Below are 56022 nucleotides of genomic sequence, written 5' to 3' on the forward strand. Positions count from 1 at the left end.
CGGCGGACACCTGGTCGGGGGCGTCTCCGACCTCGACGATCTTCACGCCTCCGGTCGCCGGGTCGCGGATCAGGCCCCGTGAGCCGCTGCCGTCGGCTCCGGGGGCGCCGAAGCGGATCGGCTCGCCGTGGACCAGCGGGATGATCGCCTCGTCACGCGTGACCGGCGACTTCACCGCGTCGAACGCACCGTCGTTGAAGATGGGGCAGTTCTGGTAGATCTCGACCAGCGACGTGCCGCGGTGCTCGGCGGCGGCCGTCAGGACGGCGGTGAGGTGCTTGCGGTCCGAGTCGATGGTGCGGGCCACGAACGTCGCCTCGGCGCCGAGCGCGAGGGACACCGGGTTGAACGGGTGGTCGAGCGACCCCATCGGGGTCGACTTGGTGATCTTGCCCTCTTCGGAGGTGGGGGAGTACTGCCCCTTGGTCAGTCCGTAGATCCGGTTGTTGAACAGCAGGATCGTCATGTTGACGTTGCGGCGGAGCGCATGGATCAGGTGGTTCCCCCCGATCGACAGCGCATCGCCGTCACCGGTGACGACCCACACCGAGAGGTCCTCACGCGAGGTCGCGATGCCCGTGGCGATCGACGGGGCGCGTCCGTGGATCGAGTGCATGCCGTAGGTCTCGAGGTAGTACGGGAACCGGGCCGAGCAGCCGATGCCGGACACGAACACGATGTTCTCGCGGCGCAGGCCGAGGTCGGGCAGGAAGCCCTGCACGGCCTTCAGCACGGCGTAGTCGCCGCAGCCCGGGCACCAGCGGACCTCCTGGTCGCTGGTGAAGTCCTTCCCGGTGAGGGGCGCGGCTTCGTCGGTGAGCGTCGGTACGAGCTCGATGCCGCTACGTGCGACGGGCTGGGGCAGATCGGTGGTCATCGCTGGTCTCCTGCGGTGCTCGAGGTGCCCGATGTCCCTGATGCGCCCGCCGTGCCCGAGGTGGTGGCGTCGACCGGGTCACTCAGGTCGACCTCGATCCCCTCGGCGTCGGCGACCAGGTTGCCGATCGCCTCGGCGAGCTCCATGGCCTTCAACGGAAGCCCACGCACGTGGTTGTAGCCCACGGCGTCGACCAGGTAGCGCGCACGGATCAGCATCGCGAGCTGACCCAGGTTCATCTCGGGGATCAGCACCTTGTCGTAGCGCTTCAGGACGTCGCCGAGGTCGCGGGGGAACGGGTTCAGGTGGCGCAGGTGCGCCTGGGCGACGTGGTAACCGGCGTTGCGCACACGGCGTACGGCCGCGCCGATCGGACCGTACGTCGACCCCCAGCCCAGCACGAGCACCTTCGCGCCCTGCCCATCCTCGGCCTCGGGGTCATCGACCCCGAGCGGAGGAAGCGACTCCGCGATGCGCTCCACCTTGGCGGCGCGGGTGCGCACCATGAAGTCGTGGTTGGCCGGGTCGTAGCTGATGTTGCCGTGACCGTCGCTCTTCTCGAGACCGCCGATGCGGTGCTCGAGCCCCGGCGTACCCGGGATGGCCCACGGCCGGGCGAGCGTCTGCTCGTCGCGGAGGTAGGGCCAGAACTCACGCTTGTCGTCGCTCGAGTCCCCGTTGGTGCCGGGGACCACGTGGTTGGGCTCGGTCGCGAACGCCGGGTCGATCTCCGGCAGCTCGGACAGCTCCGGGATGCGCCACGGCTCGGAGCCGTTGGCGAGGTAGCCGTCCGACAGCAGCATCACCGGCGTGCGGTAGGTGATCGCGATGCGCATCGCCTCGAGCGCGGTGTCGAAGCAGTCGCCGGGTGAGCGCGGTGCCACGATCGGAACCGGCGCCTCGCCGTTGCGACCGAACATCGCCTGCAGCAGGTCGGCCTGCTCGGTCTTGGTCGGCAGCCCGGTGGACGGGCCGCCGCGCTGGACGTCGACGACCAGGAGCGGCAGCTCGGTCATCACCGCGAGGCCGATCGACTCGGACTTCAACGCGATGCCCGGTCCGGAGGTCGTGGTGACGCCGAGGCTGCCGGAGAACGACGCGCCGATCGCTGCGCCGATCCCGGCGATCTCGTCCTCTGCCTGGAACGTCGTGACGCCGAACGCCTTGTGCTTGCTGAGCTCGTGCAGGATGTCGGAGGCCGGGGTGATCGGGTAGGACCCGAGGAAGAGCCGGAGTCCCGACTGGACGCTGCCGGCGATGAGCCCGTAGGCGAGCGCGAGGTTGCCGGTGATGTTGCGGTAGGTGCCGGCCGGCATCGGTGCCGGCTTGATCTCGTAGGACACCACGAAGGTCTCGGTCGTCTCGCCGAAGTTCCAGCCCGCGCGGTACGCCGTGACGTTCGCGTCGCGGATGTCGGGGACCTTGGCGAAGCGCTTCTGCAGGAACGCGATGGTCGACTCGGTGGGCCGGCCGTAGAGCCAGGACAACAGCCCCAGCGCGAACATGTTCTTGGCCCGGGCGGCGTCCTTGCGGGACAGGCCGAAGTCCTTCACGGCCTCGACGGTCATGCCGGTCAGGTCGAGCGCGTGGACGGCGTACTCGGACAGGCTCTCGTCCTCGAGCGGGTTCGCGGCGTAACCGGCCTTGCTCAGGTTGCGCGAGGTGAAGTCGTGGGTGTCCACGACGATGGTGGCGCCCTTCGGCAGGTCGCCGAGGTTGGCGCGCAGGGCTGCCGGGTTCATCGCGACGAGGACGTCGGGGGCGTCGCCGGGCGTCAGGATGTCGTGGTCGGCGAAGTGGACCTGGAACGACGAGACGCCGGGCAGTGTGCCCTGCGGAGCGCGGATCTCGGCGGGAAAGTTGGGCAACGTCGAGAGGTCGTTGCCGAACGCCGCGGACTCCTGGGTGAACCGGTCTCCGGTCAGTTGCATGCCGTCGCCCGAGTCGCCAGCGAACCGGATGATCACGCGGTCGAGCCGCTTGACCTGCTTGGACAACCTACCTGCACTTCCTTCTGCCCCCGGGGCACTGCTTGCCCTCGTGAATGACCGGGTGTCCGGTGCTCGGCGCAACTCCTCCACGATAGTCCGGCGCCCGGGCCCAACCGAAACGATCGCGCCGTTTCGGACAGTGAGGCTGCCCACCAACCGCCGTCCGCATCGCGACACGACGGGGAGGCGGTTGCGCCCGTTCCGGCCGCTGCTGCTAAAGTCTAGTGAATAACATGACTTACATGACTCAACGAGTCGAGTCCGAGACGAAAGAGAGAGCAGACATGACCCGACGGATCAGGCTCGCGGCGTTGGTGGCCTCGGCCCTGGCAGCCCCTGCCGCCCTGGCCGCCCTGGCCGGCTGCGCCGCCTCCAACGGAGCCACCGCCGACGCGAACCACCTGAGCATCGTGGGCTTCTCGGTGCTCAAGACGGCCAACGAGCCGGTGATCTCGGCGTTCCGGAAGACCCCGGCCGGCAAGGGCGTCGAGTTCACGACGTCGTACGGCGCGTCCGGGGACCAGTCGCGCGCGGTCGCCGGCGGCCTCCACGCCGACGAGGTCCACCTCTCTCTGACCCCCGACGTGCAGTCGCTGGTCGACGCCGGTCTGGTGGGCAAGAACTGGGATCAGAACGCGACCCACGGCATCCTCACCGACTCGGTCGTGGTGTTCCTGGTCCGCAAGGGCAACCCGCTCGGCATCACGAGCTGGGACGACCTCGTCAAGCCCGGCGTCAAAGTGATCACGCCCAGCCCGGCGTCGTCCGGATCGGCCAAGTGGAACATCCTCGCCGCCTGGGCGCACGCCGCTGACGCCCCGGGCGGCTCTGCCGGCAAGGCGAAGGACTTCGTGACGAAGCTCCTGCACAACACGGTTGCCATGCCTGGCAGCGGCAGCGACGCCCTGGCGTCGTTCCTGGCCGGCAACGGCGACGTCCTCCTCGCCTACGAGAACGACTCGATCGAGGCCCGAGCGGCGGGAGACGCGGTGGACTACGTGGTGCCGCGGGACACCCTGCTGATCGAGAACCCGGCCGCGGTCACAACCGACGCGTCGTCGAAGGCCCGGGACTTCCTGGACTTCCAGCTGAGCCCGGCGGGTCAGGCGCTCTACGCGAAGGCCGGCTTCCGGCCGGTCATCAGTGGCGTGCGGACGAAGGTGCCGGGCACCAACGATCCGAGCAACCCGTTCCCGAAGGTGCCGCACCTGTACACGATCGACCGGGACTTCGTAGGCTGGGACAAGGCCAACAGCGAGTTCTTCGACGACAAGACCGGGGTCATCACCAAGATCCTCTCCGGTCTGAACATCGGCAGCTGACGTGAGCACTGCCGTCCTCGGTCAGGACACCCGGGCGGTCGGGCGCGGCCGTCCGGGTGCCCGATGGACCCTCACCGGCGGGTCGAGCCTCGGCCTCGGGGTCGTGCTGCTCTGGTTCAGCCTGCTGGTCCTGATCCCGCTCGCCGCCATCGTGGCGACGGCCGGTGGCGAGGGGTGGCACGGGTACGTCGACACGCTCACGAACCCGCAGTCCTGGGCAGCCATCAAGCTGACCGTCGGACAGTCGCTCCTCGTCACCGGGGTGAACGTGGTGATGGGCACGCTGATCGCCTGGGTCCTGGTGCGTGACCGGTTCGTGGGCAAGCGCCTGCTCGACCTCGTCATCGACATCCCGTTCGCGATGCCGACGATCGTGGCCGGCCTGGTGCTGCTGAGCCTCTACGGGCCGAGGAGCCCGCTCGGCGTCAACGTCTCGAACACGCAGTCCTCGGTCACCCTGGCCCTGGCGTTCGTGACCCTCCCGTTCGTGGTCAGGACCGTCCAGCCGGTGCTCGCCGAGCTGGACGCGGACGTCGAAGAGGCGGCCGCGTCGCTCGGTGCCTCGCGGACGACGACCCTTCGCCGTGTCGTGCTGCCCGCCGTCATCCCGGCGGTCGCGGCCGGCGCTGCGCTCTCGTTCGCCCGGGCGATCTCGGAGTACGGATCCCTGGTGCTGCTCAGCGGATCGCTGCCGTTCCGCACGGAGGTGGTGTCGGTGCGCGTGCTGAGCTTCATCGAAGGCGGAGATCGCACATCGGCGGCGGCGCTGGCCACGATCATGCTCGGCGTCGCGCTCGCGGTGATCCTCGCGCTCGACGTGCTCCAGCGCCGGGTGGCACGCCGTGGTTGAGCTCCCACGCCCTGCTAGCTGGACGCTCCGGCTGGTCGCCGCGGCGTACGTCTTCTTCCTGGTCGGCTGGCCGGTGATCGCGCTCGCGCAGCGCACCTTCGCCGACGGTCTTGCCGGCATCGACGCCGCGATGTCCGATCCGGACGTCACGCACGCCCTGCTGGTCACGGCGGAGATCTCGCTGTGGGCGGTCGCCATCAACACGGTCTTCGGGGTGGGCATGGCGCTGCTGCTGGTGCGCCACGAGTTCCCCGGCAGGCGACTGCTGTCGGCGCTGGTCGACCTGCCGATGTCGGTCTCCCCGGTGGTCATCGGGCTGGCGTTGCTGCTGGTCTACAACGGTCGCACCGGCTGGTTCGGGCCGACCCTGGAAAGCCACGGCCTGGTCGTGATCTTCAACAGCCCCGGCATGATCATGGCGACCTGCTTCGTCGCCCTGCCCCTCGTCGTACGCGAGGTGGTGCCGGTGCTCGAGGAGATCGGCGACGACCAGGAGCAGGCGGCCCGGAGCCTCGGCGCGAGCGCGCTCCAGACCCTCCGCCGGATCACGCTGCCCGCCGTCAAGTGGGCCGTCGTGTACGGCGTCGTCCTCTCGCTGGCCCGCTCGCTCGGCGAGTTCGGCGCCCTCAAGATCGTCTCGGGAAACCTCACCGGCCAGACCCAGACCGCGCCGCTCGTGGTCGAGCAGAAGTACACCAATTTCGCCCAGAACGAGGCGTACGCCGTGTCCTTCCTGCTCGTCCTGGTCAGCGTCCTCTTCATCCTCGTCGTCTCCCTGCTGCGCCCGAAGGAGTCCACCACCTCATGAGCATCGAGATCAGGAACGTCACCAAGCGTTTCGGCGACTTCGTGGCGCTGGAGGACGTCGACGTCTCCCTGCCCACCGGTCAGCTGACCGCCCTGCTGGGCCCGTCGGGGGGCGGCAAGTCCACGCTGCTGCGGATCATCGCCGGACTGGAGAAGGTCGACTCCGGCACGATCTCCATCGAGGGGGTGGACGCGACCCGGATGTCGCCGCAGAAGCGCAACGTCGGGTTCGTCTTCCAGCACTACGCGGTCTTCAAGCACATGACGGTCGCCGAGAACGTCGCGTTCGGCCTGGAAATTCGGACGCACGGCGGGCTCCGCCCCCCGTGGACCCCTCAACGACGCCGGGATCGGGAGCGGATTCAGGAGCGGGTCGACGAGCTGTTGCGGCTCGTGCACCTGTCGCAGTTCGCGGACCGGTTGCCCTCCCAGCTGTCGGGAGGCCAGCGCCAACGGATGGCACTCGCCCGGGCACTCGCCGTACGACCCAAGGTGCTGCTGCTCGACGAGCCGTTCGGCGCGTTGGACGCGAAGGTCCGCAAGGAGCTGCGCGACTGGCTGCGCCGCCTCCACGACGAGGTGCCGGTGACGACCGTCTTCGTCACCCATGACCAGGAGGAGGCTATGGAGGTAGCCGACGAGATCGTGGTCATCAACGAGGGCCGGATCGAGCAGGTCGGCACGCCGGACACGTTGTACGACGAGCCCGCCAACGAGTTCGTGATGGGCTTCCTCGGTGAGGTGACCCGGCTCGGCGAGGCCCGGCTCCGTCCGCACGACATCGAGCTCACCCGCTCCCCGGAGCTCGCAGGCGGGGTCGCCGCCGACATCCTCCGACTCACCCGCGTGGGCTTCGAGGTGCGCATCGTCGCCGGCACCGAGGACGGCCAGGAAGTCTCCGTCGTCACCACGCGGGCGCACGCCCGCGCCCTCGACCTCGCCGAGGGATCACGCGTCTGGCTCACCCCGTCCTCGGGCGCCGCGGCGGTTCCCGCGATGAAGCCCGTGGTGCGGACCGAGCTGGCGGGTTGAGAGCCGGCCTCACAGCCCCCTGGCGGAGCGAGCCGCAAGGGACGAAGCCCGACGGTGCATGCGAGCGCGGAGGCGGGGCACAAGAGTGGTCATGGCGCTGCGTACGAGCAAGACCTGGTTCGGCGTCGTCCTCGACGCACCGGACGCCCGCGAGCTCGCCCACTTCTACCAGCGACTACTGGGCTGGACGATCTTCAACGAGTCGGACTCGTGGGTGGACCTCGCTCCGTCGGAGGGTGCCGGGTACAACTTCGCCTTCGCGACCGAGAAGAACTACGCCCGGCCGGTGTGGCCGACCGTCGACGGCGAGCCTCAGATGTCGATGCATCTCGACCTCGAGGTCGACGACCTGGACCAGGCCGTCGCGTACGCCGTCGAGGTGGGCGCCGAGCAGGCGGAGTACCAGCCGCAGGAGAACGTCCGAGTGATGCTCGATCCCGCGGGGCACCCGTTCTGCCTGTACACCGACTGAACGACGCCGCTGCCGGTCAGCGGTAGTTGGTGAACTGCACCGCGAACTCGTAGTCCTGCTGCTTCACCAGCGCGATCACGGCCTGGAGGTGGTCGCGCTTCTTGCTGGACACCCGCAGCTCGTCACCCTGGATCTGCGCCTTGACGCCCTTCGGACCCTCGTCGCGGATCAGCTTGGAGATCTTCTTGGCGTCCTCGGAGGTGATCCCCTCCTTGAGCGCGACTGCGATCTTCGAGACCTGTCCCGACTGCCGGGGCTCGGAGGTGTCCAGGATCTTCAGGCTCTGGTTGCGCTTGACCAGCTTCTGCTTGAAGACGTCGAGGACGGCGCTGGCCCGGTCGTCGGCGGAGGCACTGATCTCGATCGCCTGCTCGCCCTGCCACGCGATCGTGGCGCCGGTGCCTTTGAAGTCGAAGCGCGTCGCGATCTCGCGCGCGGTCTGGCCGAGCGCGTTGTCGACCTCCTGCCGGTCGATCTTGCTCACGATGTCGAACGAGCTGTCGGCCATCTGCCTGCCCTCCTGGCGAATTCGGGTCTCCGGTGGTGCCTTGCTATTCTTCCGACCGCCCGCAGCGCCGCCAACCGGTGGGGCGGCAGGCACGGCAGATTGCCCGAGCGGCCAATGGGAGCGGACTGTAAATCCGTCGGTGTATACCTACCCAGGTTCGAATCCTGGATCTGCCACACGTCGGTTGTCCTTGATGGCCGGCGGGCCCAGGGCGGGTTCGTCGGTGTCCTCGCTGTGGTGGGTCGCTCGCAGCCGGCTGCGCCGACCGCGGATCAGCGACTGAGCCTGGAGAACTGTGGCTGAGGGCGGCCGGACCCGAGTGTCGAACATTTGTCGAACATCCTGCATCTTCGTGGCATGCCTGCATCGATCGGTTTTCGCCCGACTCTCTCGGTCGCAACCGTGATCCCCACATCCACCTCGGCAGGCCCGTCCATCCACCGCCCCGAACTCGTGATCGCCGGTCGGACGAGGCGAATGCTGGTCGACCAACTCCGCTCGATCGACGCCGCCTTCGTCGTGGGCGACCCGGTCGACTACCTGACACGAGACCAACTCGCTGAGGTCGAGCTCGCGCTTGCCCATTACCTCGGCGTGCAAGACGCCAAGCCACCCCGCTCCTCATAGAGCCCGCGTCTGATCGCCTCGTCACCACGAGGTGGGTCGAGGAGCGGTCGAGGGCGGAGACGTCCGGGCTTGTCTGGAGCGAACAGGCCATATCGACGTGAGTGCGAGCCCTCCGCGGCGCGCCCACGGGTCGCTCGTCGTCACGTAAGCGCTCAGGTCTGCGCCGACCGCCGGCGGATTGGCGAACGCAGCCCAAGCGATCCGTCAAGGCCATAGGCTGGTGGTGAACAGTGCGGAAGGTGCGCCATGACGTGGGTGTTCGCAATCCCAGTGATGGGTTTCCTCGCGTTCCTTGTGGTCGGGTCCATCAGCGGCCGGGTCAAGCTGCGGTCATGCTGCGGCATCGGCGACCCGCGCTGCGATGCACGTATGCGCGACGCGTTCCTCGACGGAGCGAGCGCCGACAAGCCCTCTCGGCCGATCGAGGGTCGACAGACCGGCTGAGTCCGCATGCGGCGGTATGACGCGCGCTGGATGTTGCGGCGCCGGACAAGCGGATCATCGGTCTGGTGGTCTTGGAGTGCGGATCGCCACGCCCGGGTCGCTGAAGCACGACTCGGCACTCGACGTTGAGCAGTCACCTGGCGGTCACCGGATCCCGGTGTCGCAGGGGATCTCGACTCGGGAGTAGTTGGCAGCGGTGACTCGCGTCTTCATCACCTCGCACGACATGCCGGCGTCTGCTGTGACCACATAGTTCCCCGGTGCCACGGCGACGCGGTAGGTGCCATCGACGTTGGTAGTCGTGCGCGCGACCACCTCCCCGCGGGGCTGGATGACGATGGTGACCGTCGAGCCTGCCGCCGGCTTGTCCGCGCAAGGACGATCCTTTGTTACCACGGGACATTGCGGGCCAAGGTGGACCCGGCCAGCGATCCCTGATTGGTCGCGGGTCGCCTCGGAGTCGCCCTGCTCGCCGCAACTGGCGAGGAACGAAACGGCTACCGCGACGGCCACCACCGCACAAACGCGCACGGGAATGAGACGTCCTGGTCCGGACCGCAGTTCCACCAGCCATGCCCGCGACGGCGACGACACCGATGCGGCACGAGAGACGGTCTATGGGGGTCATGACTCCGCGATATGACCCACGTGACTGTTGGCCTGAGGAGATGCGTCAGGTCCATCGCGGATTTGGCGACTGCGATGGTGTAGCCGAGCCCGAGTCCAGCCGTGCGACCGGTAGTTGGACCGTGGCGCAGAGTCCGCCGGTTGCTTGTGGCGTGAGCGTGAGGATGCCGTCCTGTGCTTGGACGATCCGCTTCACAATGGCGAGTCCGAGGCCGACACCGGCATGCGTGGAATGGATCCGCTGGGTGCCTCGTTGGAACGGCTCAGCGAGGATGGAGACCAGCTGAGCGCTCAGCTTCTCGCCGGTGTTCCGGACCGTGAGGACCGCCCTCGAGGAGCGGACGCCGGTGGTGACGCAGACCGTGCCGTGCTCGGGCAGGTTGTGGACGATCGCGTTGTGAACGAGGTTCGTCGTCAGCTGCAGGAGTAGCGGGTAAGAGCCGCTCGCCGTGGCCGTCTCGCCGGAGGTCTCGAGGATGACGCCGTGCGTCTCCGCCAGCGGCAGGAGCGTCTCGGTTGCCTCCTCGGCCAGCAGGGATAGGTCGACACTCTCCCGGGTGAAGGACTGTTGGTCGACGCGGCTGAGCAGCAGCAACGCCTCCGTGAGATCGATGGCACGGGCGTTGACGAGGCGGAGCCGCTCGACGAGCTCGCCGGCGCCACGGTCCGGGTTCTCGCGGGCCACGTCGAGGAGCGTCTGCGTGATAGCCAGCGGGGTCCGTAGCTCGTGGGAGGCGTTCGCCGCGAACCTCTGCTGCTCCGCCACCTGCGCCTCGACCCGGGCGAGCATGGCATCGAAGCTGTCGGCGAGTTCACGGAACTCGTCTTGCCGGCCCTCCATCGCGATTCGGTGGGACAGCGACCCGCTCGCGGCGATCCGAGTGGCGTCGGTGATCCGGTCGAGCGGGGCGAGCATCCGCCCGGCGAGGATCCACCCCCCGGCGAGACCGAACACCAGCAGGAACGCCATCACGATGGCCGCGGTCGGGGCGAAGTAGTGCACCAGGTCGGCGTGACTGCGCACCATGAAGATCACCCCGGGATGCACACCTCGAGACAGGGAGAAGTAGCCGACGGTGAGCACCACGGCGCCTGCCAGCATGAGGAATCCGGCGTAGCTGAGCGTGAGCTTGAGGCGGACGCTCAGTCCGGGTTCCCTATCCACGGTCGCCTCCTGGGGGCTCGTCGGCGGCCTCGTGGCTGGCGCCCGATCCGGTGTCGATGCGGTAGCCGACGCCGGGCACGGTGCCGATGATCCACGGCTCCCCGAGCCGTTTGCGCAGCGCGGAGACCGTGATGCGTACGGCGTTCGTGAACGGGTCCGCGTTCTCGTCCCACGCCCGCTCGAGCAGCTGTTCGGCGCTGACGACGCCGCCTTCGGCAGCGACGAGAACCTCGAGCACGGCGAACTGCTTCCGAGTGAGGGCGACGTATCGGCCATCGCGGTAGACCTCACGGCGAAAGGGGTCGACCCGTAGACCCGCGATCTCGCGAAGGGGGGGCCGGTGGTGGGCGCGCCTGCGGTCCAACGCCCGGAGCCGGAGCACCAGCTCGCGGAGCTCGAACGGCTTGGTCAGATAGTCGTCGGCGCCGAGCTCGAACCCGGAGGCCTTGTCGTCGAGCCGGTCGGCGGCCGTCAGCATGAGGATCGGCATGCCGCTGCCGGAGGCGACGATGCGTTCGGCGATCTCGTCGCCGGACGGCCCAGGGATGTCGCGGTCGAGCACAGCGAGGTCGTAATCGTTGATGCTCAGCAGTTCCACGGCGGTGTCGCCGTCGCCAGCGATGTCGGCGGCGATCGCTTCAAGGCGCAGGCCGTCGCGGATGCCCTCGGCCATGAGTGGCTCGTCCTCGACGATCAGCACGCGCATGCCCCGATGCTAGAGAAGGGCCGCATGTCGGTGGCGTATCGAAAAGCCCCCGGCACCTCCGGCCGCCCTAGGAAACCGGGAAGTCGAAATAGGTGTCTGGGTAGGGCTCGTCGCGCAGGGTGTAGTGCCACCATTCGCAGTCGTAGGCGCTGAAGCCAGCGTTCTCCATGATCGACCGGAGTTGCTCGCGGTTCCGCGCCTCCTCCCCCCTGATCTCCCGGGCTCCGTGGTGCGAGACCGAGTCCATCAGGTCGTGACCCCCGCCCGTGGCCGCGACGTCGCCGGTGTCGAGCCGGTAGAGGGTCAGGTCGACCGTGCTGCCCCGGCTGTGACCCGACTTGGTGGCGACGTACCCCCGCTCGAACATGTCCGCCCGGTCGATGTTCGGGTAGTGGCGCTGCTTGGTGCGGCCGTCCTCCGGCCGCGTGGACCAGCGGACGAAGGAGTCAACGGCAGTCTGGGGGCGGTAGCCGTCCCAGAGGAGCAGGCCGAAGCCCCGAGCGGCGGCCCCGTCCCGCGCGCTCGCCAGTGCAACGCACAGCGTCTTGGTGCCGGCGATCCGGTTGACGGCGTACCCCTGCACCGGCCGTCCGGTGAAGTTGTCCCAGGTGGCGTATTTGGCGTCCCACCGAATGCCGGGCACCCAGTCGTCGACGAAGACGAAGTCGTCGATCATCGCCGCTTCCCGTGCAGGGTCAGCGACACGAGCCGGTCGATCACGTCCGAGAGTGGCAGCCCGGCTGCGGCCATCATCCGCGGGTAACGGCTGTACGACGTCAGGCCGGGCAGGGTGTTGACCTCGTTCAGCAGCACCTGCCCGTCCTCCTTGAGGAAGAGGTCGACCCGGGCCAGACCCCGGCAGCCGAGCGCACGGTAGATCGTCTTGGCGGTCTCCTGCACGAGCCGGCGCGACTCCTCGGAGATGTCGGCGGGGACGATGAACGTCGAGTTCTCCGAGCCGGTCTCCGGTGAGTCCTCCTGATGGATCCGGAAGAAGCCGTGCGAGAGCGCCACGCGGTCCACCTCGCCGGCGACCAAGCCGAAGCGTTCCCCGAGGATCGCGCAGCCGACCTCGCAGCCGGCGACTGCCTCCTCGACCAGAACCTTCCCGTCGTATCGCCGTGCGGCCTCGATCGCCTCGGGCAGATCCTCCCTGCGCGTCACCTTGCTGACGCCGAAGGACGACCCCGATCGCGCCGGCTTGACGAAGACGGGGTAGCGGAACTTCTCGGCGTCCGCCTTCTCGTTGTGCTGCACGACCCAGTGGATCGGCGTGGTGATCCCGGCGCTGCGGGCCACGGTGTAGGTCAGGGCCTTGTCCATGCAGAGGGCGGAGCTCGGCACGTCGCAGCCGACATAGGGGACGCCGGAGAGCTCCAGCAGTCCCTGCACCGCGCCGTCTTCGCCGAACCTGCCGTGGAGGACGGGGAACACGACGTCCAGGGGCACCGGCTCGTAGCGGCCCTCGTCGAGGACCAGCAGTCCGTGCACGTTCGGATCGGGTGACAGCACGACCGGTCGCCCGCGCTTCTCCCAGCCCGGCTCGGGTTCGTCGCAGAGCTTCCAGGCTCCGTTCTCGGTGATGCCGATGTAGAAGGCTTCGTACGCGTCGGTGTCGAGGTGCCTGGCCACTTCCTGTGCGGACTTGAGGGAGACCGGATGCTCTTCGGACCTGCCGCCGAACAGGATCCCGATCCTCGGTCTGGTCATGCTGTGCTCCTCGTCTCGAAGCGCAGGCAGCCGGCGACGGAGTTCCTGACGGCGTCCCTGAGCGCGTGGTCGGTGTAGAAGGCTGTGTGCGGACTGATCACGACGTTCGGCAGCGGTTCCAGCCGGAGCAGCAGCGTGTGCTCGAGAAGCGCGGCCCGGCGGTCGGCGTAGAAGATGCCGTCCTCGCCCTCCAAGACGTCAAGCGCCGCACCACCGAGCTGTCCGCGCTCCAAGGCCTGGACCAGGGCTTCGGTGTCGAGCAGGGCGCCTCGTCCCGTGTTGACGACGATCGCGCCGGGCTTGAGCCGGTCGATGCGCTCACGATTCAGCAGGTGGTGTGTCGCCGCAGTGAGCGGTGTGTGGAGCGTGACGATGTCGCTGCGCCGCACGAGCTCGTCGAGCGAGACGTAGGGAGCACTCGTCGCCGGACACGTGTCATGCCCGAGGATCCGGCACCCGAAGCCCCGAAGCCGGTCGATCACCGCGGAGCCGATCCGTCCGGTTCCGACCACTCCCACGGTGAGGTCGCGCAGCTCCCGTCCGCGCACGCCGTACAGCCGGAAGTCGTGCACACTCACCCGGCTCACAACGGACTTCGCGTGCCGCAGCGACATCAGAATCAGCATCATCGTGTAGTCCGCGACGCTGTCCGGCGAGTACTCGACGGCCTCGACCGAGATCCCAACGCTGTGCGCGTAGTCCACGTCAATGTGGTTCAGCCCGATGCTCCTCGTCGAGACGTACGCCACGCCCGCCCGGCTGAGCTGCAGCAGAGTCGGGTTCGACACCCGGGTCTTGTGATCGACGCTGATGCACCGGTTGCCCCGCGCGAGGTCGACGGTGCTCGCCGACACCGGAGCCTCGGTGACGGTGATCGGCCCTAAGAAGCACTCGGCCGCCTCGCGGAACAAGGCCGCCTCGGCCACATCGCACCCGTACGCCGTGATCCCAGCCTGCAGGACCGTCTTCGGCGACACGACGAACGGTGGCTGGACGCGGCGGGCCACCGTTCGTCCCGACTCCTGCTTCGTCACCGCTCCAGTCAAAGCGAGCTCGCGTTGCGAGCACGTATCCGGATTCGGATACGCCGACGATAGGCGTCGCCCGAGCCTCGTCGACGAGTCACCAGATAGCGCGACGACGTCTCCGAGACCGGATGCCGATCTCCACGGGCATGAACACGATGGTCCGGAGCGTGGAGTAGTGGTCGATTGGGTGGACCACATCGGCCGCGGGCTTGCCGACCGCGTATCCCAGGCCGACGATCGGGCCAACCCACAGCAGGGTGCCGACGACGGCCAGGGCGGGACTTGGGACGCCCGCGCCGTCAGCCGGCGGAAGGACGCGCCACGCGCGGGTACATGGAGCGGGACGTTGCCCGGGCAGAGTGATTCGCCGGGCCGACCTCACGAACGCCAGGGATCACCCTCTGCGCGAACGTACTTGCGCCAGACGTAGCGCCACGGGATGACGGCCAGGATCACGACGACGAGAGAGTTCCTGGTCAGCATCTGAGTGGTGGCGGCATCGAGACCACCACCCAAGGCTCTGGGGAGGGCCACGAGTCCAAGCCAAAGGAGTTTCCAGGCGGACTCGAACAACAGCACCGGCAACAGCTTGATCGGGTACCGCAAGCCGAGGAACGCCAAGAGCGACATGGCGGTCAGCATGCAGAGGGTGACTCCCTCGTAGATGGGCATGCTGGATGCGTCGGCGATGAGTGGCCACTTCACGATGGCGAGCCCGAGGCCCATGAAGAGGTAACCGGCGCGCAAGGCGCACAAGCGCGCGAGGGAGAGTTCTTGCCTGCGTGGCGGCGAGGTGACGTGGGGTTCGGTGATGGTCATGGTGTCTCCTGTTCGAGAAGGTGATGGGTTCGCACGCAGGCGTCTGGCGGGACGGGTCGGCCTAGTGCGCCGGGGCGCTCGCCCGTGTGCTGGGGAGGCCTGGGTGTGCGTCGATTTCGCGGGCGGCTGTGGTCACGTCTGCGAGGAGTCCCCAGCCGAGCCACATGAGTGCCAGCCCGACCGGAATCGCGATTTTGGGCTGGGCCGCGGCTGGCAGGACCGATGCCAGAGGCGCGGCCAGCGTTCCGAACCCGAGCAGCAGTCCGGCACCGCGTGAGGGGACGCCGCTGCGGAAGACGGCCACTCCGAAGATGAGGCCACCCAGCATGTACATCGGCGCGGTGATGGTCCACAGCAAGGGCAGGGCACCGAGGTCGGTGTTGCTGTGGGTGCCGTCGAACATGGACATCCAGCCGTCGACGAATCCGGGTGAGGTGCCGGCGACGTGGGGAAGGACGAACGCCTCGACGAAGCTGAAACCGAGGATGAGGGCAAACCACAAGCTCAGCAACGCGTAGCCGACCCCGGTGAGCCATCCGGCGCCGCGGCTGAGCTGTCGGGCGTACACCCCGGTGATGCCCGCGAACCCGCTGACGGCCATGAGGCATGCGAGGTAGTGGACGACTTCCCAGCGGGTCGTGATCACTGAAGAACTGACGTTCGGGGGGTGGAGGACTCCGACGAGGACGTAGCTGAGGCCTGCGATGGCTGCGGCCACGGCTGCTATGCGGAGTGCGCTGGTCGAATGGGTCTTCATGACTGCTCCTGTGAACTGTTCAGAGCGCTGGTGGCCGGGACTGAACGTGGTGGTGGTCGAGTGGACCCTTGTTGTGCCGAGAAGCTAGGAGCCGATGTGGTGACCCGACGTCACCAGGTGTGATGACTGCGGTGGTGAAAGGTCGCTGGGGTGGATGCCCCCACGCCCGGGGGACTGGGGGCATCCGTGTCGTGGCCGGCGAGGCCGACCCCGACGTTTCGCCTGAGACTCGGTGGCGCGCGGGGGTCGCGCTGAGCGTCCCGCGGAAGTTCATGGCCGGTCAGGAGGCCGTGCGGATCGGGAGATGAGCGCGCAGTCGGTGCAGGCGTGGCATGAGGCCATAGATGACGATGGGGACCGCGATGGTCGCCAGGACGAAGGTCCTCAGGACGGGTCCCATCTGCGTCAGCCACGGCTTCAGGGCGAGGTTGAGGATGGTCAGGGTTGGGAAGACGGCGACCCAGATCATGAGGGCGAGTTGGTGCTTGCTGGGCGGGCCGACTTGGCGGGATGAGCCGTTACCGCTCGAGGTCTGTGGGGTTCCGGACATGGTGAAGCTCCTAATGGGTGTGGTGTGTTGCTGGTACCGGTGGTGGGTCTCGGGGTCTAGGCGTGCAGTCCGAGCCTGTAGCGGATGACCGCGTGCTCGGCGTCCTCTTCGGTGAGGTCGTTGTTGATGGCGATGGCCGCAGACGACCCTTCCCCGGCGGCGGTGATGACCTGGGCTCTGGGGTTGGTGGCGTTCCCGGCTGCCCAGACGCCGGCCACACTGGTCTCCCCGGTCTGGTCTACGGTGACCCAGCCGTTGTCGTGGACCGCGCAGCCGAGGTCGGTGAGCAGAGCGCCGTTGGGGGCGAGGTCGGGTCGGACGAAGACGGCGGACCTGGGGACAACGTGCCCATTCGCTAGCTCGACGCCGATGAGGTGGTCGCCTTCGACGACTAGACGGGCGACGTCGTCGTCGACGATGCCGATGGCTGCGGCGATGAGTTTCTCGCGCTGCTCGGCGGCGAGGGTGGCGCCGTCGGCGAAGAGGACGACGTCCTCGGACCATTGCCGGATGAGCAGCGCGTGGGTGAGGGACTCGGGCGAGCCGCCGAGGACGCCGAGCGGCTGGTCCCGGACCTCGTAGCCGTGGCAGTGCGGGCAGTGAAGGAGGTCTATGCCCCAGCGTTCGCGGACGCCGGGGATGTCGGGAACTTCGTCGTGGAGCCACGGTGGTGACCAGGACGCGCCGGGTGGTCAGGGAAGTTCCCTCCTCGAGGAGTACATGGAACGCGGGCGAACCGTCAGCGCCGTTGCTGCTGGTGATAGTGGTGACGGTGCCGGTGAGGAGGTGGCCGCCGTAGCCGGCTACTTCCTTGCGACCGGCGGCGAGGAGCTCGCTGGGTGGGAGACCGTCGGAGCCGAGGAAGCCTTGCATGTGGGCGGCCGGGGCGTTGCGGGGGTGGCCGGCGTCGACGACGACGACACGTCTGCGGGCTCGAGTCAGGACGAGCGCGGCAGACAGTCCGGCCGCACCGCCGCCGACGACCACCACGTCCGAGTCGACGAAGTGCGCGTTGTCCTCGGTGGTTCCCGCTATCTCGTGCGGGATGCTGGTGCTGTTCTCGTTCATGGCGACGAGGGTCCACGCCGCGAGAGCGGGCGACAACGAATGTTGCCGTTCCTGGGAAAAGGCACCCAAGATGACTCCATGGGAGCGGGGGTCAAGCCGCCGGGCGGACGACCGGGGGCGGGTTCGGCCATCGCCACGGCCTTGGACGCGGTAGCGCCGCGGCTCCGCAAAGTGCGCGAGCAACGAGGCGTGACGCTTACAGAGGTCGCGGAGCGGACCGGCATCTCCAAGAGCACGCTGTCGCGGCTGGAGAACGGCCAGCGGAAACCGAGCCTGGAGCTGCTTCTCCCGTTGGCTGACCTGTACCGGGTTCCGCTCGACGAACTCGTCGGCGCCCCCGAGTCGGGCGACCCGCGCATTCGCTTGAAGCCACGTCGCGTCCACGGCCGAACGGTTCTTCCACTGACTCGGCATCCCGGAGGCGTGCAGGCGTGGAAGATCGTCATCCCGGCCATCCAGTCGACCCCGGAGCCTCGCGCCCATGACGGGTACGAGTGGCTGTACGTACTGACCGGCCGGATGCGTCTCGTCCTCGGCCATCAGGACCTGGTGTTGGAGGCCGGTGAGGCCGCCGACTTCGACACCCAGCTGCCGCACTGGTTCGGCAGTACCGGCGAAGGGCCGGCCGAGGTGCTGAGCATCTTCGGCCGCCCCGGTGAGCAGATGCATGTACGTGCGTCCACACGCGGCCGGGACGACGAGCGCGTTCTCGGGCACGAGGACGGGTCATGACGTCGACGCCGCTGGTCGAGACGAAGTTCTACGCCCCTCCACCACGCGAAGGTGCCGTGCTGCGACCGCGCCTCTACGAGCATCTGTCCGGCGCGGGCCGCCTGACCTTGGTGTCGGCGCCGGCCGGGTTCGGGAAGACCACCCTCGTTGGCTCGTGGGTTGCTTCCCTGGCTGCCGCCACGGGTGCGCGAGTCGCGTGGGTGGCTCTCGATGCCGGGGACGTAGAGCCGGAGGTGTTCTGGACCTACGTGCTGGCTGCCCTCGAACGGGCGGCGCCCGGCACCGGGTCAGCCGGCCTGGCAGGCTTGGGTGCCGGTCAGCCTGTCGAGGCCGCGTTGACGGCGGTCCTCAACGAGCTGAGCGTCATGCCTGACGACGTCGTTGTGGTGCTCGACGACTACCACCTCGCCGATGGGCCGGCGGTCCGGCCGGGCCTGGTCTTCCTGCTCGAGCGGTTACCGCCGCAGGTCAGGTTGATGATCAGCACACGCGCCGACCCGACCCTCCCGTTGGCGCGGCTGAGAGCACGCGGTCAGCTCGTCGAGGTGCGCGCCAGCGACCTGCGGTTCACCGACGCCGAGGTCTCGGAGTTCCTGACCGCAGCCACCGGACGGTCGTTCAACCCGGACGACGTTCAGGCGCTGACCCATCGCACCGAAGGCTGGGTCGCCTCGCTCCAACTGGCTGCCCTGTCGCTGCGCGGCCGCGACGACCCGTCGACGTTCATCTCCGGCTTCACCGGGGACGACCGGTACGTCGTTGACTACCTCGTGGAGGAGGTGCTCGGCCAGGAGCCCGACGAGGTGCGCGACTTCCTGCTCGAAACCGCAGTCCTCGACCGCCTTAACGGCGCCCTGTGTGACGCCGTCACCGACGCCGTGCCCGAAGGCACGAGTGGGGCCACGATGCTGGAGTCGTTGGAGCGTCGCAACCTGTTCGTCGTCCCGCTGGACGACCAGCGACGCTGGTATCGCTACCACCACTTGTTTGCTGACGTCCTCCGAGCCCGTTTGTTGTCGGAACGCCCCGCAGACATCGCCGAGCTGCATCGCCGCGCCAGCGAGTGGTACGCCGGAGCGGGCCAGCCCGAGGATGCGGTGCGGCACGCCATCACCGCCGGCGACATGAACCGCGCCGCTGACCTGGTCGAGCAGGCGCTTCCGGAGCTGCGGCGACTTCGCCGGGAAAGCGTGCTGCGAGGGTGGGCCACGCAGCTACCAGACGAGGTCATCCGCGACCGCCCGGTGCTCGCAGTCGGCCTGGTCGGGGGGCTGATGGCCAGCAACGACTTCGCCGACGTGGACCGCCGCCTGGGCGAGGTCGAAGAGATGCTGACCCGACCCGCCGCCGAGCTGGTCGTACTCGATCCCAGCGAGCTAGAACGGCTCCCCGGCGCGGTCGAGACTTTCCGCGCCGGGCTCGAGCTCGTGGCGGGCGACCTGGCCGGCGCCATCAGGCACGCACGCAACGCCACGGCCAAGGCCCCGGAGACAGACCACCTGACCCGAGCGGCCGCAGCTGGGCTGTCAGGTTTGGCCAACTGGGCGATGGGTGACATCGCGGCAGCTCACGCCGCCTACACCGAGTGCGCCGACGGGCTGACCCGCGCAGGACACATCGCCGACGTTCTCGGCTGTTCGCTCACCCTGGCCGACATGGAGCTGGCCCTCGGCCGTCTTCGAGACGCCGAGAACACGCTCGAACGCGCACTCGGCCTTGCCGGCGAGTACGAGCCTGTTCAGACCACCCAGTCCACCCAGCCTGCCGCCGCTGGTCCCGCCAGCCTGGCCGGCGTCGAAGCCCGTCCGGTGCTGCGAGGGAGCGCCGACATCATGGTCGGACTCAGCCGCGCAGCCTGGCACCGCAACGACCTCAGTCAGGCTGCTGAGTACCTACGCCGCGCCGATGCGGTCGGCGAGGCAGCAGGGCTGCCGCAGCACCCGTACCGGTGGCGCGTCGCCTTGGCGCGCCTCCGCGCTGCGGAGGGTGACTACGGCACCGCAGTGGAATTGCTGGACGAAGCCGAACGGGTCTACGTCGGTGACTTCTCGCCCCAGGTGCACCCCATCCACGCCACCCGTGCCCGGGTGCTTCTCGCGTGTGGCGATGTCGACGCCGCCGCCGAGTGGGCACGCCGCCACGGCCTCGCCGCCGACGACGACCTGTCCTACCTGCGCGAGTACGAGCACCTGACCCTGGCGCGTGTCCTCCTGGCCGAGCATGCCGCTTCGGGGACGCCAGCCCCGCTCGAGGCAAGCCTCGGACTGCTCGAACGACTGCGGGAGGCCGCCGCGGCCGGCGGTAGGTTCGGGACGGTCATCGAGGTCGAGACGCTGCTGGCCCGAGCCCACGCAGCAGCGGGTGCCGAAAGGGCCGCCATCGCCGCCCTCGAGCGTGCCATCGACCTGGCCCAACCAGACGGATGGGTGAGGTACTTCGTGGACGCGGGGCCGGCCGTCGTCCCAGCCCTAGATGCGGTTGCGGGCAGCCGCCCGGGGTCTCGGTTCGTCGAACGCGTCCTGACTGCACTCGAGACCGACGATGACGGTGCCAGAGGGCTCGACCTGCCCGCAGACCCGACCGATGGGAGGTCGGTGAGGGCCGGCAGGGCTGTGGCCGCGGTCGCCGGAGAAGGGCTGATCGACCCGCTCAGCGACCGCGAGCTCGACGTGCTCCGCCTCCTCGCCTCAGATCTCGACGGTCCCGCCATCGCCCGTCAGCTGGTCGTGTCGTTGAACACAGTGCGGACCCACACCCGGCACATCTACACCAAGCTCGACGTCAACAACCGACGTTCGGCGGTCAGCCGCGGACACCAGCTCGGCCTGCTCAACCGATTCGCCAGCTGAACCGATTCCGCCGCTTCCGAGATGTGCTGACGGCGAGGTCACGCAGAATCACCACCTCCCTCACATCACCTGGTGATGTGGGCTCACCACGTCGGTTCCTAGGTTCCTCGACATCGCCGGACACCCGCTCGGCAGAACCAGGAGCCCGACATGAACGTCACCACCCGCGGCCTCACCCAGGCCGCCGGCCTCGCCGCCGCCACAGCCGGCGCCATCTTCATCGCCGTCCAGATCAACCACCCGCCCACCGACAGCTACCTGACCCAGACCAACCAGTGGGTCATCCGCTCGTTCGCGAAGTCACTCATGTGCGGCCTGGCCATCGCGGGTATCACCGGTATCTACCTGTCCCAGGTCCGGCAGATGAAGGCCCTCGGTCTGGTCGGCTACCTTGTCTTCGCCGCCGGCTACCTGATGATGCTCCCGACTGAGGCCATGGCCGCAGCCCTCCTGCCGGGCCTCACCCACTCACAACCCGGCTTCGTGAACGACGTGGTCGTCACCGCCGCGGGCGGCCATCCGGTCGGGAACATCGGCCACATGCAGGTCCTGTTCAACCTCACCGGCGCTTGCTACATGGTCGGCGGCCTCGTCTTCGGAATCGCGCTGTTCCGAGCCCACGTCCTAGCCCGCTGGGCCGCCATACTGCTGTCGCTCTCCACCGTCGCCACCGCTTCGCTGGCGTTCCTGCCCGACACATTCAACCGACCGATGGCCGTCCCCGAGGGCATTGCCCTCATCGGCCTCGGCGTCTCCCTCTGGCGCCAGCAGCGCGGCTCCGACCGAGCGCCGACGGCCGCTGCACAGTCCACCACGGTCCGGGCCGCTCCGGTCCGATGAACACCCAGGCGGCCCGCGCAGTGACGACGTCCACCGGTCACCGGAGCCGGCCACGCACGTGGCCGGTCCCGGCGGCCTTGGTCGCCCTGTCGGCAATCCCGCTGGCTGCCGGTGCCCTTCGACTGGTCCAGCTCGCGGGCGGCCCTACCGCGATACCAGCCGACCACCGCTTCGCGGGCTTCCCCGGCGCGCTTGTGGCTCACATCGTCGGCGCCGCCGTGTTCGCGTTCCTCGGTGCATTCCAGTTCCTCCCCCGGCTGCGTCGCCGCAGGTGGCACCGCCGCGCCGGCCGTGTCGTCGCTGTCGCCGGGCTCGTCGTCGCCATCTCAGCCCTGTGGCTCACCCTCTTCTACGACCCGCAGCCTGGCAGCGGAGCCGTCCTGTTCGTGCTCCGTCTCGTCTTCGCACCGGCCATGGCGGCCTGCCTGGTCCTCGGCTTCACGGCCATCCGCCGTCGCGACATAGCCGCACATAGGGCCTGGATGATGCGCACCTACGCCATCGGTCTCGCCGCCGGCACCCAGGCCTTTACCGAAGGCATCGGTGAAGGAATCTTCGGGCACGGCGTCCTGGTCGCCGACTTGTCCAAGGGCGCCGGCTGGGTCATCAACCTTGCCGTCGCCGAGTGGCTCATCCGCCGTCCAGCCCGCCGCCGTGCCAACCAGGGCCGCCGGACGCACGCGACCGCCTGACACGCAGTCGCTGTCAGAACCCCGAAGCCGCAGGAGAACCCCATGACTGGCCCCAGCACACACGACACACCAAGCCTCCTCCGTGACGCAGCGGCGACCTACCGACTGCGCGTTGCTGGACACCTCGATGATCACTGGTCGAACTGGCTCGGCGACGTCACCCTGGTCCACCACGACGACGCGACCACAACCGTGACCCTGAAGGTGGCAGATCAGGCGCAGCTGCACGGCGTCCTGGTCGGCATCCGCGACCTCGGCGCCCCTCTGCTGGGGCTCGAGCAGGCCGAGGAGACCACCGGCGTGGAACCCATCCTGAACGAAGCGCTCCGCACCGAACGGCTCATCCTCCGCTCCGCAGCACCACGCGATGCATGCGCCACCTGGGTCTACCGCCGGCTCGGACCCGTCAACGAATGGCTGACCGGTGTCCCAGACACCATTGACGCCTACCGTGAACAATTCATCGAACCGTCTCGCCTGGCCACGACCGTCATCGTCGAACGGTCTCAAGACGGTCAACTGGTCGGCGATTTCATGCTGCGCCGCGAAGACGCCTGGGCCCAAGTCGAAGTCACCCACCGAGCCCGGGGTGCGCAGGCAGAGCTCGGCTGGGTACTCGACCCGTCACACACCGGCGTCGGATACGCCACTGAAGCAGTCCGGGAACTCCTCCGGTTCTGCTTCGAGGACCTGCAGGTTCACCGGGTGGTCGCCAACTGCTTCCTCGCCAACCAAACCTCCTGGCGCCTCATGGAGCGCGTCGGCATGCGACGTGAGACCCACGCGATCAAGGACTCGCTCCATCGCTCCGGCCAGTGGCTCGACACCCTCAACTACGCCCTACTGCGCGAGGAATGGGCCGGATAGCCGCCGTGCTCACCCGGCGAAGCGACGCGGGCTGAGGTCGCGCCGGCTGCCAGCGGTGTGCAATGACCACACCGACGCGTGGCGGCGCCCGAGAGCGGCGCTTCGGTTGGTCGTAGCCTTGCTCGGTGGCGGATCCAGTGCGTTGGTGGGACATGCGGCCGGCACGAGGCCGGCCAGCGAAGACATACACATGTCCGATCTGCCACGGGTTCTTGTTGGCGATGAATCCCAACACGCTGCTGTATCCGGAGGGCGACCGTCGGCGTCGCCGTCATGCACACACCGAATGCGTCGCGAGGCAAGTGAAGGCAGGCAAGTTGTTGACCAAAGCGGAGTGGGAACGGACTAGGCCAGCGCCGAGATCTGCGGGGCGGCGGTGGTGGTGGCGACCCTTCGGTACGCAAGCGCCGGAGCGCCGCGATTGACGCCGGCTCTGGCGAAGTGACGCAGTCACACGGGGGCAGCGGAGATCGGGTGGAAGGATTTCGAAGAACACTAGGGCGCGTCTCCCAAGCGATGGGGACCTTGGGGTGGGAGACCGGTTGCGGGTGCTCCAAGGGCGGCCGTCGTCATGGGCTCGTTGGGGTACGAGCAGGTGGCTGGCGTTGTGGCGGTGGATGTAGCGCTCGATCAATGGTGGGACGTCGAGGAGGTGGATGGTGCCGCCGGATTCGCCTGCTTCGAGGTTGGCAAAGAGGAGCGCACACAGGCCGTCTTGGTCGATTGCGGTGCAGGCGCGCAGCCGCATGCGGATCACCGTGGGTGGTGAGAGCTGTCCGAGGGTGGCTGTGACCTGCGGGGTTGGTCTGTGCTGTCAGCGGCCGATGACGACGATGTCGGGAGCGCCGGGGTGGACACGAGAGCCGAGGTACAGGCGGACCATCTCATGCCTTCCGGCTCCCGTCGTCGGGCTGCGAGGGCTCGGTCTGTCGATGTTGGGTGGGTCCCCGGCCGGGGTGGTTGCGTTGGACGAGCTCGGCCCTGAGGTCGTGGTTTTCCTGGCGGAGCTGTCGGATCTCCTCGCGGTGGGGCTCGCTGGCTTCCCGCAGTTCGCCGAGCTCGGTGGCGAGCTGGTGTGTCTGGTCGCGCAGCTTCAGCACCTGTCCGACGCCGGCAAGGTTGAGGCCCTCGGCGAGGAGGCTGGTGATGTCCGCGATCCGGGCGATGTCGTCTTTGCTGTACCGGCGGGTGCCGCCTCCGGTGCGGAACGGGCTGACCAGTCCGCGCTGTTCATAGACGCGCAGCATCTGCGGCTCGACACCGCTCAGCTCCGAGGCCACGGAGATCGGGTAGACGGCGTGGTGGGCGTCCACGTTGCCGGGTCTCTGCCCTTGCCCGGAATCGCCCACACCCTCCATCACGGCTCTCCCGGCGTGATCGGGCCGGCCCCTGATGCCCGGTCTAGCGGGCGCACCTGGACCGGTCCCGCGACCAGCCAGGCGACCTGTCGCGGACCGCAGCTCCTGGCAGCGTGGACCCCGCCCGCCAAGGTGGTGTCGAGCACCACGATCTGATCGCGGTGGGCGACACCCGTCGCAGCCGATGTCCCGGAGGCGGCACGCGTGTCGTCCGGCGAGTCGTGCTCCGCGGCATCCAGGGCGAGGCGGTAGGCGGCCTGCAGCGCCACGAACCGCTCGGTCGCGTCGGGCTCGAGGCTGATATCGGGGTGGAGCCGCCGCGCGTGACGCCGGAAGGCACGTCCGAGTTGCCCCCGGTCAGCGTCGGCGGACACACCGAGCAGGTCCCGCGCTACCCGTAGGGACGGGTCCGAAGGTCGTGAGTCCGGCATGCCCTCACCTCGATTCGTGCCAGAAATGTGGTGCTCTCCACTTGAAACTCTGTCATGGGACACTGATAATATCAATCAGTTGGTACAGATTACCTCACTTGTCGTCAGTAGATCGTGGTGATGAGAGGAGGGCGAGCGCGATGCTGACGAGGATCGACCCGCTGCGTTGGGACCCTGCCCGCCCACCGGATGTGCGAGTGCTGGGTGCCGGGCACACCCACGGTCGACCCCATGGACGGACCGTTCGAACGGCAGCAGGTCCGCGACAGCGCGAGCCGGCCCGGCCGCACCCAGCGCCCATGACGCCGACGACAGCGGGTGTTGGCTCCCAACACTGCCGACCTCTCAGCGCGTCTGCACCACCGCACGTTCCACCGCACGTCCTACCGGGCGTTCAGCCGCGCGACCGAGGCTCCCCGAGCGCGGGGCGGGCCACGAGCAACCACACGGAGGAACCATGCGCACTGCGAGCATGAATCCCCACCATGCCAGGTGGCGGCCACGGCTCGGCGCAGTCCTCGAAGCCGGTGCGGCTGTCCGCACGCTCCTGGCTCGCCTCGTCACCGGCGGGGACCGAGAACCGGACCCAGCACCCGCGACACCGCCTCGGTGAGCGGCTGCGCGGAACCGGGTGGCGGTCCAGATCACAGTCAGAACGGAGACCACACGACCATGTATCCCTCGACCAAGGCGCGCGAGTTCGCCGTCCTGCTGCGGATCAGTCGCGAGCTCGATGTCTGCGGAGACCTCACCGCCACCGTCGACAATCCGTCGGAACTGATCGCCTGGGCTGAGGTGCTGGACGGGCCCGCGGTTCTCGCCTGGCGCGCCCAGGACTCAGGCTGCCGCTTTGTCCAAGTGGCGGCTGACCACCGCCGGGCACCGGTACGCGGACACGTGTCGGCGGTGTTGTCGTGCGAACAGCACCCGGCGTTCTGGGACGCGCTCCCCCTCGGGGACCTCGAGGCCGGCAGCACCCGAGTCCTGAGCGTCCGTGACCTCGCCGAGGCCTGGATGGCCATGCCAATCGCCCCGCCCGACACTGATACCCCACCGGAGCCACCATCCCCGACAGAGACGACTGCCGAAACAGCCGAGACGACAGCAGAAGCTACGACGCAGACGACGACCGAAACCAGAACGCAGACACCGGCACAGACGCCGGCACAGACGCCGGCAGCAGGCGGGATCCAAACGTCCACCCAGATGCAAAGGAGGCATTGAGATGTTGCTGCGCACCACTGATCCGTTCCGTGACTTCGACCGACTCACCCAGCAGCTCCTCGGCTCGACCTGGGGCACCACCAACCGCCCGGCCGTGATGCCGATGGACGCCTGGCGTGAAGGCGACCGGTTCGTCATCGAGTTCGACCTCCCTGGCGTGAGCCCGGAGAGCATCGACTTGGACGTGGAACGCAACGTGCTCACCGTCAAGGCTGAGCGCGTCCCGCGCAACGGCGACTGGGAGATGCTCGCCACAGAGCGCGTACGCGGAGCGTTCAGCCGCCAACTGGTCCTCGGCGACAACCTCGACCTGGACAACATCGAGGCCAACTACGACGCCGGCGTCCTCCGCCTGGTGGTCCCGGTCGCAGAGCAGGCCAAGCCCCGCAAGATCGAGATCACCGGCACCAACTCGGACACCGCGGCCATCGAGGCCTGACCCTCTCTCCATCCGCCGGTGCGTCACGCACGCCTCACCGAGCACCGGCCCGCGCCCCGCGGGCCGGTGCTCTGCTCCGGGATCCGACAGACAACCGCAACGTCGCGTGGCCATCAGCCGAGGCGCCGCGCCGAATTCCTGGGGACAGTCCGCGAGCGCCTGCGAGTACACCGACCGAGCCGAGACCGAAGGGGTCGCCCGCACGGTCCTGCACGTGCTCGGTCGACGGCTCACCCCTCGAGAAGCCCACAACCTGCGTCCCATCTCCCGGCGACCTGGCCGACGCCGTGGACAACGACAGCCCGCGCGACAGGTAGGGGAGACGAGTTCCAGCGTCGACTCGCCGCCATGATCGGAACCACCGATGAGACCGCGATCAGGTACGCCAGCGCCGTCCCACGCACCCCTGGCGCGACGCGGTAGCCGGTGGACAGCGCAACCACCTCCTCACCGCAGCCACCCAGCGGTTACGCCGAGCTCTTCTGCAACCCGAACTCTCGTAACCCTCCATCCCTCGCGACCGCCAGCACAGTCCATGAAGAGGGATCACCCGACCCACCGCGGCTCCGATCCCACAGCGAGGACGGCCCCAACGGTGTACCGATCGTGGCCCGGTCCAACGGATGAATCCACGTGCCCACTCGGGATGCTGCCATCTGGGCGGAGTGGGGCGCTATCCGATCGTGGGGCGATCGCTGTTGCGGATCGTGTCTCGGCAGTGCGGAGGCCATCGCGGAGAGTTGCGCTCCCAACGTCTTGAGGCAGTCGAGGTAGTAGCAGTCGTCGACGGTTGTGGACGGGTGCCTGTGCCGAATGTGTGCGCACGTTCGCCGACACCCGAGGAATGCCCAGGTCAAGGCTCCCAGGCCGCGCGCAGTGTGAATCCGTCGGTGGATTCCTACCCAGGTTCGAATCCCCGGATCTGCCACCCAGGGTGCCCTCCCGATTCGGCCCGCACAGTCAGGCGCTTCCGAAATGGGAGACGTGCCCGGTGCCGAGCGGCAGACGGCGTGGTCAGCGGGGCGGGAGGTCGTCGTCCGAGGCGCCGAAGCCGTGGCCGACGATCTCGTCGAAGCGCCGCCGGGTCTCGGTACGCGGTGACATGCGCTCGGCCCACGAGGTGCGCAGCCCGCCGTCCGTCCAGCCGCGCACCAGGGGCGAGGTGACCAGGACGAAGGCCACCACCAGGAAGGCCCAGCTGCCCATCAGCTCGCCCATGCCGACCAGGGCGAAGATGCCGAGCGCGGTCGCCAGGCCGATCCGGCGTGCCGCGCCGCGGGCGGCCCGGCGCAGCTCGGTGAGCACGCACCAGGTCAGCGGCACAAGCGTCAGCACCAGCACGCTCAGGGCGATCGCGGTGACCAGCGGGCCGGATCCGCGGTAGGCCGCGAGCAGCCCCGTGCCCGTAGCGAGGCCGGTCACGGCAGGCCAGGCCGAGTCGTACCACGGGTGGGAGGGCGCGCGCGTCACGCGTCGAGGGTACGACGTACCGCCGGGCGGGATGGCGGGTCTTCGGTGGTCGGGACGAACGTCCCATCGATCCGGGCCGATGGCCGGATGCGTGGGATCCGGGCTGCCGTCACCCTGGCGCCGTGGGGGACCCCAGCGGCGTGATCGTGGTCGGTGTGGACGGCAGCGCCGGAGCCGCGGCAGCGCTCGACTTCGCCCTGGCCGAAGGGTGGAAGCGCGGCTGCACGGTCGAGGTGGTCACCGCCTGGCTGGGCGCCGGACACCCCGAGGGGACGCCGGAGTCGGACGACCTGACCGAGGGGCGGGCGCGGGTGCACCACATGCAGGGCGACGTCGTGGCCCGCTGCCTCGAGGACCGGCCCGACGTACCCGACCTGGAACGCGTCGTGGTGCACGACTACGCCGGTCGCGTGCTCGTGGCCCGGGCGGAGCGGGCGTCGATGGTCGTCGTCGGCAGCGGCACCCCGAGCACGGTCAGCCACCAGGTGCTGGGGTCGGTCGCGGAGTACTGCGTGCGTCACTCGCCGGTGCCCGTCGTGATCGTCCCCGCCCCGGCGCGACTCGAGCGACGCGCAGCGGTGGCCGCCCACGTGGGCTAGCGGGCACCGCGCCCAGCTTCCGCGACCGGCGTACGCCGCGGCGCGACAGGTCTAAGGTCGGAGCGTGGCGGATCACGGGGACGTCGCGGAGTACCAGCTACGAGCGCTGCTCGATGCCAACCGCACGATTGTCACGGACCTCGACCTGGCCCTCGTCCTGCGCCGGATCGTGGAGTCGGCCATCGAGCTCGTGGGGGCGAGGTACGGCGCGCTGGGCGTGGTGGGCGAGGACGGAGCCCTCGAGGAGTTCGTCCACGTCGGGATGGACGAGCGAGCGGTGGACGCGATCGGCAGCCTCCCGCAGGGCAAGGGCCTGCTCGGCCTGGTCATCGAGCGCCAGCAACCGATCCGTCTCGAGGACCTGACCACACACACCGGCTCCGTGGGGTTCCCCGAGGGTCACCCGCCGATGGGCTCGTTCCTGGGCGTACCCGTCCGGGTGCGTGACGACGCCTACGGCAACCTCTACCTGACCCGGAGCGATGTCGAGCCGTTCACGGTTCAGGACGAGGAGGTCCTGCAGGCCCTGGCCGCGACCGCCGGTGTCGCGATCGAGAACGCCCGGCTGTTCGAGGAGGGCCGGCTCCGCCAGGAGTGGCTCGTCGCCTCCACCGACGTGACCCGTCGCGTGCTCGCCGGCGACGAGGGGGCGCTCCGCCTGATCGCCCGCAGCGTTCACGCGCTGGCCGGCGCCGACCTGACCACTGTTGTCACTCCCGCCGACTCCGAGCTGGTGGTGGCGGTGGCCGAGGGCCGTGATGCCGCCGGGATCGAGGATGCGCGGTACGCCGCAGCCGGGACCCTGAGCGAGCACGTCATCCAGACCGGACGGCCGGTCCGCCTGGCCGACGCCGAGGACACGCGGCCGGTGGACGGCCGCACGATCTACCTCGCCGGGCAGGTGCGGGTCGGCCCGGTGATGGTGCTCCCGCTGCTCGGCCGGGAGGTCGTGCGCGGCGCGCTGGTCGTGATGCGGGGGCGCGCCCGCCGCCCGTTCACCCGGGTCGACGCCGAGATGGCCACGACGTTCGCCAACCATGCCTCCGTCGCGCTCGAGCTCGCCGAGGCGAGGCGAGACCAGCAGCGCGTCCTGCTGCTCGAGGACCGGGCGCGGATCGCCCGCGACCTCCACGACCACGTGATCCAGCAGGTGTTCGCGGCCGGGCTGGTGGTGCAGGCCACCGCGTCGCGCCTGCAGGACGCCGCCTCGGTGAGGGCGCTCCAGGACGTGGTCGGCAACCTCGACGAGGCGATCAAGCAGATCCGGATCTCGATCTTCCAGCTGCAGCCGCCGGTCCCCGGCGGCCTGCGTGCCGCCGTGATGGACGTGGTCGCCGACGTGCAGCCGGGCCTCGGCGTGGAGCCGCGCGTCGACCTCGACGGGCCGCTCGACTCGGTGGCGACGTCGGACCTGGTCAGCGACGTGACAGCGGTCGTCCGCGAGGGGCTGGTCAACGTCGCGCGGCACGCCGTCGCCTCGACCGTCGTGCTGAGCATCCACGCCACCACCGCCCGGCTCACCGTGACGATCAGCGACGACGGCGGTGGCATCGGCGACGCGGTACGCCGCAGCGGTCTCGACAACATGCGCGAGCGCGCCGAGAGCCGCAACGGCTCGATGGTGATCGCCGAGGTGCCCGACCTCGGCGGCACCACCCTGGTCTGGACCGTCCCGATCACCTGACGTCACCGGCGGATCCGGGTCGTCCGCTCCACGGGAGGTCAGGGGTTCCTGTCAGGCGGACGACCCGGGGGGCGTGAGGATCGGGTCCGCGATGATGGGTCGGTGCCCGAGCAGATCCACGACATCGGCAGGCGCCGGGCATGGGTGATCTGGCTGGCAGGGCTGGCCGTCTACGTGCTCGCCATCTTCAACCGCAGCTCACTCGGCGTCGCCGGTCTGCTCGCGACCTCCCGCTTCGGCATCTCGGCGACCCAGCTGTCGTTCTTCACCGTGCTCCAGCTCGTCGTGTACGCCGGCTTGCAGGTCCCGATCGGGGTGCTGCTCGACCGCTTCGGCTCCCGGCTCCTCCTGCTGTGCGGGCTCGCCCTGATGACGACCGGGCAGGTGGCGTTCGCCTTCGCCACGTCGTTCCCGGTGGCCGTGCTGGCCCGCGCGCTGGTCGGCGCGGGCGACGCCGCGATCTTCGTCAGCGTGATCCGGCTGGTGACGCTGTGGTTCCTGGTCCGGCAGGCACCGATGATCACCCAGCTCACCGGGCAGCTCGGCCAGCTCGGTGCGATCGCCGCCGCCGCCCCGCTGTCGATGGCGCTGCACCACCTCGGCTGGACCAAGTCGTTCGCGATCGCGTCCTCGCTCGGGATCGTGGGCATGGTCGGGGTCGCGCTGATGATCAAGGACTCGCCGTACGCCCGTGAGGAGGTGGCCCGGGTCAAGATGCGCGCGCTCGCGCGCACGCTGCGCCTGGTCTGGGGCAACCCCGGCACTCGGCTCGGCCTGTGGTCGCACTTCACGTCCCAGTTCAGCGGCACGGTCTTCACGTTGCTGTGGGGTTTCCCGTTCCTGGTGAGCGGAGAGGGTCTGTCGAGCGGCACCGCGAGCAACCTCCTGATGGTGATGACGGCCTGGATCATCGTCAGCGGGCTGGTGCTCGGGACCCTGGTCTCGCGCTACCCCTTCTACCGGTCGTGGATGGTGCTCGGCATCGTGGCCGCGATGGCGCTCGGCTGGGCGGCCGTCCTGCTGCGGTCGGCGCCCGCACCCACGTGGATGCTGGTCGTCCTGGTGTGCCTGATGGCGACCGGCGGCCCGGCCTCGATGGTGGGCTTCGACCTGGCCCGGACGTTCATCCCGATCGAGGCGTCCGGGCGTGCGAACGGCTTCGTCAACATCGGTGGCTTCTCCGCGAGCCTGGTCAGCATGGGCCTGATCGGCGTGCTGCTCGACTGGTACAGCGGGGGAGGCGGCACCGACACCTACGACCTCGCCGACTTCCGGGTCGCGATGTCGGTGCAGTTCGTGTTCTGGGCACTGGGGGCGGCCCAGATCGTGCGCTACCGGCGGAAGGCGATTCGCCACCTGAACCGCCTGCACCCCGGGGTCGTCGACGCGATGAAGCGCGGTGAACCGGTCGTCCACCTCGGCTTCCACGAGCGCGAAGGGGTCTGATCCGAGGGTCCGGCCTTGGGTCAGGAGGCGAGCGCCTCGGCCTCCATGGCCGCGACGTACTCCCGCTTGATCCGGCGCCAGGCCTCGTCGGTCATGGTCCGCCGCCAGTACGGCGAGCACGAGAGGTCTCGGCGGGTCAGCCCCCGCTCCTGCAGCAGGTGGCGTCGTACGGCGCGGATCTCGTCGGCTTCCCCGTGCACGAAGCCGAACGGCCGACCGTCGCCGAACTCGACCGCCTCGACGGCGGCGAGCAACAGCGACTCGTCGCGCTCGTCGCCGTGCCGGTGCAGCCACCGGAGGTCGAGGTCGGCCGGGCTCTCGAGGTCGACCTGGTACTCCGGCCCGTCGCAGACCACCCGGACCACCGCCCGCCCGGCGGGCGAGAGGGACTCGAGCGACGCGGCGATCGCCGGCAGAGCCGACTCGTCACCCACCAACAGGTGCCATGCCGAGGCGGCGCTGGGGCGGTAGCCGCCGTTCGGACCTTCGAAGACCAGCGGGTCACCGGGCCGGGCGTTCAGCGCCCATCCTGATGCGACGCCCTCGTCGGCGTGGACGACGAAGTCGAGGGTGAGCTCGGACGACCCGGCGTCCCAGGTGCGGACGGTGAAGCGACGCCGGGCCGGCCACTCGCCCTGCGGTGCCGTCTCGCGGACCGCCTTCGGGTCGAACACCTCGTCGTAGGACGCCCCGGCCGGCCGGAAGGCGGCGTTGACGTAGGCGTCGGTCGCATCGGGCATCACCAGATCCTCCAGGTCGCCACCGTGCAGCACGACCCGGACCATGCCCGGCGTCAGCCGCTCGGTCCTCGCCACTCGTCCGTGCATCTCTCTCCTCTGTCAGTCCGGCCGCCGGTCAGGGGCGGGCCGGCTCGATCCGCCCGACGACGTCCCCCAGGGTGATGCGGCCACCGTCAGGAGCGGGCGACGAGTAGCGCAGCACGACCTCGTCGCCGTCCTCGAGGAAGGTGTGCCCGCCGGCGAAGGGCTCCTTGCCACCCCAGCTCAGCTCGAGGAACGAGCCGCGGGTGTCGGGCTCCGGTCCGCTGATCGTGCCGGAGGCGAACAGGTCGCCGGTGCGCGTGCTCGCGCCGTTGACGGTCAGATGGGCCAGCATCTGGGCCGGCGACCAGTACATCGTGCGGTACGACGGGCGGCTCACCACCTCGCCGTTGAGCACCACCTCGACCTCGACGTCGAGCGCCCACCGGTCGGAGCCGGCGAGGTAGGGGAGCGGGGCCGGGTCCTGCGCCGGCACGTGCGTGCGGGCGGAGGCCAGGGCGGCCAGCGGGGTGACCCAGGCACTCACCGACGTGGCGAACGACTTGCCGAGGAACGGCCCGAGCGGCACGTACTCCCAGGCCTGGATGTCACGGGCGCTCCAGTCGTTGACGCCGACCACCCCGAACACGTGCTGCTCGAACTCGTCGACGCCGATCCGAGCGCCGAGCTCCGAGCCCACCCCGACCACGAACCCGAGCTCGGCCTCGATGTCGAGCCGTCGGCTGGGTCCGTACGCCGGAGCCTCCTCCGTGGGAGCCTTCCGCTGACCACAGGGCCGCACGACCGGCGTACCGCTGACGACGACGGTGCCGCCCCGGCCGTGGTAGCCGACCGGGAGGTGCCTCCAGTTCGGAAGCAGCGGCTCCTGGTCCGGCCGGAAGATCCGGCCGACGTTCGAGGCGTGGTCGAGGGAGGCGTAGAAGTCGACGTAGTCCCCGACCGTGAACGGCAGGTGCAGGGCGACGTCGTCGAGGGGGTACGCCGGCAGCGCGTCCGAGTCGACGAGCTCGGCGATCCGCCCGTGGGTCTCGGCCCAGGCGGCCGGCCCGAGCCCCATGAAGTCGTTGAGCCTGGGCCGGTCGAGCTCCGGCCGGACGGTGGCGACGTCGACGACGGTGTCGGCGTACCGCACCCCGACCCGAGGCGCCGAGCCCTGGGTCGAGAAGACGCCGTACGGCAGGTGGTCGAGCCCGAACCCGTCACTCATGCGGAGACTCCAGCAGCCCCAGCCCGACCAGGTCGTCCAGCGGCTCGGTGACGCTGCAGGACCCGTACGACGTGAACCACCGTCGCGCACCGGCCAGGTCGCTCTGGCGTGCCATCGCGACCAGGTCGTTGGCGTACTGGTCGTCGAGCACCCGCGCGACCTCGTCGCGGGTGCCGCCGTCGAACGCGACGCGCGTGGCGAGCAGGACGTTGAGGAAGCCGAGGTGCTCGAACCCCGTCTCGTGGTCGCGATGGCGGACGGCGTGGTGGAGGCCGGCGGTGCACTTGTACGGCGTCTCCCGGTCGAGGGCGGAGTCGATCCAGGCGGCCACCGTCGCGGCGGCGGGGAACAGGTGTGCCTCCGCACCTCCGGTGCGGAACTTCAGACGTGCTTCGGCCTCGGCGACGGCGTCGGCGGCGTCCAGCCAGTCGGGGGTCGGGTCGGTCTGGGGCAGCTCGACGTACACCTGGGCGTCGGCGAGGTCGCCCGCGGCCCGGGCGGCGTCGACGGCGGCGTTGATCCGGCGCACGTTGCCGGCCAGGTCGTCGAGGTCACGGACCGCGGCCTCGACCGCGACCAGCCGGTGGTCCTTCTTCGTCGCGACTGCGGCCACGCCGGCGACCGCACCGGCGCCGCCGGTCAGGACGACGGAGACCGGGACGTCCGGAGGGACGTTGGGGAGGTCGGTGTCGCGGACCACCAGCGGCCCGACCAGTTCGGCGTACCACGCGTCGCTGCGGCCCTGGTACGTCGCGACCGCGTCCGGTAGCTCGGCATTCCCGGGTGGGAAGATCGCGGCATCGTCGACCAGGCCGGCCCAGGCCGGGGGGACTCCTGTCACGGGGCCAGCCAACCACAGGCCTCGAGGTCGGTTCATCACGCTGGGTGGTCCGACCGGCACTGGGCTCGCTGAACTCCGCCGGCCATGCTCCAGTTCACCTACCCAGCGTGATGAACCGACCACAGCGTCAGACGAGTGCCGCCCGTCCACGCTTGCCGAGCTGGTCGGCGATGATCGCGCGCTGGACCTCGCTCGCGCCCTCCCAGATGCGTTCGACCCGCAGCTCGCGGAAGAAGCGCTCGGCGACGTTCTCGCGCATGTAGCCGCGGCCACCGAAGACCTGCACCGCGCGGTCGGCGACCCGGTTGGCCATCTCGCTGGCGAAGAGCTTCACCATCGAGCACTGAGCATGGGCGACCTTGAGGTCGACGCCCCCGTCGAGCGCCCGGGCCACCTGGTAGACCATCGACCGGGCGGCGAACAGCTCGGTCAGGCTGTCGGCCAGCATCGCCTGCACCAGCTGCTTGTCGGCGAGAAGCTCCGTGCCGATGCGGCGTTGCCGCGCGAAGGCGTTCATCTCGTCGACCAGCCGCTCGGCGGCACCGAGGCAGCGGGCCCCGATCATGAGCCGCTCGAAGCGGAACCACTCGTAGACGAAGGACATGCCGTCCTCCTCCGACCCGATCAGCTGGGTGGCCGGGACACGGACGTCCTCGAACGCCACGATCGGGTGGTGGTGGGCGATGGTGTGGGTGTACGCCGGGGTCCGCACCACCGAGATGCCCGGAGCGTCCTTGTCGACGACGAACAGCGCCTGCTCGCCGGCGTGGACGCCGGCGGTCAGCACCCCCTGGAAGAACACGTAGTCGGCCCGGTTGAACGACGTCACGTGCCACTTCACACCGTTGAGCACGTACTCGTCGCCGTCCCGGGTGGCCGTCGCCTTCAGGTCGGAGACGTCGGAGCCGGCGTACTCCTCGGTGATCGCGTAGCACTCCTCGCGCCGCCCCTCGATCGTCGGGAGCAGGAAGGTGTCGCGCTGGTGGTCGTTGGCGACGGCGGGCCACCATCCCGGGGGCGTGGCCAGGCACCAGGCGAGCGCGTTGGTGACCCGGCCGCCCTGCTCCTGCACCAGCACCTGCTGCAGCGTGGAGCAACCGCGGCCCCCGTGCTCGACGGGGATGTTGGTCGCGGTCAGGCCGAGCTCGACCGCACGCGCCTCGAGGCGGTGCCGGACCTCCTCGCGCATCTCACCGGCGTGCTCCTCGGCGTACTGCTCGTGGACGATCAGCTCGTCGGCGAAGCCGCGGGCGCGGTCCTGGAGCTCGAGGTCCTCCGGCGTGAGTCCGTACACGTGTCATCTCCCCATCGGCGCGCTCGAGCTCGTTGACTGACCGTTCAGTCTATGTCAGCGTGACCTTCGTGACCACTGTGCCCCGACGTGCCGATGCGGTCGTCGTCGGAGGCGGGACGATCGGCGCCTGGACGGCGTGGCACCTGGCGCGGTCCCGGATCGGCGACGTCGTGCTCGTGGAGCGGGACACCCTCGGCCAGGGCGCGAGCTCGCGGGCGGCCGGCATGGTCCGCGCGCAGGGTGGCACCGAGGCCGCAGTGCGGCTCGGGCTGTTCAGCCGCGACTTCTACGCCGGCCAGCAGGAGCTGCTGGGGATCGACTCCGGCTTCGTGGCGCAGGGCTACTTCATGCCCTGCTTCAGCGACGCCGAGGTCGTCCAGGCACACCAGCGGATCGCGATGCAGCACGCGCTGGGCCTCGACGTGCGCTGGGTCGGCCCGGACGAGACCGACGAGCTGAACCCGGCGATGGCGCCCGGGCAGACGCGAGGCTCGTCGTACGCCCCCGGCGACGAGTACATCGACCCGCCGCGGAACGTCCTCGCCTATACGGCGGCCGTCCTCGGTGCCGGCGTGCGGTTATGCGAGCGGACGGCGTTCACGGGGCTCCGCGTGGAGCATGGACAGGTGACCGGCGTCCGTACGTCCGCCGGAGATGTCGCCACCTCTCGGGTGGTGCTGACCGGCGGGCCGACCTTGGCCGCCGTCGGAGCGGCTGCCGGGGTGCGCATCCCGGCCGACGGAGCACGTCACCAGGTGGTGGTGACCGAGGCGCATCCCGACTTCGCGCCGGAGCGGCTGCCGATGGTCTTCGACGTCGCCTCTGGCATCTACTGGCGGCCGTGCGAGGGTGGCGTCCTGTGGGGGATGAGCAACCCCGAGGAGCAGCCGGGGGAGGCCACGGAGTTCGACGCGGCGTACTTCGAGATCATGCGCGCCCGGATGACCACACTCGTGCCCACCACCGGCAAGGTCGGGCTGCGCAAGACCTGGGCCGCGACCATCGACTTCACCCCTGATCACCTGCCGATCCTCGGCCCGGCCATCGGCGCCGACGGCCCGATCGGGGGAGCCTTCGTGGCCGCTGCGGGCGGGCACGGGATGATGTGGGGTCCCGGCGTCGCCAAGGCGGCAGCCGACCTCGCCGTCTCCGGGCGCACCGACGTCGTCGACGTCACCGACCTCGGCCTCGACCGCTTCGACGCGCACGGCCGCAGTCGCCTCGCCCCTGACCCCATCGCCCTGCCCTTCCCCGAGAGCATGCGCTGACCCGGTAGGCGATGCCGCGGCACCGACCGGGTTCCGGCCATCTGAATCTGTCACCATGGTGGTTACCGAAGGAGCCCGCGATCGCCGCCAACAGCCATCTGACCGTCGCCGTGCACGCGTTGTGCTGGCTCGAGCTCTCGTCGCGTCGGGGGACACCGACGCTGACCTCGGAGCGCATCGCGGCGAGCCTCGACAGCAATCCCGCTCTGGTACGCCGCAGCCTCGCTCCGCTGCGCGACGCCGGGCTGCTGGTGACCGGTCGCGGCCCGGGCTCGGGATGGGCTCTCGGGCGTCCGGCGTCCCGGATCACGCTCCGAGACGTGCACGAAGCGATCGGCGTCATGCCGGCCTTCGACCTGCATGCCCACGAACCCAACCAGGAGTGCCCGGTCGGCTTCGGAATCCGCCCCGTCCTGTCGGCGGTGTACGACGACGTGGACCGAGCCGTCGCCGACCGGCTCGACCGGACGACGATCGCCGATCTTCTCGACACGATCCTGCGAGACCGCCCGCTGCCCGTGGGCTGAGAGCTCCGTGGTGGTTGACAAGGCGCCCGCCGGTCCGGAAATGTGTAACCAAAGGCGTAACATTCTTGGGAGGACGCGTGGGTGGCAGAACCGTGGCGGCGCCGTCGTTCGCCGACTCGGCCGTCGTCGAGCTGAGGCAGTACACGCTGCGTCCCGGTCGACGCGACGAGCTGGTGGCGCTGTTCGAGGCCGAGCTCGTCGCACCGCAGGAGGCCTGTGGGATGACCATCGGCGGGCTCTTCAGGGACCTCGACGATCCCGACCGGTTCGTCTGGCAACGCGGCTTCGCGGACATGGCCGGCCGGCACCGTGCGCTCGAGAGCTTCTACGGCGGCCAGGTCTGGCGCGAGCACGGGCCCGCCGCCAACGCGACCATGCTCGACAGCGACGACGTGCTGCTCCTGCGTGCCACCGACCCGCCCCACCCGCCACCTGCCTCGGAGCCCGGTCCTGGGAGCGGCGTCGTCTCCGTCGGCGTCATCCGGGCGGGAGACGACCCGGCTCGCGAGTCACTGCTCGCCACCAGGGGTCACGAGGTGCTCGAGGAAGGGCTGGGAGCCGCCGTCGCCCTGTGGAGGACGGAGCCCACGCCGAACACCTATCCCGCGCTGCCGGTGCGGGCCGAGCGCGTGGTCGTCTGGCAGGCGACCTTCCCGGGTGAGTCCGCTCGTCACGCGGCCCTCGAGCGCCTGGACGCGTCCTCGACCTGGCGGCGGCTGGTCGGCGGCCCCGGATCGGCGTACGGCGAGCGACGGCTCCGGCTTCGGCCCACCGGTCGCTCGCGTCACCCGCACGCCGGGAGCGTTCGCCGATGACCACGCCGCGTTCCCTGCCGGGTCTGGCCGTCCGCACGACCGGGTTCGACTTCCTGGTGGGCGAGTGGGTCGTCGAGAACGACCGGCTGCGAGCCCCGCTCACCGGCGACCGGGAGTGGTACACCTCCCACGCGACCGCGACGTCGACGACGCTGCACAACGGCGCGGTCAGCGTCGACGAGATGCACTTCCCCGACGAGGGCTTCGCGGGCTCGTCCTTCCGGTTCCACGACGCCGCCACGGACGTGTGGGCCATCCACTGGGTGACCAGCCGCGACGGAAGGCTTCAGGCCCCGGTGCACGGCCGCTGGCGAGGTGTCGAGTTCACCGCAGCCGGCGCCGACACCTACGACGGCCACCCGATCCTGGTGAACTTCCGGTGGCACTCGATCACGCGCGACGCGGCGGTCTGGGAGCAGTTCTTCTCCGACGACGGCGGCGAGAGCTGGGAACGCAACTGGGTGATGCGCTGGACGCGCGTCTGAGCGCGCCGAGGTCCGAGCCGGTCACGGTCGACGGGGAAGGAGCAGGGCGTCGACGACGTACGCCGCATCGGGGCCGACGACGACCGGGTTGAGGTCGACGGCGTCGAGGTGGTCGCCGAGCTCGACCGCGAGCTGACCCAGGGCCACCAGGGCGTCGGCCAGAGCCGTTCTGTCCACCGCGGCCGAGCCGCGATAGCCGTCGAGCAGCGTCGACACCGCCAGCCGGTCGACCGCCGCCAGCGCCGTCTCGCGGTCGAGGGGCGGCAGCGCGACGGCCCGGTCCGCGACCAGCTCGACCAGCACTCCGCCGGCCGCGACCATCACCAGCGGCCCGAGCAGCGGGTCGCGGATCATGCCCAGCGAGACCTCGACCCCGCTCGCCTGCCGCTGCACGACGACGCGCGGGCCCAGGCGCCCGGCCAGCTCGGCGTACGCCGCCCTCACGGCCCCGGCATCCGCCAGCCCCAGCCGTACGCCGTCCGCCTCGGTCTTGTGGTGCACGTCCGCCGCGTCGCTCTTGAGCACGACCGGGTAGCCGAGCTGCTCGCCGGCAGCCACGGCGGCAGCCTCCGTGTCGACGGCCCTGCCGGGGACGACCCGGAGCCCGTAGTCGGAGAGAAGTGCCGACCGGGCGGCCGCTCCGAGCGTCTCTTCAGATCGGAGCCTCGTGGCCCACCGGGATGACCGCTCCTCGTCCGGTGACACCGGAGGCCGAGGACGCGGCGGCTCGGCCATCAGGTGTCCCAGCGCCCGCAACCCCGACGCCGTGCCCTCGAGCACCGGGATGCCCGAGGCCCGGAGCCGCGCCGCGAGCACCGGGTCGACCGCCGACGTCACGTGGGTCAGCGCGACGACCGGCTTCCGAGTGCGGGTCAGCAGGTTCTCCAGCGCGACCGCGAAGCTGTCGTCGCCGTCGTACTCCTCGACCATGTCGACGGCCAGGGCCACCGTCCCGGTGGCCGGGTCGTCCGCCAGCGCGCTCAGGCACTCGGTGAACAGCTCCGCGGTGTCGGTGCCGCGACCCCAGACGTCCAGCGGGTTCGTCGGGACGAGACCCGGGTCGAGCGCCCCCGCCAGCCTCGACTTCGTCGTCTCGGTCAGCGTCGCGAACCGTACGCCGAGGCGCTCGGCCACGTCGGCCACCAGGACCCGTTCTGCCCCCGAGTCGTGCGCCGTCGCGATCCCGCGCCCCGTGCCCGGCACGTGACGCCGTCCGATCGCGAACATCTCCAGGCTGTCGGTGAGGTCGTCCAGGTCACCGCACCGGTGCACGCCGTACGCCGTGAACAGCGCCTCCCAGCCCGCGTCGGACCCGGCGATGGCCCCGGAGTGGGCGTCGACCAGTGCTCGCCCCCTCACGGACGTGCCGACCGTCAGCGCGCAGACCGGGACGTCCCGCTCGGCGGCGTCCGCGAGTGCCGCCTCCAGCCTCGGCGCGTCGCGCATGGTCTCGAGCACCAGCCCGATCACCTGGGTCTGGGGCAGGGAGAGCAGGTACTCCAGGTAGTCCGCGGTGGTGGTCACCAGCTCCTGCCCCGACGAGACGGCCAGCGTGTAGCCGAGCGGTCGCCGCGTGCGCAGCAGCGCCGAGAAGACCGAGCCGGAGTGCGTGATCAGCCCGATCGGGCCGGCCGGCAGCGGATCACGCTCGAGGTAGCCGATCGCCCGCACGCCCGTGGTGGTGTCGACGAAGCCCATGCAGCCGCCGCCCACGATCGCCATCTCGCCGGCCGCGGCGATCACGTCGTCCTTGATCCCGTGCACCGGCCCGAACACCACCGCCCCGGCATCGCCGCGTTCCGACGCGAGCGCGAGCGTCGGCGCCAGCGCCTTGTCCGGTACGCCGAGCAGCACCAGGTCGACCGGCTCCGGCACGTCCGACAGCGACGGCACGCAGGGTCGGCCGAACGCCGAGGTCCGGGTGGGATGCACCAGATGCACCCGCTCGACCCCGGGGCTGCGCAGCGCCTCGGTCGTGAGCCGCCGGCCGAACGAGTCGGCCCGGTCACTGGCTCCCACCACGGCGACCGATCGGGCCGACAACATCGAGCGGAGCCGGGTCCGGCCGGACGGCGGGGAGCTGCTCATGCGTCACCGTTCGTCGTGTCCTGACTGACTGTTCAGTCTACGGGCGTGCTAGCGTGCGGCGCAAGGATCTCGCGGTCCGCCCGGACATCGGGGAGGTGGGATGGCTGCACGCGAGCACGGGGACCCCGTCGCAGAGCACGGGGACGCCGTCGCCGACGTACGACGCGACCAGATGCTGGCCGCGGCGTCCACCCTGATCGCCGAGCGCGGCTTCCACGACACCCGGATCGCCGACGTCGCCCAACGGGTCGGAGCCAGTCCCGCGTTGGTCATCTACTACTTCGGCACCAAGGACAGCTTGCTCACCGAGGCCCTGCGCTGGTCCGAGCGCTCCTTCTACACCGCCACGGAGGAGATGCTCCGCTCCACCGACAAGCTGCGCGACCGCCTCGAGATCCTGGTCGAGTGGACCCTGCTTCCCGACAAGCAGCAGTCGCTCACCAGTGACTGGGGGCTGTGGTTCGACCTCTGGGCGCAGGCGTTCCGCCACCCGGAGGTCAAGAAGGACCGGACGGAGCTCGACGCCCAGTGGCGCGCCCTGATCGCCCGCATCGTGCAGGACGCCGTGGACGCCGGCGAGATCGACGCTCTCGACGTCGAGTCCTTCACGATCATGTGGGGATCCCTGCTGGACGGCCTGGTGATCCAGGTTGCCCTCGACGACCCGGTGGTCGACTACGGGCGTGCGCGCACGATCGCGCTCGAGGTCGCGTGCAAGGAGCTCGGCCTGCAGGCGCCGCGAGCCCGCGCCAGGCGCGGCAAGCGCTCCTGACCCGTTCGGACCCCGTGGTCCGGTCGTGTCTGGTGGTCGCGGGCCTCTCGTCCCTATCGTCGAGACCGAACACAGACCACCTCACCCGGAGATGGCCTGCCCGACAGGAGGCCATGACGTGTTCATCCAAGTGATCCAAGCGAAATCCTCTCGAGCGGACGAGCTCCGCGCTCTCGCGGAGACGTGGCGGGACCAGGACGGCGCGGGGGCCGTCGGTTACCTCGGCGGCACGTACGGCGTCACCGACGACGGCGACTTCCTGGCCATCGTCCGCTTCTCCTCGCGTGACGACGCGATGGCGAACTCGGCACGCCCGGAGACCGGCGCCTTCGCCGAGAAGATGGCAGCCCTGATGGAGGGGCCGCCCACGTTCCACGACTGCGGCGATGTCACGACCTGGCTCGACGGCGGCTCGGACGACGCCGGATTCGTCCAGGTGATCAGCGGGCGGGTCGACGACCCGGCCCCGATCAAGGCGATGGCGACCGACACCGGCGACCTGCGCGCGATGCGCCCGGAGATCATCGGTGGCACCCTCGCCATCTCCGACGACGGCACCTTCTTCCAGACCGTCTACTTCACCGACGAGGAGAGCGCCCGGAAGGGCGAGCAGATCGAGCCTCCGGAGGAGATCCGGGCCGACCTCGAGTCGATGATGGCCGGCGCCACCTTCTACGACCTGCACGACCCCTGGTTCACCTCTCCCTGATCGGACCGGACAGCGGCCCATGAGCTTCGACGTCTCGGCTGACGCCTATCTGCGGTTCATGGGCCGCTACTCCGTCCCGCTCGCCGAGCAGTTCGTCGAGCTCGTCGGCGTACGCCGTGGCGACCGGGTGCTCGACGTGGGGTGCGGCCCCGGGGTCCTGACCGCGCCCCTGGTCGAGCGATGCGGCGCCGACAGCGTGGCCGCGGTCGACCCGTCCTCGTCGTTCATCTCCGCGGTCGGCGAGCGGTTCCCGGCGGTCGACGTGCGCGAGGCGCCGGCCGAGTCCCTGCCGTACGACGACGACGCGTTCGATGCCGCCCTCGCGCAGCTGGTCGTGCACTTCATGAACGACCCCGTCGCCGGGCTCCGCGAGATGGGCCGGGTGGCCAGGCCCGGTGGGGTCGTGGCGGCCAGCGTCTGGGACTTCGCAGGCGGGACGGCGCCGTTGTCGGTGTTCTGGCAGGCGGCTCGTGAGCTCGACCCGAGCGCGCCAGGGGAGGCGGACCGCGCCGGAGCGCGCGAGGGCGACCTGGTGGACCTCGCGAACGCCGCGGGCCTGCGCGCCGCCCGGTCCACCTCGCTCACGGTGCGCCTCCCGTTCACGTCGTACGACGCGTGGTGGGCGCCGTACCTCGACGGCGTCGGACCGGTCGGCTCCTACGTCGCGTCGCTGGAGCCCGAGCATCGGCGCCGCGTCGAGGAGCGCTGCCGCGAGCTGCTGCCCGCGCCGCCGTTCGAGCACGCCGCGCGCGCCTGGGTCGTGCTCGCCGAGGCAGCCTGAGTCGACGAGAGGCCGCTCAGGCGGCCCCGTGCAGCGAGTCGGCGAGGTGGGTGAAGTTGCGGACGAAGAGATCCACGTCGTCGTCGGTGTGCTGGACGGACGTCAACCACTGCTCGACCTTGCCCCACGGTGGGAGGAACGCCCCGCGGTTGTGCTGGACCAGCCAGTGGGCGTGCCCGTAGCGACCGTCCAGCGACCGGAAGTCACGGAAGTTCCGGATGCGGTCGGGCATGAAGGAGACGCACCCCTTCGCTCCGGCTGTCACCACGACCCAGGGCGCGCCGTGCCGGTCGATCACGGCCTGGAGGCCGTCACGCATGCGGACCCGCAGCCGGTCGAGGTGGGCGTACGCGTCGTCGGTCAGCACCTCGGTGAGCATCGCCCGGGCAGCGGCCATCGCCAGCGGGTTGCCGTTGAAGGTGCCGACCTGCTGGTAGTCGCCGCTCGCGACGAGCTCCATCACCTCGCCACCGCCGATCGCGGACGTCGACAGGCCGCCGCCCATCGCCTTGGCCACGCAGACCAGGTCGGAGGTCACCCCGAGCATCCCCGAGGCACCGCCCGGTCCCACGGTGAAGCCGGTCTTCACCTCGTCGAAGGTGAGCAGCGCGCCGTGCGCGTGCAGGAGGTCCTTGAGAGCCTGGAGGTATCCGTCGTCGGGGTAGATGATCCCGGCGTTCATCATGATCGGCTCGAGGATCATGCCGGCGATCTCGCCGGGGTACCGCGCGAGCGCGGCCTCGACGGCCGGCAGGTTGTTGGCGGGCACGATGACCGTGCCGTCGACGGTCGCGCGCAGGAGACCGGTGTTCTCCGGGATGCCGATCGGGGAGTCGACCGGGCCGAGGTCGCCGACGCTCTCGGGCTGGACGGAGACCATCACCGAGTCGTGGTGGCCGTGATAGCCACCCTCGAGCTTGAGGATCCGCTCGCGACCGGTGAAGGCGCGCATGAGGTGGACGGCGTCCATCGTCGACTCGGTGCCGGAGTTGCCGAAGCGCCACAGCGGCTGGTCGTAACGCTCGGCGAGGTTCTCCGCCACGACGATGGAGTCCTCGGTCGGCTGGGCGAAATGCGTGCCCAGGGCGACCCGCCGGCGTACCGCCTCGACGATCGCGGGGTGGTTGTGGCCGGCCAGCGAGACGCCGTACCCGCCGTGGAAGTCGGAATACTCGTTGCCGTCGACGTCGTACAGCTTGGAGCCGTTGCCGTGGCTCAACCACACGGCGTGCGGCTCTGCGACCTGCCAGCTCGAGGTGGCGCCTCCGGCGAGCACCGTCGCGCGCTCGGTCATGGCCTTGCTGCGGCGCTGACGGCCCCGGAAGGCAGTGGTCTCGTCCGCGATCAGGGAGTCGAGACGGGTGGACAGCTCGGGTGCGATCTCGGTCGCGGTCATCGGGGCTCCTGCCCGGTCGCGCATGATTGACTGACTGTTCAGTCTAAACGACCGGACTCGGGAGCGGCAAGCGTGGCCGGCAGAGGTCGGTAGGTCGACGGGGCCGGATCGCATGCCTGGTCGAGACCTGCCGACCCTCGACATTCCCGGGGGAGACGGCCACAATGAGGCCATTGGCTGAACAGTCAGTTAGGGATAGGTCCTCGAGACACTCAGGCCGGCGGTGTTCGTCGACCGTGAAGAGGCTGAGATGAGCTTCGACCCGAACGACCCGGCACTACGTCGTCGGCGGCCGCGGCCGCAGCTGGCCCGACGAGATGTCCTGCGAGGAGGCCTCTGGCTCGCCGTGGGGGTGGGAGCCGCACCCCTTCTGGCCGCGTGCGGCAACGACCAGACCTCGGAGACGGCGAACAGCAGCGCTCCCTACCAGCTCGCGCGGCCCGACAAGCCGGTCACCCTGGCGATCAAGGACAGCAACCCTCCGATCGCGAACGGCCTCTCGCCGGAGGAGGGCGGGACCTTCAACATCCTCAACTACGCCGACTACATGGCGCCGGGGATCATGAAGGACTTCGGCAAGGAGCACAACGTCTCGGTGCAGGTGACGCCGTACAACAACTACGACGAGATGCTGGCGAAGATCCGGCAGCCCGGCGAGTCGTTCGACCTGGTGTTCCCGGGCCCGAGCGTGCTCAGCAAGATGGTCTTCGCAGACCTCCTCCAACCGCTGAACCACTCCTACGTGCCGCACCTGAAGAACGTGTGGCCGGAGTACCAGAACCCCTGGTACGACCAAGGCGCCCGGTACACGGCCCCCTACACCATCTACGGCACGGGCGTGATGTATCGCGCCGACCGGGTGAAGTCCGTCCCCGAGATGGGCTACGACCTGATCTGGGACAAGCAGTACGCCGGCAAGGTCTACGTGCTGGACGATCGGCAGGAAGCCATCGCCATGTCGCTGCTGCGCAACCACATCTCCGACGACATCAACACCTCCAACCCCGATGACGTGAAGCGGGCCACCGACAGCCTGATCGAGCTGATCGGCCTGGTGAACGTGAAGACCGACATCAATGCGTACTCCGAGGTCCCCGAGGGTACGGCCACGGTCCATCAGTGCTGGTCGGGCGACGTGATCGCCGGGCAGTACTACCTGCCGAAGAAGGAGACGCCCGAGGTCCTGGGCTACTGGAGGCCGGACGACACGGACTACGTCGTCGGCAGCGACAACATCGCCATCCCCAAGTCCGCGAAGAAACCGGTCCTGGCGCACATGCTGATCAACGACCTGCTCGACAACAAGATCGGGCTCCGGAACTTCGGCTGGAACGGCTACCAGCCGCCGCTGACGAAGCTGTCCGCGAAGTACCTGACCGACCAGGGCTACATACCCCAGAACCTCGCGAACTCCGTCGTGGTGCGCAGCGACTTCGACAAGGGCCACACCTTCTACGAGGTCAGCCCGAGCACCGAGGCGCTCTGGCAGACCAACTGGGCGAGGTTCAAGGCTGGTGCCTGACCCGGGGCCCAGCCAGGGGTCAGGTCACGACCGCGCGACGCGGCGGCTGTGGCCGGCCCTGGCCCTGCCGGGCACGTTGTGGCTGGTCGCGTTGTTCGTCGTGCCGTTCTACGCGGTGATGGCGATCGCGTTCAGCGGCCGCATCAACATCTTCAACGAGCCGCTCCCCGCATGGAACCCGCTCGACTGGGAGTCCTCGACCTTCACGACCGTCATCACCGACTCGTTCACCCCGTCCGGCGCGTACCACGAGGTGTGGGTCCGCACCGCGATCTACTCGTTCTGGGCCTTGGTCATCTGCGTGGCGATCGGCTACCCGGTCGCCTACTACACGGCGCGGCTGGCCGGGAAGCGCCGCGGGCTGATCCTGGCCCTCATCCTCGCGCCCTGGTGGATCAACTACATCACCCGCATGCTCGCCTGGGTCAACCTGCTGCAGGACGACGGCTACGTCAACAAGGCGCTCGGCCTGTTCGGCATCCCACCGCACTCCTGGCTGTCCGGGAGCTCGTTCACGGTCGTGTGGGCTCTCGCGTACGGCTACGTTCCCTACTTCATCATCCCGCTGTTCGCCTCGCTCGACCGCATCGACCAGCGGCTGCTGGAGGCATCGCGCGACCTCGGTGTCGGTGGGGTGCGGACGTTCCTGCACATCACGCTGCCCCTGTCGCGGATGGGTCTGATCACGGCGCTGGTGATCACCGCCCTGCCGATGGCTGGCGACTACTACACGAACACCATCGTGTCGGGATCGCCCAACACCAACATGGTCGGCAACCAGATCGAGCTGTTCCTGCTCGAGGGGCCACAGAAGAACATCGGCGCCGGCTTGGTGCTGCTGCTCTCGCTCGTGCTCATGTTCTTCATGTTCTACTACCTGGTCCTCACCCAGCGGGCGAGCAGGGAGGCGACCCGATGACCGTGCTCGAGCGGCCCGCCGTGGCCGAGGTGTCCGGCCCTATCCGCACCCGCGTGCGGCCGTGGCGCAATCCCTGGCGCAAGCCCTATGTGCTCGCGGCCATCACCTGGGTGTACATCCTCTGGTCCCTGGTGCCGGTGCTGGTCGCCATCCAGTTCTCGTTCAACGACGGCCGCTCCCGCAGCACCTGGCAGGGCTTCTCGCGGCAGTGGTACTGCTGCAACGAGGGCTCGGTCTTCGAGGACCCGAGCATGTTCCACTCGCTGCGCAACAGCCTCATCCTCGGCATCGCGACCGTGATCGTGGCGACTCCGCTCGGGGTCGCACTCGCCATGGGTCTGACGCGGTGGCGCTCGCGAGCGAGTGCGGTCGCCAACGGCATCTCCCTCGTCCCGCTGGTGACGCCCGAGATCGTCGTGGGCTCCGCGCTCTACCTCGTGGTGGTCAACCTCTACCAGTTCGTGCCGCTGGGGCGGCCGGCCATGTTGCTCGGGCACGTGACCTTCACCGTCTCCTACGTCCTGGTCATCGTGAGATCGCGGCTGTTGAGCATCGGCGGGGAGTACGAAGAGGCCGCGCGTGACCTGGGGGCGAACTCGCTGCAAGCCATCCGCACGATCCTGTTGCCGCTGCTGATGCCTGCGGTCTTCGCGTCGGCGATGATCGTGTTCGCGACCTCGCTCGACGACTTCGTGGTCAGCCAGTTCCTGTTCGGCAGCGCCGAGAACGAGACCGTGCCGATCCTGCTCTACAACGCGGTGCGCGCCGCCCCGACCCCCGCGCTCAACGCACTGGCGAGCATCCTCCTGGTGGGCTCGTTCCTCGCCCTGATCCTCGCCTACGTCGCGCTGCGCGCGAGACACCGCGGTGACGACGAGTCGGCGCTCGAGACGCTCGCCGACTGGGGCTGAACCAGGCTGCGATCAGCCGGTCTCGGCGTACGCGACGTGCTGGTCGGGCGACGCGGCCAGCACCCGCAGCGCCTGCGCCGGCAGGCACACCGTGACCGGCTGGCCGGTCGTGAAGGTCTCGTTGGCGGACGTGTTGGTGACGAGCGACTGCATGACGGCGCCGTGCGGGAGCCGGACGATCACCTGGGTGGTGGAGCCGAGGAAGACCGTCCGGTCGACCATGCCCGGCAGCCGGTTGGCGCCGGTGAGCCCGGCCTCGGTGAGCTCGACGCACTCCGGCCGGATGACCGCGCGACCGGGGCCGGCGTCGTGACCGGACGGCGCCTGCGCCTCGAGGGTGAACTCGCCGAACCGGACGGTGCGCGTCAGCCCGGTGCCGGAGTCGCAGTCGACGTCGAGCAGGTTGGCGACTCCGAGGAAGTCGGCGACGAACTCGGTGAGCGGTTCGCGGTACACCTCCTCCGGCGTCCCCTGCTGCATGATCCGGCCGCCGTCCATCACGACGAGCCGGTTCGACATCTCGAGAGCTTCCTCCTGATCGTGGGTCACGAACACGAAGGTGATGCCGATCTCGCGCTGCAGCCCGGTCAGCTCAGCGCGCAACGAGTGCCGGAGCTTGGCGTCGAGGGCGCCGAGGGGCTCGTCGAGGAGCAGCACGGCCGGCTCCAGGACCAGCGCCCTGGCCAGCGCCACCCGTTGCTGCTGGCCGCCCGAGAGCTGGTGCGGACGCCGCTTGCCGTACCCCGAGAGCTGGACGAGCTCGAGCGCCTTGGCCACCTGTGCGGCCTTGACCCGCTTGTCGAGGTCCTTGCGCCACCGCAGCCCGTAGGCCACGTTGTGCTCCACGTCGAGGTGCGGGAACAGCGCGTAGCTCTGGAAGACCGTGTTGACGGGCCGCTTGTGAGCGGGCGTCTGCGCCACGTCGACACCGTCGATGAAGATCTGGCCTGCGGTGGGCTGCTCGAAGCCGGCGAGCATGCGCAGCGTGGTCGTCTTGCCGCAGCCCGAGGGGCCCAGCAGGGTGAAGAACTCACCGGGCTTGATCTCGATGTCGATGCCGTCGACCGCGGTGACGCCCTCGAACTCCTTGCGGAGGCCGACGATGGAGATGGACCCGCCGGTGTGATGACTCCCTGGTTCGCCTCGGGCCATGCGCGGAAGTGTAGACAGCGCGGACGGCCTACGGAACCACATGACTGAATATTCAGTTAGCACCGTGACGCAAACACGCCGAGGCGTGGAGCGCGCACGTAGTCGTGCCCTAGAATTTCTCTGAATCCCCGTTCAGCGCCGGACGCATCATCGCGTCCGGGCATCGATATCGCCGGAGGAGGCGAGATGAGGACGACGATCCCACCTGCACCCCTCGACCCCGCACAGGTCGCGCTGGCGCTGGCGCCGTTCGGCGAGAGCCGGTTGCTGCCGCGCGATGCGTACGTGTCGGCCGAGGTACTGGAGTGGGAACGTCGATATCTGTTCGACGGCTGGATCTGCGTCGGGCGCTCCTCAGACATCCGTCCCACGGGGCTGCGTGCCGAGTCGGTCGGCGGATACGGCGTACTCCTCACACGTGACGGGGACGGCGTGCTCCGTGCCTTCGAGAACGCCTGCCGCCACCGTGGCCATGAGCTGCTGCCGTGCGGGGGCTCCGCGGAGTCGCCCAAAGCGATCGTGTGTCCTTACCACGCCTGGTCCTACCGGCACGACGGCAGCCTGATCGGCGCTCCGAACTTCAAGGACATCGACGAGCACTACGACCGGTCGACGCTCGGGTTGGTGCCGGTGCGGGTGCACGAGTGGCACGGCTGGGTCTTCGTCGACCGGACCGGCACGGCCTCGGACTTCGCCGAGCACGTCGGCGAGCTCGAGCGGATCGTCGCGCCGTACGACGCTGAGTCACTGGTGACCGCCGAGACGCACACCTACGACGTCGAGGCCAACTGGAAGGTGATCGTCGAGAACTACCAGGAGTGCTACCACTGCTCGATGATCCATCCGGAGCTCTGCCGGATCTCGCCGCCCAACAGCGGTGACAACTATGACGAGCGCACGGGCAACTGGGTCGGGGGCTGGATGGACCTGCGCGCGGGCATGGAGACGATGTCGCTCGACGGTCGCAGCGGCGGTCTGAGGATGGCGCGGCTCGACGAGCACGAGCAGTCGCACGTGATGTACGCCGCCGTGCTGCCCAACCTGCTGATCTCGCTGCACCCCGACTACGTGATGACGCACCTGCTGGTGCCGCTGACACCCGGGCGGACGCGGATCACCTGCTCGTGGGCCTTCCCGCGGCACGTCGTGGAGCAGGAGGACTTCAGCCCGGCGTACGCCGTCGACTTCTGGGACCTCACCAACCGTCAGGACTGGGCCGCCTGCGAAGGCGTCCAGCGCGGGCTGGCCACGCCCCACTACGAGGCCGGCCCCCTCGCCCCCGACGAGTCCGGCGTCTACCACTTCACCTCCACCATTGCGAAGGCCTACCAGGGCCGCTGATCGGCTTCTGGGTCCCGGTCATGTGCTTGTAACGCCCTGTTATCTGCACCGGTGCGCCTCCGCGCGGGCGCCCGGGCGTTGATAACAGGGCGTTACAAGCGACGGCGATGCGGGCGGGCAGGCGGCCGCCCAGGCCCGGGGGCGCTAGCGCTTCCGGGTGACGACATACGGCGCGAGGTCGCTGATGTCCGTACCGAACCGCGCCACCGTGTCGGCGTACTCACGGCGAAGCCGCTCCACCGCGCGAACCCGGCCCGGACCGAGATCGCGGTAGTGACGTGCGAGATCCCGAGCTTGAAGCCGGTGATGAAGTCGTCACGCTCTCGTTGCGCCCAGGCGACCTCGGTGGGATCGACCGAGGCCACGCCACCTTCGGCGACCGGGATGAACTTGACCTTCCCCTCCATCTCGAAGACGTGGCGACCGACGCGCACGTCGCAGTAGACGGTCCTGCCCTCCGCCCTGAGACCGAACTGGGTGAAGGGGTGTCCGATGCCCAGCGCCTCGATGAGCTCCCGCATGGCGGACTCGGCGAAGTTCTCGGCGCCGGGATCGGCCAGGTCGATGGAGCGCTCCACGTTCTTGACACCTCGCCAGTAGGCCATCTGGCGACGTACGGCGGTGAGGTCCTCGATGGTGACTCCTCGCCGCAGGACGTGGTCGCAGGCGGCAATGCCGGCGGTGAGGCCGCTGCCCCGAGCCAGGTCGCAGGCAGTGCGCGCCAGGCCCAGCACCGGAAGCCCGTCGACCGTCGTCGCCTGGCTCGGAAGGAAGACGGCCTTGTGATGGACGATGCCGGCCTTGCTCCTGTCGCCGAGGACACGCGGTCGTGTGACGTGGACTCCGGCCGACGAAGGGTCGGCCAACGGGATCCCCTGGATGAGAGCGGCAGACTCGTGGCTGAACCAGTGCTTGCGCTGGATCACCATGTGAGCGGCACGGACGGCGAGCAGGGGCCGACCGCGGTACACGTCCAAAGACTCCCAGTGGTCCGTGGCCACGAACACGCCGCGCCGGACGCGCCGCCACCCGCCCCGTCGTACCAGGCGCCCGATCTCGCGATCGTCCATGCCCAGCTTCCGCGCCTGGGTGTAGGTGATCAGCCCGTGCTGGTTTGCCATGAGGCCGACGATGCGAGGATCCATGGCCCGAGGTTGACCGGAGCCAGGCCCGGAGTGCCGGCCGTCGGACACGACCTGTGGACGCACACCACCGTGCGGCGGGGTGTGGACGGTCCGCGGGCCGTCGGCGCTTGTAACGCCCTGTTATCCGCGCGACCGCGCCCGCACGCAGGCGCCCGGGTGCCGATAACAGGGCGTTACAAGCAATTCGTCGCCGCGCCGCCCCCGCCGCCCGCCGGCAGCCCACCCATCCCAAGCCGAACCTCAGCTGGTCCAGGCCTGCCAGAGTGCGGCGTACTCACCGTCCTGGGCGACCAGCTCGTGGTGGGAGCCGAGCTCGACGATCCGCCCGTCGATGACGACCGCGATCCGGTCGGCGTCGTGCGCGGTGTGGAGGCGGTGGGCGATGGCGACGACGGTGCGGCCGTCGAGGAGGGCGTTCATCGAGCCCTCGAGCGTCCGAGCCGTGCGCGGGTCGATCAGCGAGGTCGCCTCGTCGAGCACCAGCGTGTGGGGGTCGGCGATGATCAGCCGCGCCAGCGCGATCTGCTGCGCCTGGGCGGGCGTGAGCGCCTGGTTGCCCGAGCCGATCACGGTGTCCAGCCCGCGAGGCAACCGCTCCACCCAGTCGCGCGACCCAACGGCCGAGAGTGCCGCCCACACGGCCTCGTCCGCGGAGTCCTCGCGCGCGAGCACGATGTTGTCGCGCACGGTGCCGACGAAGACGTGGTGCTCCTGGGTCACCAACGCGACCTCGGTGCGCAGCAGCTCCAGCGGCAGCGCGACCAGGTCGACCCCGCCGACCTTGACCGATCCGGTGCGCGGCCCGTTGATCCCAGAGAGCAGGCGGCCGAGCGTCGACTTCCCCGACCCCGACGGCCCGACGATCGCCAGCCGTTCGCCGACGCGCAGGTCCAACGACACCCCGTGGAGTACGTCGTGGCCCTCGCGGTAGGCGAACCGCAGGTCCTCACCCACCAGGTGCGGCCCGTCCGGCCGCTCCGGCCCGGCGACCCGGTCCTCCGGCACCTGCGCGATGCCGAGAAGCCGGCTCGTCGATGCGACACCGACCTGGAGCCGGTCCATCTCGCCGACCAGCCGGTCGAGCGGTCCGCTCAGCGACTCGACGTACAGCAGCGCCGCCGTGATCTGGCCGAGCGAGACCCAGCCGTTCGAGAAGCCCCACGCGCCCACCAGCAGCGTGACCACCCGCGGGCTGTTGAAGCAGATGTCGATCACGCAGAACAGCAGGTTGCGCAGCGTCATCGTGTACCGCTCGGCCTGCGCCGACACCGCGATGTCGTCGTCACCGGCGCCGACTCTCAGGTCGCGCAGCCCCAGCGCCTCGACGGTGCGCGCACCCTCGACGGTCTCGGTGAGCGTCGTGTTGATCCGGGAGTACGTCGATCCCTCGGTGATGTAGCCCTTCGGTGCGCGTTGGAGGTATCGGCGTACCTGGAAGCCCGAGAGCCCGATCAGAAGCAGCGACGGGATCGCCAGCACGATGCTGTTGAGCAGCATTGCGACGACCGACAGCCCGACCGTCAGCCCCGAGATGATCGCCTGCGGCAGGCCGAACTGCACCGACCGGCTCATCGTGCCGACGTCGCGGGTGACCCGGGTGACCAGGTCGCCGGTCGACGCGCCTTCGACCCGCCCGAGCGGCAGCCGGAGCACGGTCGAGACGATGTACTCGCGGGCCGACGAGAGCAGGTCCTGCCCGAAGATCGTCGAGATCCGCTGCGCCAGGAACGTCAGCAGCGCCTGGGAGCAGACCACGGCGACGATCAGCAGGGCCAGCCGGTTTAGATCGCCGCTCAGTCCCGGACCGCCGGCCCGCACGGCGTTGACCAGGTTGCCCAGCAGGCGCGGCACCACCAGCGCGGCCCCCGCGGCGAGTGCGTTGAGGGCGACCAGCCAGAAGACCTCGGACCTCCGCTCGCGCAGGAGCCCGCGGAAGAACGCCAGCACGACGTGGTTGTCCGCCACCGGCCAGCCACGCTCCGGGCTGCGCGAGGCGGCGTACGTCGCCAAGGCGCGTTGCTCGCGCATCAGGTGACGGCGACGCAGGGCGGACACCCGCTCGCGTCGGCCCGTGCCCCGCGGGGGTGGGATCAGCTCGACCGGCACGACCGGCTCGTGCGCGCCGTGCTCGCGCCAGGTCGCGGCCGAGCTGGCCAGCGGGTCGGACGCCAACGAGTCAGACACGAGTGTGCTCATGGCCAGACACCTCCTCCACCGGCGCGTCCATCGCCCGCGCGACGACACGGCGGTACGCCGGGCTGTCACGCAGCAGGTCCTCGTGGGTGCCGGCGACGGTCGCCCTGCCGCCCTCGAGCAGCACGACGCGGTCGGCGTGGTGCAGCCACAGCGGCGAGACCGTCGAGATCACGGTGGTCCTGCCGAGGCGGACGGCAGCGACGCGCTCCGCGATCCGCGCCTCGGTGTGCGCGTCGACCGCGGACGTCGGCTCGACCAGCACCAGGATCGGCGCCTCCACGGCGAGCGCCCGGGCCAGGACGACCCGCTGCCGCTGACCGCCGGACAGTCCCCGTCCGCGCTCGTCGAGCAGACCCTGCCAGCCGCCCGGCATCGCGTCGTACACGTCCTCTGCGTTGGCCACCCGGAGCGCGTGCTCGGCCTCCTGCCGGGTCAGCCGGCCGTGCGGGTCGATCGCGTCCTGCAGCGTCCCGGCGAACAGCTGACTGCCGGTGTCGCTGACCAGGATGTGGCGGCGTACGTCGTCCAGCGAGGCCTCGCCGAGGTCGACCCCGCCGAGCCGGACGCCCCACTCGCGGCTGGCCAGGTCCTCGTCCATCGCCGCGAGACGTGCCCGCTCGGCCAGGCGCTGCGCGCGGGCGCGACGTGCTGCCCGGCCCTTGATGCCCTCCTCGAGCACCTGGCTGACCGGTTCGGTGTCGGCCGGCAGGTAGCGCCCGAGTCGGTCGGCCAGAGCGGCCGTGTCCTCCGGCACGGCCGAGACGACGATCGTCAGCTCGCCGTCCCGGGCGATGAAGCCGCTCAGCTCGTCGTACAGGTCGGCCCGCTCGGGAAGCGGCGTGCTGGTCTCCAGGTCGGGCCACGGCGGCTGGTGCTCGAAGATCGCGATCGCCTTGCGTGCCGAGACCATGGCCCGGGTGACCTTCTGCGCGAGCTCGAAGAAGGTCTGGATCGGGTAGATCATGAACAGCGCGTAGCCGAGGAAGCTGATCAGCTGCCCGATGGAGAGTTCCCCGTCGATCACCTGATGGGTGCCCAGCCAGACCAGCAGCACGATGAAGACGCCGGAGAACAGCACGCCCACCGCCTCGATCCCCGCCTGCCAGATGCCGGCCGAGACGCCTGCCTGGCGGGCCAGCTGCGACTGGGTGTCGTAGTTACGGCCGAACGTCCGCTCGCCGCCGATCCCGCGCAGGATCCGCAGGCCGGCGACGATGTCGGTCGCCATCGAGGTGAGCTCGGAGTTCCGCCCACGCTCGATCTGCTGCCGGCGGTGCAGGGGCTTGAGCAACGGCAGTGCCGCACTCACCAGCACCGGGGCCGCGAGCAGGATGAGGATCCCGAGCTCGGGCGAGAGCGAGAGGACGATGAACGCGACGACCAGGTAGGCGACGACCTGTGAGGCCGCCCGGGCGATGATCTCGGTCAGGGCGCCGAACTCGTCGGAGTCGCTCGAGGCCACGCTGAGAACCTCGCCGGTCGGCGTACGGCGTGGCAGCACATGCCCCATCTGCACGACCTTGCGGGTGACCATCTTCATGGTCCCGTACAGGTTGATCAGCCAGCTGCGGACGACCAGCGTGTGCAGCAGGATCCCGAACGTCGCACCCACCACCGTGACCAGGAGCAGGAGCCCCGCCCAGAACAGGGTGCCACTGGTCGAGTGCGCGTCGATCCCGTCGTCGACGGCCTTGCCGAACAACAGCGGACCGACCGTCAGCGGCAGCTGCCAGAGCACGCCGAAGGCGGTGGCGAGCGCGATCACCTGCCATTGCTGCCTCAGGAACCACCGCAGGAAGGCCGCCGGGGTGCGCGTGTCCGGCGCGGGGCCCGGCTTCCGACCGGCCGCGCTGTAGAAAGTGGAAATCTCCGGAGGGAAG

The 56022-nt window shown here is 69.6% G+C and carries 54 protein-coding genes, 1 tRNA gene and 1 pseudogene (1 of these 56 only partly in view); 29 read left to right on the plus strand and 27 right to left on the minus strand.

The features are described 5' to 3' along the window. Together VGK78_RS00995 and VGK78_RS01000 are read right to left on the minus strand one after the other, a co-directional pair. Positions 1 to 877, minus strand: an 877-nt coding sequence (locus tag VGK78_RS00995) for a 2-oxoacid:ferredoxin oxidoreductase subunit beta (protein ID WP_331525383.1), incomplete at its 3' end; no start/stop codon positions are given. Beyond that, on the minus strand, positions 874 to 2958 hold the full coding sequence (locus VGK78_RS01000; RefSeq protein ID WP_414690612.1) for a 2-oxoacid:acceptor oxidoreductase subunit alpha: 2085 nt from the start codon (positions 2956 to 2958) through the stop codon (positions 874 to 876). The genes VGK78_RS00995 and VGK78_RS01000, both read right to left, overlap by 4 nt. Before the next feature lie 194 nt (positions 2959 to 3152). On the opposite strand from VGK78_RS01000, the gene VGK78_RS01005 reads away from it, so the two are divergent. The 5 genes from VGK78_RS01005 (at position 3153) to VGK78_RS01025 (ending at position 7351) form a co-directional block, all read left to right on the plus strand. Continuing rightward, positions 3153 to 4190, plus strand: a complete 1038-nt coding sequence (locus VGK78_RS01005; RefSeq protein WP_331525385.1) for a sulfate ABC transporter substrate-binding protein — start codon at positions 3153 to 3155, stop codon at positions 4188 to 4190. A gap of 1 nt (position 4191) precedes the next feature. Further along, positions 4192 to 5040: a sulfate ABC transporter permease subunit CysT gene (cysT, locus tag VGK78_RS01010; RefSeq protein ID WP_331525386.1), complete on the plus strand. Its 849-nt coding sequence runs from the start codon at positions 4192 to 4194 to the stop codon at positions 5038 to 5040. Continuing rightward, on the plus strand, positions 5033 to 5848 hold the full coding sequence (locus VGK78_RS01015; protein ID WP_331525387.1) for a sulfate ABC transporter permease: 816 nt from the start codon (positions 5033 to 5035) through the stop codon (positions 5846 to 5848). The genes cysT and VGK78_RS01015 overlap by 8 nt, the downstream gene beginning before the upstream one ends. Next, on the plus strand, positions 5845 to 6879 hold the full coding sequence (locus VGK78_RS01020; RefSeq protein ID WP_331525388.1) for a sulfate ABC transporter ATP-binding protein: 1035 nt from the start codon (positions 5845 to 5847) through the stop codon (positions 6877 to 6879). The genes VGK78_RS01015 and VGK78_RS01020 overlap by 4 nt, the downstream gene beginning before the upstream one ends. Before the next feature lie 91 nt (positions 6880 to 6970). Then, the gene (locus VGK78_RS01025; protein WP_331525389.1) at positions 6971 to 7351 is read left to right on the plus strand and encodes a VOC family protein; all 381 of its coding nucleotides are present in this window, start codon (positions 6971 to 6973) and stop codon (positions 7349 to 7351) included. A 16-nt stretch (positions 7352 to 7367) separates the two neighbouring features. Here VGK78_RS01025 and VGK78_RS01030 read toward each other — a convergent pair whose 3' ends face one another. Continuing rightward, a complete protein-coding gene (locus tag VGK78_RS01030; protein ID WP_331525390.1) occupies positions 7368 to 7859 on the minus strand; it encodes a YajQ family cyclic di-GMP-binding protein in 492 nt (163 codons plus the stop codon). A gap of 93 nt (positions 7860 to 7952) precedes the next feature. On the opposite strand from VGK78_RS01030, the gene VGK78_RS01035 reads away from it, so the two are divergent. The 3 genes from VGK78_RS01035 (at position 7953) to VGK78_RS01045 (ending at position 8930) form a co-directional block, all read left to right on the plus strand. Then, a tRNA-Tyr gene (locus tag VGK78_RS01035) sits at positions 7953 to 8035 on the plus strand. A 181-nt stretch (positions 8036 to 8216) separates the two neighbouring features. Further along, complete coding sequence (locus tag VGK78_RS01040; protein ID WP_331525391.1) at positions 8217 to 8486, plus strand: hypothetical protein; 270 nt, start codon at positions 8217 to 8219, stop codon at positions 8484 to 8486. Between the two features lie 246 nt (positions 8487 to 8732). Beyond that, positions 8733 to 8930: a hypothetical protein gene (locus VGK78_RS01045; protein ID WP_331525392.1), complete on the plus strand. Its 198-nt coding sequence runs from the start codon at positions 8733 to 8735 to the stop codon at positions 8928 to 8930. Positions 8931 to 9074: 144 nt separating this feature from the next. On the opposite strand, the gene VGK78_RS01050 is transcribed toward VGK78_RS01045, so the two are convergent. The 11 genes and pseudogenes from VGK78_RS01050 to VGK78_RS20290 form a co-directional block, all read right to left on the minus strand. After that, a complete protein-coding gene (locus VGK78_RS01050) occupies positions 9075 to 9497 on the minus strand; it encodes a carboxypeptidase-like regulatory domain-containing protein (protein ID WP_331525393.1) in 423 nt (140 codons plus the stop codon). A 106-nt stretch (positions 9498 to 9603) separates the two neighbouring features. Beyond that, positions 9604 to 10722, minus strand: a complete 1119-nt coding sequence (locus tag VGK78_RS01055; protein WP_331525394.1) for a HAMP domain-containing sensor histidine kinase — start codon at positions 10720 to 10722, stop codon at positions 9604 to 9606. Continuing rightward, positions 10715 to 11428, minus strand: coding sequence for a response regulator transcription factor (locus tag VGK78_RS01060; protein ID WP_331525395.1), 714 nt, complete (start codon positions 11426 to 11428; stop codon positions 10715 to 10717). The genes VGK78_RS01055 and VGK78_RS01060 overlap by 8 nt, the downstream gene beginning before the upstream one ends. A gap of 67 nt (positions 11429 to 11495) precedes the next feature. Further along, positions 11496 to 12104 (minus strand): D-Ala-D-Ala dipeptidase VanX, encoded by a 609-nt coding sequence (vanX, locus tag VGK78_RS01065; protein ID WP_331525396.1) that lies wholly within the window; start codon positions 12102 to 12104, stop codon positions 11496 to 11498. Then, on the minus strand, positions 12101 to 13138 hold the full coding sequence (gene vanA / locus VGK78_RS01070; protein WP_331525397.1) for a D-alanine--(R)-lactate ligase: 1038 nt from the start codon (positions 13136 to 13138) through the stop codon (positions 12101 to 12103). Before vanA ends, vanX begins: the two co-directional genes overlap by 4 nt. Continuing rightward, the gene (locus VGK78_RS01075; RefSeq protein ID WP_414690613.1) at positions 13135 to 14145 is read right to left on the minus strand and encodes an NAD(P)-dependent oxidoreductase; all 1011 of its coding nucleotides are present in this window, start codon (positions 14143 to 14145) and stop codon (positions 13135 to 13137) included. The genes vanA and VGK78_RS01075 overlap by 4 nt, the downstream gene beginning before the upstream one ends. Before the next feature lie 399 nt (positions 14146 to 14544). Next, positions 14545 to 14985 (minus strand): hypothetical protein, encoded by a 441-nt coding sequence (locus tag VGK78_RS01080; protein ID WP_331525398.1) that lies wholly within the window; start codon positions 14983 to 14985, stop codon positions 14545 to 14547. Positions 14986 to 15046: 61 nt separating this feature from the next. Then, positions 15047 to 15742 carry a hypothetical protein gene (locus tag VGK78_RS01085; protein ID WP_331525399.1) on the minus strand — a complete coding sequence of 232 codons (696 nt, stop codon included), beginning with the start codon at positions 15740 to 15742 and terminating at the stop codon, positions 15047 to 15049. A gap of 280 nt (positions 15743 to 16022) precedes the next feature. After that, on the minus strand, positions 16023 to 16211 hold the full coding sequence (locus VGK78_RS01090; RefSeq protein WP_331525400.1) for a hypothetical protein: 189 nt from the start codon (positions 16209 to 16211) through the stop codon (positions 16023 to 16025). A 137-nt stretch (positions 16212 to 16348) separates the two neighbouring features. After that, positions 16349 to 16933 (minus strand): NAD(P)/FAD-dependent oxidoreductase, encoded by a 585-nt coding sequence (locus tag VGK78_RS01095; RefSeq protein WP_331525460.1) that lies wholly within the window; start codon positions 16931 to 16933, stop codon positions 16349 to 16351. 292 nt (positions 16934 to 17225) lie between these two features. After that, a pseudogene (locus VGK78_RS20290) lies at positions 17226 to 17360 on the minus strand (hypothetical protein); the annotation flags it as partial. A gap of 78 nt (positions 17361 to 17438) precedes the next feature. Between VGK78_RS20290 and VGK78_RS20295 the strand changes: the two are divergent. The 5 genes from VGK78_RS20295 to VGK78_RS01120 all read left to right on the plus strand — a co-directional run bounded on the left by VGK78_RS20295 (position 17439) and on the right by VGK78_RS01120 (position 23340). Continuing rightward, on the plus strand, positions 17439 to 18092 hold the full coding sequence (locus VGK78_RS20295) for a helix-turn-helix domain-containing protein (protein ID WP_414690614.1): 654 nt from the start codon (positions 17439 to 17441) through the stop codon (positions 18090 to 18092). After that, positions 18089 to 20941 carry a LuxR C-terminal-related transcriptional regulator gene (locus tag VGK78_RS01105; RefSeq protein ID WP_331525402.1) on the plus strand — a complete coding sequence of 951 codons (2853 nt, stop codon included), beginning with the start codon at positions 18089 to 18091 and terminating at the stop codon, positions 20939 to 20941. The genes VGK78_RS20295 and VGK78_RS01105 overlap by 4 nt, the downstream gene beginning before the upstream one ends. A 150-nt stretch (positions 20942 to 21091) precedes the next feature. Further along, on the plus strand, positions 21092 to 21781 hold the full coding sequence (locus VGK78_RS01110; RefSeq protein WP_331525403.1) for a hypothetical protein: 690 nt from the start codon (positions 21092 to 21094) through the stop codon (positions 21779 to 21781). Beyond that, complete coding sequence (locus VGK78_RS01115; protein ID WP_331525404.1) at positions 21778 to 22473, plus strand: DUF2306 domain-containing protein; 696 nt, start codon at positions 21778 to 21780, stop codon at positions 22471 to 22473. The genes VGK78_RS01110 and VGK78_RS01115 overlap by 4 nt, the downstream gene beginning before the upstream one ends. A gap of 42 nt (positions 22474 to 22515) precedes the next feature. Beyond that, positions 22516 to 23340 carry a GNAT family protein gene (locus VGK78_RS01120; protein WP_331525405.1) on the plus strand — a complete coding sequence of 275 codons (825 nt, stop codon included), beginning with the start codon at positions 22516 to 22518 and terminating at the stop codon, positions 23338 to 23340. Between the two features lie 884 nt (positions 23341 to 24224). Here the strand turns inward: VGK78_RS01120 and VGK78_RS01125 are convergent. Both VGK78_RS01125 and VGK78_RS01130 read right to left on the minus strand, forming a co-directional pair. After that, entirely contained in the window at positions 24225 to 24653 is a 429-nt protein-coding gene (locus VGK78_RS01125) for a MerR family transcriptional regulator (RefSeq protein ID WP_331525406.1), read from the minus strand. Positions 24654 to 24697: 44 nt separating this feature from the next. Continuing rightward, positions 24698 to 25129, minus strand: a complete 432-nt coding sequence (locus tag VGK78_RS01130; RefSeq protein ID WP_331525407.1) for a DnaJ domain-containing protein — start codon at positions 25127 to 25129, stop codon at positions 24698 to 24700. 672 nt (positions 25130 to 25801) lie between these two features. Between VGK78_RS01130 and VGK78_RS01135 the strand changes: the two genes are divergently transcribed. Both VGK78_RS01135 and VGK78_RS01140 read left to right on the plus strand, forming a co-directional pair. Next, the gene (locus VGK78_RS01135) at positions 25802 to 26353 is read left to right on the plus strand and encodes a hypothetical protein (protein ID WP_331525408.1); all 552 of its coding nucleotides are present in this window, start codon (positions 25802 to 25804) and stop codon (positions 26351 to 26353) included. A 1-nt stretch (position 26354) separates the two neighbouring features. Beyond that, a complete protein-coding gene (locus VGK78_RS01140) occupies positions 26355 to 26792 on the plus strand; it encodes an Hsp20/alpha crystallin family protein (protein ID WP_331525409.1) in 438 nt (145 codons plus the stop codon). A 1014-nt stretch (positions 26793 to 27806) separates the two neighbouring features. Here VGK78_RS01140 and VGK78_RS01145 read toward each other — a convergent pair. Beyond that, positions 27807 to 28262 carry a hypothetical protein gene (locus VGK78_RS01145; RefSeq protein WP_331525410.1) on the minus strand — a complete coding sequence of 152 codons (456 nt, stop codon included), beginning with the start codon at positions 28260 to 28262 and terminating at the stop codon, positions 27807 to 27809. Positions 28263 to 28384: 122 nt separating this feature from the next. On the opposite strand from VGK78_RS01145, the gene VGK78_RS01150 reads away from it, so the two are divergent. The 3 genes from VGK78_RS01150 (at position 28385) to VGK78_RS01160 (ending at position 31991) form a co-directional block, all read left to right on the plus strand. After that, positions 28385 to 28861 carry a universal stress protein gene (locus VGK78_RS01150; RefSeq protein ID WP_331525411.1) on the plus strand — a complete coding sequence of 159 codons (477 nt, stop codon included), beginning with the start codon at positions 28385 to 28387 and terminating at the stop codon, positions 28859 to 28861. Positions 28862 to 28925: 64 nt separating this feature from the next. After that, on the plus strand, positions 28926 to 30545 hold the full coding sequence (locus VGK78_RS01155) for a GAF domain-containing protein (protein WP_331525412.1): 1620 nt from the start codon (positions 28926 to 28928) through the stop codon (positions 30543 to 30545). Positions 30546 to 30647: 102 nt separating this feature from the next. Further along, positions 30648 to 31991, plus strand: coding sequence for an MFS transporter (locus tag VGK78_RS01160; RefSeq protein ID WP_331525413.1), 1344 nt, complete (start codon positions 30648 to 30650; stop codon positions 31989 to 31991). 20 nt (positions 31992 to 32011) lie between these two features. Here VGK78_RS01160 and VGK78_RS01165 read toward each other — a convergent pair whose 3' ends face one another. The 4 genes from VGK78_RS01165 to VGK78_RS01180 form a co-directional block, all read right to left on the minus strand. Continuing rightward, a complete protein-coding gene (locus VGK78_RS01165; protein ID WP_331525415.1) occupies positions 32012 to 32818 on the minus strand; it encodes a siderophore-interacting protein in 807 nt (268 codons plus the stop codon). A gap of 28 nt (positions 32819 to 32846) precedes the next feature. Beyond that, positions 32847 to 33980, minus strand: coding sequence for a fumarylacetoacetase (fahA, locus tag VGK78_RS01170; protein ID WP_331525416.1), 1134 nt, complete (start codon positions 33978 to 33980; stop codon positions 32847 to 32849). Further along, on the minus strand, positions 33973 to 34821 hold the full coding sequence (locus tag VGK78_RS01175; RefSeq protein WP_331525417.1) for a hypothetical protein: 849 nt from the start codon (positions 34819 to 34821) through the stop codon (positions 33973 to 33975). The genes fahA and VGK78_RS01175 overlap by 8 nt, the downstream gene beginning before the upstream one ends. A gap of 127 nt (positions 34822 to 34948) precedes the next feature. After that, positions 34949 to 36115: an acyl-CoA dehydrogenase family protein gene (locus VGK78_RS01180; protein WP_331525418.1), complete on the minus strand. Its 1167-nt coding sequence runs from the start codon at positions 36113 to 36115 to the stop codon at positions 34949 to 34951. A 68-nt stretch (positions 36116 to 36183) separates the two neighbouring features. On the opposite strand from VGK78_RS01180, the gene VGK78_RS01185 reads away from it, so the two are divergent. The 4 genes from VGK78_RS01185 (at position 36184) to VGK78_RS01200 (ending at position 39210) form a co-directional block, all read left to right on the plus strand. Continuing rightward, positions 36184 to 37383: an FAD-binding oxidoreductase gene (locus tag VGK78_RS01185; protein ID WP_331525419.1), complete on the plus strand. Its 1200-nt coding sequence runs from the start codon at positions 36184 to 36186 to the stop codon at positions 37381 to 37383. Positions 37384 to 37394: 11 nt separating this feature from the next. Beyond that, the gene (locus tag VGK78_RS01190; protein WP_331525420.1) at positions 37395 to 37910 is read left to right on the plus strand and encodes an Rrf2 family transcriptional regulator; all 516 of its coding nucleotides are present in this window, start codon (positions 37395 to 37397) and stop codon (positions 37908 to 37910) included. Between the two features lie 77 nt (positions 37911 to 37987). Beyond that, the gene (locus tag VGK78_RS01195) at positions 37988 to 38725 is read left to right on the plus strand and encodes an NIPSNAP family protein (protein ID WP_331525421.1); all 738 of its coding nucleotides are present in this window, start codon (positions 37988 to 37990) and stop codon (positions 38723 to 38725) included. After that, positions 38722 to 39210 carry a hypothetical protein gene (locus VGK78_RS01200; RefSeq protein ID WP_331525422.1) on the plus strand — a complete coding sequence of 163 codons (489 nt, stop codon included), beginning with the start codon at positions 38722 to 38724 and terminating at the stop codon, positions 39208 to 39210. Before VGK78_RS01195 ends, VGK78_RS01200 begins: the two co-directional genes overlap by 4 nt. A 21-nt stretch (positions 39211 to 39231) precedes the next feature. Here the strand turns inward: VGK78_RS01200 and VGK78_RS01205 are convergent, their stop codons facing one another. Next, positions 39232 to 41298 carry an acetate--CoA ligase family protein gene (locus VGK78_RS01205; RefSeq protein ID WP_331525423.1) on the minus strand — a complete coding sequence of 689 codons (2067 nt, stop codon included), beginning with the start codon at positions 41296 to 41298 and terminating at the stop codon, positions 39232 to 39234. 100 nt (positions 41299 to 41398) lie between these two features. On the opposite strand from VGK78_RS01205, the gene VGK78_RS01210 reads away from it, so the two are divergent. From VGK78_RS01210 to VGK78_RS01220, 3 genes are all read left to right on the plus strand, one after another. Further along, positions 41399 to 42070, plus strand: coding sequence for a TetR/AcrR family transcriptional regulator (locus tag VGK78_RS01210; protein ID WP_331525425.1), 672 nt, complete (start codon positions 41399 to 41401; stop codon positions 42068 to 42070). A gap of 118 nt (positions 42071 to 42188) precedes the next feature. Beyond that, positions 42189 to 42779 carry a hypothetical protein gene (locus VGK78_RS01215; RefSeq protein WP_331525426.1) on the plus strand — a complete coding sequence of 197 codons (591 nt, stop codon included), beginning with the start codon at positions 42189 to 42191 and terminating at the stop codon, positions 42777 to 42779. 19 nt (positions 42780 to 42798) lie between these two features. Continuing rightward, a complete protein-coding gene (locus VGK78_RS01220) occupies positions 42799 to 43560 on the plus strand; it encodes a class I SAM-dependent methyltransferase (RefSeq protein WP_331525427.1) in 762 nt (253 codons plus the stop codon). A 16-nt stretch (positions 43561 to 43576) separates the two neighbouring features. Here the strand turns inward: VGK78_RS01220 and VGK78_RS01225 are convergent, their stop codons facing one another. Further along, a complete protein-coding gene (locus tag VGK78_RS01225; RefSeq protein ID WP_331525429.1) occupies positions 43577 to 44956 on the minus strand; it encodes an aspartate aminotransferase family protein in 1380 nt (459 codons plus the stop codon). 250 nt (positions 44957 to 45206) lie between these two features. Between VGK78_RS01225 and VGK78_RS01230 the strand changes: the two genes are divergently transcribed. Genes VGK78_RS01230 through VGK78_RS01240 form a run of 3 tightly spaced genes read left to right on the plus strand, consistent with a single transcriptional unit; the run spans position 45207 to position 48308 of the window. Further along, positions 45207 to 46478, plus strand: coding sequence for a spermidine/putrescine ABC transporter substrate-binding protein (locus VGK78_RS01230; RefSeq protein WP_331525430.1), 1272 nt, complete (start codon positions 45207 to 45209; stop codon positions 46476 to 46478). Next, on the plus strand, positions 46471 to 47397 hold the full coding sequence (locus tag VGK78_RS01235; RefSeq protein WP_331525431.1) for an ABC transporter permease: 927 nt from the start codon (positions 46471 to 46473) through the stop codon (positions 47395 to 47397). The genes VGK78_RS01230 and VGK78_RS01235 overlap by 8 nt, the downstream gene beginning before the upstream one ends. Further along, positions 47394 to 48308: an ABC transporter permease gene (locus tag VGK78_RS01240; protein WP_331525433.1), complete on the plus strand. Its 915-nt coding sequence runs from the start codon at positions 47394 to 47396 to the stop codon at positions 48306 to 48308. Before VGK78_RS01235 ends, VGK78_RS01240 begins: the two co-directional genes overlap by 4 nt. Before the next feature lie 12 nt (positions 48309 to 48320). Here VGK78_RS01240 and VGK78_RS01245 read toward each other — a convergent pair whose 3' ends face one another. Then, positions 48321 to 49460 (minus strand): ABC transporter ATP-binding protein, encoded by a 1140-nt coding sequence (locus VGK78_RS01245; RefSeq protein ID WP_331525434.1) that lies wholly within the window; start codon positions 49458 to 49460, stop codon positions 48321 to 48323. 186 nt (positions 49461 to 49646) lie between these two features. On the opposite strand from VGK78_RS01245, the gene VGK78_RS01250 reads away from it, so the two are divergent. Then, on the plus strand, positions 49647 to 50801 hold the full coding sequence (locus VGK78_RS01250; RefSeq protein WP_331525435.1) for an aromatic ring-hydroxylating dioxygenase subunit alpha: 1155 nt from the start codon (positions 49647 to 49649) through the stop codon (positions 50799 to 50801). A gap of 92 nt (positions 50802 to 50893) precedes the next feature. Here VGK78_RS01250 and VGK78_RS01255 read toward each other — a convergent pair whose 3' ends face one another. From VGK78_RS01255 to VGK78_RS01265, 3 genes are all read right to left on the minus strand, one after another. Next, a complete protein-coding gene (locus VGK78_RS01255) occupies positions 50894 to 51946 on the minus strand; it encodes a type IV toxin-antitoxin system AbiEi family antitoxin domain-containing protein (protein ID WP_331525436.1) in 1053 nt (350 codons plus the stop codon). A gap of 240 nt (positions 51947 to 52186) precedes the next feature. Further along, positions 52187 to 54142 carry an ABC transporter ATP-binding protein gene (locus tag VGK78_RS01260; protein ID WP_331525437.1) on the minus strand — a complete coding sequence of 652 codons (1956 nt, stop codon included), beginning with the start codon at positions 54140 to 54142 and terminating at the stop codon, positions 52187 to 52189. Then, positions 54123 to 56022, minus strand: partial view of an ABC transporter ATP-binding protein gene (locus VGK78_RS01265; protein WP_331525438.1) — the 3' portion only. It continues 8 nt past the right edge of the window; 1900 of the gene's 1908 nt are visible here — the last part of the coding sequence; the start codon falls outside the window, past its right edge; the stop codon is at positions 54123 to 54125. Before VGK78_RS01265 ends, VGK78_RS01260 begins: the two co-directional genes overlap by 20 nt.

Source organism: Nocardioides sp., from assembly GCF_036503465.1.
In the GTDB taxonomy this organism is placed as follows: Bacteria; Actinomycetota; Actinomycetes; order Propionibacteriales; family Nocardioidaceae; genus Nocardioides.

What these genes read in the sequence shown, in the direction of transcription:
- VGK78_RS01130 (WP_331525407.1), bottom strand. Translation starts at nt 25,129, where the DNA reads ATGCCGGACTCACGACCTTCGGACCCGTCCCTACGGGTAGCGCGGGAC.
- VGK78_RS01245 (WP_331525434.1), bottom strand. Translation starts at nt 49,460, where the DNA reads ATGGCCCGAGGCGAACCAGGGAGTCATCACACCGGCGGGTCCATCTCC.
- VGK78_RS01005 (WP_331525385.1), top strand. Translation starts at nt 3,153, where the DNA reads ATGACCCGACGGATCAGGCTCGCGGCGTTGGTGGCCTCGGCCCTGGCA.
- VGK78_RS01165 (WP_331525415.1), bottom strand. Translation starts at nt 32,818, where the DNA reads ATGCACGGACGAGTGGCGAGGACCGAGCGGCTGACGCCGGGCATGGTC.
- VGK78_RS01190 (WP_331525420.1), top strand. Translation starts at nt 37,395, where the DNA reads ATGCCGCGGCACCGACCGGGTTCCGGCCATCTGAATCTGTCACCATGG.
- VGK78_RS01060 (WP_331525395.1), bottom strand. Translation starts at nt 11,428, where the DNA reads ATGCGCGTGCTGATCGTCGAGGACGAGCCACTCATGGCCGAGGGCATC.
- vanX (WP_331525396.1), bottom strand. Translation starts at nt 12,104, where the DNA reads ATGATCGACGACTTCGTCTTCGTCGACGACTGGGTGCCCGGCATTCGG.
- VGK78_RS01105 (WP_331525402.1), top strand. Translation starts at nt 18,089, where the DNA reads ATGACGTCGACGCCGCTGGTCGAGACGAAGTTCTACGCCCCTCCACCA.
- VGK78_RS01085 (WP_331525399.1), bottom strand. Translation starts at nt 15,742, where the DNA reads ATGAAGACCCATTCGACCAGCGCACTCCGCATAGCAGCCGTGGCCGCA.
- VGK78_RS01115 (WP_331525404.1), top strand. Translation starts at nt 21,778, where the DNA reads ATGAACACCCAGGCGGCCCGCGCAGTGACGACGTCCACCGGTCACCGG.
- VGK78_RS01220 (WP_331525427.1), top strand. Translation starts at nt 42,799, where the DNA reads ATGAGCTTCGACGTCTCGGCTGACGCCTATCTGCGGTTCATGGGCCGC.
- VGK78_RS01205 (WP_331525423.1), bottom strand. Translation starts at nt 41,298, where the DNA reads ATGAGCAGCTCCCCGCCGTCCGGCCGGACCCGGCTCCGCTCGATGTTG.
- VGK78_RS01120 (WP_331525405.1), top strand. Translation starts at nt 22,516, where the DNA reads ATGACTGGCCCCAGCACACACGACACACCAAGCCTCCTCCGTGACGCA.
- VGK78_RS01080 (WP_331525398.1), bottom strand. Translation starts at nt 14,985, where the DNA reads ATGACCATCACCGAACCCCACGTCACCTCGCCGCCACGCAGGCAAGAA.
- VGK78_RS01140 (WP_331525409.1), top strand. Translation starts at nt 26,355, where the DNA reads ATGTTGCTGCGCACCACTGATCCGTTCCGTGACTTCGACCGACTCACC.
- VGK78_RS01090 (WP_331525400.1), bottom strand. Translation starts at nt 16,211, where the DNA reads ATGATCTGGGTCGCCGTCTTCCCAACCCTGACCATCCTCAACCTCGCC.
- VGK78_RS01030 (WP_331525390.1), bottom strand. Translation starts at nt 7,859, where the DNA reads ATGGCCGACAGCTCGTTCGACATCGTGAGCAAGATCGACCGGCAGGAG.
- VGK78_RS01260 (WP_331525437.1), bottom strand. Translation starts at nt 54,142, where the DNA reads ATGAGCACACTCGTGTCTGACTCGTTGGCGTCCGACCCGCTGGCCAGC.
- VGK78_RS01045 (WP_331525392.1), top strand. Translation starts at nt 8,733, where the DNA reads ATGACGTGGGTGTTCGCAATCCCAGTGATGGGTTTCCTCGCGTTCCTT.
- fahA (WP_331525416.1), bottom strand. Translation starts at nt 33,980, where the DNA reads ATGAGTGACGGGTTCGGGCTCGACCACCTGCCGTACGGCGTCTTCTCG.
- VGK78_RS01250 (WP_331525435.1), top strand. Translation starts at nt 49,647, where the DNA reads ATGAGGACGACGATCCCACCTGCACCCCTCGACCCCGCACAGGTCGCG.
- VGK78_RS01135 (WP_331525408.1), top strand. Translation starts at nt 25,802, where the DNA reads ATGTATCCCTCGACCAAGGCGCGCGAGTTCGCCGTCCTGCTGCGGATC.
- VGK78_RS01210 (WP_331525425.1), top strand. Translation starts at nt 41,399, where the DNA reads ATGGCTGCACGCGAGCACGGGGACCCCGTCGCAGAGCACGGGGACGCC.
- VGK78_RS01110 (WP_331525403.1), top strand. Translation starts at nt 21,092, where the DNA reads ATGAACGTCACCACCCGCGGCCTCACCCAGGCCGCCGGCCTCGCCGCC.
- VGK78_RS01025 (WP_331525389.1), top strand. Translation starts at nt 6,971, where the DNA reads ATGGCGCTGCGTACGAGCAAGACCTGGTTCGGCGTCGTCCTCGACGCA.
- vanA (WP_331525397.1), bottom strand. Translation starts at nt 13,138, where the DNA reads ATGACCAGACCGAGGATCGGGATCCTGTTCGGCGGCAGGTCCGAAGAG.
- VGK78_RS01240 (WP_331525433.1), top strand. Translation starts at nt 47,394, where the DNA reads ATGACCGTGCTCGAGCGGCCCGCCGTGGCCGAGGTGTCCGGCCCTATC.
- VGK78_RS01200 (WP_331525422.1), top strand. Translation starts at nt 38,722, where the DNA reads ATGACCACGCCGCGTTCCCTGCCGGGTCTGGCCGTCCGCACGACCGGG.
- VGK78_RS01020 (WP_331525388.1), top strand. Translation starts at nt 5,845, where the DNA reads ATGAGCATCGAGATCAGGAACGTCACCAAGCGTTTCGGCGACTTCGTG.
- VGK78_RS20295 (WP_414690614.1), top strand. Translation starts at nt 17,439, where the DNA reads ATGGGAGCGGGGGTCAAGCCGCCGGGCGGACGACCGGGGGCGGGTTCG.
- VGK78_RS01230 (WP_331525430.1), top strand. Translation starts at nt 45,207, where the DNA reads ATGAGCTTCGACCCGAACGACCCGGCACTACGTCGTCGGCGGCCGCGG.
- VGK78_RS01040 (WP_331525391.1), top strand. Translation starts at nt 8,217, where the DNA reads ATGCCTGCATCGATCGGTTTTCGCCCGACTCTCTCGGTCGCAACCGTG.
- VGK78_RS01255 (WP_331525436.1), bottom strand. Translation starts at nt 51,946, where the DNA reads ATGGATCCTCGCATCGTCGGCCTCATGGCAAACCAGCACGGGCTGATC.
- VGK78_RS01225 (WP_331525429.1), bottom strand. Translation starts at nt 44,956, where the DNA reads ATGACCGCGACCGAGATCGCACCCGAGCTGTCCACCCGTCTCGACTCC.